General features: G+C 39.2%; 55 protein-coding genes (1 of these 55 only partly in view). 36 read left to right on the plus strand and 19 right to left on the minus strand.

Features of this window, described 5'->3' with window-relative positions; genetic code table 11:
* Positions 1-7 carry the 3' end of a DUF3325 domain-containing protein gene (locus PALI_RS16720; protein WP_193156779.1) on the plus strand. 329 nt of this gene lie to the left of the window's left edge, so the window shows 7 of its 336 coding nt (coding positions 330-336); its start codon lies off the left edge, out of view; the stop codon is at positions 5-7.
* A gap of 540 nt (positions 8-547) precedes the next feature.
* On the opposite strand, the gene PALI_RS16725 is transcribed toward PALI_RS16720, so the two are convergent.
* Positions 548-1,069: a lipocalin family protein gene (locus PALI_RS16725; RefSeq protein WP_193156780.1), complete on the minus strand. Its 522-nt coding sequence runs from the start codon at positions 1,067-1,069 to the stop codon at positions 548-550.
* Positions 1,070-1,199: 130 nt separating this feature from the next.
* Between PALI_RS16725 and PALI_RS16730 the strand changes: the two genes are divergently transcribed.
* The 4 genes from PALI_RS16730 (at position 1,200) to PALI_RS16745 (ending at position 3,267) form a co-directional block, all read left to right on the plus strand.
* Positions 1,200-1,655, plus strand: coding sequence for a YaiI/YqxD family protein (locus PALI_RS16730; protein WP_002959175.1), 456 nt, complete (start codon positions 1,200-1,202; stop codon positions 1,653-1,655).
* 1 nt (position 1,656) lies between these two features.
* Entirely contained in the window at positions 1,657-2,202 is a 546-nt protein-coding gene (locus tag PALI_RS16735; RefSeq protein WP_193156781.1) for a DUF6942 family protein, read from the plus strand.
* 19 nt (positions 2,203-2,221) lie between these two features.
* Positions 2,222-2,620 (plus strand): ACT domain-containing protein, encoded by a 399-nt coding sequence (locus PALI_RS16740; RefSeq protein WP_193156782.1) that lies wholly within the window; start codon positions 2,222-2,224, stop codon positions 2,618-2,620.
* 206 nt (positions 2,621-2,826) lie between these two features.
* Positions 2,827-3,267 carry a GNAT family N-acetyltransferase gene (locus PALI_RS16745; RefSeq protein ID WP_226894574.1) on the plus strand — a complete coding sequence of 147 codons (441 nt, stop codon included), beginning with the start codon at positions 2,827-2,829 and terminating at the stop codon, positions 3,265-3,267.
* A gap of 123 nt (positions 3,268-3,390) precedes the next feature.
* On the opposite strand, the gene PALI_RS16750 is transcribed toward PALI_RS16745, so the two are convergent.
* On the minus strand, positions 3,391-3,849 hold the full coding sequence (locus tag PALI_RS16750; RefSeq protein WP_193156784.1) for a putative periplasmic lipoprotein: 459 nt from the start codon (positions 3,847-3,849) through the stop codon (positions 3,391-3,393).
* 126 nt (positions 3,850-3,975) lie between these two features.
* Positions 3,976-4,857 (minus strand): LysR family transcriptional regulator, encoded by an 882-nt coding sequence (locus tag PALI_RS16755; RefSeq protein ID WP_193156785.1) that lies wholly within the window; start codon positions 4,855-4,857, stop codon positions 3,976-3,978.
* Positions 4,858-5,001: 144 nt separating this feature from the next.
* On the opposite strand from PALI_RS16755, the gene PALI_RS16760 reads away from it, so the two are divergent.
* Positions 5,002-5,607, plus strand: coding sequence for a short chain dehydrogenase (locus tag PALI_RS16760; protein WP_193156786.1), 606 nt, complete (start codon positions 5,002-5,004; stop codon positions 5,605-5,607).
* 462 nt (positions 5,608-6,069) lie between these two features.
* On the opposite strand, the gene PALI_RS16765 is transcribed toward PALI_RS16760, so the two are convergent.
* The 5 genes from PALI_RS16765 to PALI_RS16785 all read right to left on the minus strand — a co-directional run bounded on the left by PALI_RS16765 (position 6,070) and on the right by PALI_RS16785 (position 12,682).
* Positions 6,070-6,462, minus strand: a complete 393-nt coding sequence (locus PALI_RS16765) for a hypothetical protein (RefSeq protein ID WP_193156787.1) — start codon at positions 6,460-6,462, stop codon at positions 6,070-6,072.
* 333 nt (positions 6,463-6,795) lie between these two features.
* Positions 6,796-7,452 carry a class I SAM-dependent methyltransferase gene (locus PALI_RS16770; RefSeq protein ID WP_193156788.1) on the minus strand — a complete coding sequence of 219 codons (657 nt, stop codon included), beginning with the start codon at positions 7,450-7,452 and terminating at the stop codon, positions 6,796-6,798.
* A 20-nt stretch (positions 7,453-7,472) separates the two neighbouring features.
* Positions 7,473-11,123 carry an AAA family ATPase gene (locus tag PALI_RS16775; RefSeq protein ID WP_193156789.1) on the minus strand — a complete coding sequence of 1,217 codons (3,651 nt, stop codon included), beginning with the start codon at positions 11,121-11,123 and terminating at the stop codon, positions 7,473-7,475.
* Positions 11,120-12,367 carry an exonuclease SbcCD subunit D C-terminal domain-containing protein gene (locus PALI_RS16780; RefSeq protein WP_193156790.1) on the minus strand — a complete coding sequence of 416 codons (1,248 nt, stop codon included), beginning with the start codon at positions 12,365-12,367 and terminating at the stop codon, positions 11,120-11,122. The genes PALI_RS16775 and PALI_RS16780 overlap by 4 nt, the downstream gene beginning before the upstream one ends.
* Positions 12,368-12,445: 78 nt before the next feature.
* Entirely contained in the window at positions 12,446-12,682 is a 237-nt protein-coding gene (locus tag PALI_RS16785) for a hypothetical protein (RefSeq protein ID WP_077535400.1), read from the minus strand.
* A gap of 1,085 nt (positions 12,683-13,767) precedes the next feature.
* Here PALI_RS16785 and PALI_RS16790 point away from each other — a divergent pair.
* The 4 genes from PALI_RS16790 to PALI_RS16805 all read left to right on the plus strand — a co-directional run bounded on the left by PALI_RS16790 (position 13,768) and on the right by PALI_RS16805 (position 18,469).
* Positions 13,768-16,215, plus strand: coding sequence for a M1 family metallopeptidase (locus PALI_RS16790; RefSeq protein ID WP_193156791.1), 2,448 nt, complete (start codon positions 13,768-13,770; stop codon positions 16,213-16,215).
* Positions 16,215-16,709 carry a DUF6702 family protein gene (locus PALI_RS16795; RefSeq protein WP_193156792.1) on the plus strand — a complete coding sequence of 165 codons (495 nt, stop codon included), beginning with the start codon at positions 16,215-16,217 and terminating at the stop codon, positions 16,707-16,709. Before PALI_RS16790 ends, PALI_RS16795 begins: the two co-directional genes overlap by 1 nt.
* A gap of 272 nt (positions 16,710-16,981) precedes the next feature.
* Positions 16,982-17,599 (plus strand): HAD family hydrolase, encoded by a 618-nt coding sequence (locus PALI_RS16800; protein ID WP_193156793.1) that lies wholly within the window; start codon positions 16,982-16,984, stop codon positions 17,597-17,599.
* A gap of 144 nt (positions 17,600-17,743) precedes the next feature.
* Positions 17,744-18,469 (plus strand): YebC/PmpR family DNA-binding transcriptional regulator, encoded by a 726-nt coding sequence (locus tag PALI_RS16805; protein ID WP_077535404.1) that lies wholly within the window; start codon positions 17,744-17,746, stop codon positions 18,467-18,469.
* Positions 18,470-18,679: 210 nt separating this feature from the next.
* On the opposite strand, the gene PALI_RS16810 is transcribed toward PALI_RS16805, so the two are convergent.
* Positions 18,680-20,869 carry a malate synthase G gene (locus tag PALI_RS16810; RefSeq protein ID WP_193156794.1) on the minus strand — a complete coding sequence of 730 codons (2,190 nt, stop codon included), beginning with the start codon at positions 20,867-20,869 and terminating at the stop codon, positions 18,680-18,682.
* Between the two features lie 225 nt (positions 20,870-21,094).
* On the opposite strand from PALI_RS16810, the gene PALI_RS16815 reads away from it, so the two are divergent.
* Entirely contained in the window at positions 21,095-22,696 is a 1,602-nt protein-coding gene (locus PALI_RS16815; protein ID WP_193156795.1) for an isocitrate lyase, read from the plus strand.
* A 550-nt stretch (positions 22,697-23,246) separates the two neighbouring features.
* Here the strand turns inward: PALI_RS16815 and PALI_RS16820 are convergent.
* The 6 genes from PALI_RS16820 to PALI_RS16845 form a co-directional block, all read right to left on the minus strand.
* The gene (locus PALI_RS16820) at positions 23,247-25,265 is read right to left on the minus strand and encodes a S9 family peptidase (protein WP_193156796.1); all 2,019 of its coding nucleotides are present in this window, start codon (positions 25,263-25,265) and stop codon (positions 23,247-23,249) included.
* 153 nt (positions 25,266-25,418) lie between these two features.
* A complete protein-coding gene (locus PALI_RS16825) occupies positions 25,419-26,153 on the minus strand; it encodes a 5-oxoprolinase subunit PxpA (protein ID WP_193156797.1) in 735 nt (244 codons plus the stop codon).
* Between the two features lies 1 nt (position 26,154).
* Positions 26,155-27,966, minus strand: coding sequence for a glycoside hydrolase family 3 protein (locus PALI_RS16830; protein WP_193156798.1), 1,812 nt, complete (start codon positions 27,964-27,966; stop codon positions 26,155-26,157).
* 153 nt (positions 27,967-28,119) lie between these two features.
* On the minus strand, positions 28,120-28,905 hold the full coding sequence (locus tag PALI_RS16835) for a heme ABC transporter ATP-binding protein (protein ID WP_077535410.1): 786 nt from the start codon (positions 28,903-28,905) through the stop codon (positions 28,120-28,122).
* Positions 28,905-29,960 (minus strand): FecCD family ABC transporter permease, encoded by a 1,056-nt coding sequence (locus PALI_RS16840; protein WP_077535411.1) that lies wholly within the window; start codon positions 29,958-29,960, stop codon positions 28,905-28,907. Before PALI_RS16840 ends, PALI_RS16835 begins: the two co-directional genes overlap by 1 nt.
* Before the next feature lie 5 nt (positions 29,961-29,965).
* Positions 29,966-30,883, minus strand: a complete 918-nt coding sequence (locus PALI_RS16845; RefSeq protein ID WP_077535412.1) for a heme/hemin ABC transporter substrate-binding protein — start codon at positions 30,881-30,883, stop codon at positions 29,966-29,968.
* Positions 30,884-30,950: 67 nt separating this feature from the next.
* Here PALI_RS16845 and PALI_RS16850 point away from each other — a divergent pair, with 67 nt between their 5' ends.
* The 17 genes from PALI_RS16850 (at position 30,951) to PALI_RS16930 (ending at position 46,735) form a co-directional block, all read left to right on the plus strand.
* Positions 30,951-31,718 (plus strand): energy transducer TonB, encoded by a 768-nt coding sequence (locus PALI_RS16850; RefSeq protein WP_167368301.1) that lies wholly within the window; start codon positions 30,951-30,953, stop codon positions 31,716-31,718.
* Between the two features lie 14 nt (positions 31,719-31,732).
* Positions 31,733-32,284 (plus strand): MotA/TolQ/ExbB proton channel family protein, encoded by a 552-nt coding sequence (locus tag PALI_RS16855; protein WP_193156799.1) that lies wholly within the window; start codon positions 31,733-31,735, stop codon positions 32,282-32,284.
* On the plus strand, positions 32,277-32,690 hold the full coding sequence (locus PALI_RS16860; RefSeq protein WP_077535415.1) for a biopolymer transporter ExbD: 414 nt from the start codon (positions 32,277-32,279) through the stop codon (positions 32,688-32,690). The genes PALI_RS16855 and PALI_RS16860 overlap by 8 nt, the downstream gene beginning before the upstream one ends.
* Before the next feature lie 404 nt (positions 32,691-33,094).
* On the plus strand, positions 33,095-35,188 hold the full coding sequence (locus tag PALI_RS16865; RefSeq protein ID WP_193156800.1) for a TonB-dependent receptor domain-containing protein: 2,094 nt from the start codon (positions 33,095-33,097) through the stop codon (positions 35,186-35,188).
* A 44-nt stretch (positions 35,189-35,232) separates the two neighbouring features.
* On the plus strand, positions 35,233-36,288 hold the full coding sequence (locus PALI_RS16870; RefSeq protein ID WP_193156801.1) for a hemin-degrading factor: 1,056 nt from the start codon (positions 35,233-35,235) through the stop codon (positions 36,286-36,288).
* Between the two features lie 352 nt (positions 36,289-36,640).
* On the plus strand, positions 36,641-38,128 hold the full coding sequence (locus PALI_RS16875; protein WP_455430561.1) for a sensor domain-containing diguanylate cyclase: 1,488 nt from the start codon (positions 36,641-36,643) through the stop codon (positions 38,126-38,128).
* Between the two features lie 125 nt (positions 38,129-38,253).
* Entirely contained in the window at positions 38,254-38,907 is a 654-nt protein-coding gene (locus PALI_RS16880) for a thermostable hemolysin (RefSeq protein WP_193156802.1), read from the plus strand.
* Positions 38,904-40,373 (plus strand): AMP-binding protein, encoded by a 1,470-nt coding sequence (locus PALI_RS16885; RefSeq protein WP_193156803.1) that lies wholly within the window; start codon positions 38,904-38,906, stop codon positions 40,371-40,373. Before PALI_RS16880 ends, PALI_RS16885 begins: the two co-directional genes overlap by 4 nt.
* Positions 40,366-41,055 (plus strand): TenA family transcriptional regulator, encoded by a 690-nt coding sequence (locus tag PALI_RS16890; protein ID WP_193156804.1) that lies wholly within the window; start codon positions 40,366-40,368, stop codon positions 41,053-41,055. Before PALI_RS16885 ends, PALI_RS16890 begins: the two co-directional genes overlap by 8 nt.
* Complete coding sequence (locus PALI_RS16895; protein ID WP_193156805.1) at positions 41,052-41,822, plus strand: SDR family oxidoreductase; 771 nt, start codon at positions 41,052-41,054, stop codon at positions 41,820-41,822. The genes PALI_RS16890 and PALI_RS16895 overlap by 4 nt, the downstream gene beginning before the upstream one ends.
* Positions 41,823-41,849: 27 nt before the next feature.
* Positions 41,850-42,497: a tetratricopeptide repeat protein gene (locus PALI_RS16900; protein ID WP_193156806.1), complete on the plus strand. Its 648-nt coding sequence runs from the start codon at positions 41,850-41,852 to the stop codon at positions 42,495-42,497.
* Positions 42,498-42,505: 8 nt separating this feature from the next.
* Positions 42,506-43,165, plus strand: a complete 660-nt coding sequence (locus tag PALI_RS16905) for a response regulator (protein WP_193156807.1) — start codon at positions 42,506-42,508, stop codon at positions 43,163-43,165.
* Between the two features lie 26 nt (positions 43,166-43,191).
* A complete protein-coding gene (locus PALI_RS16910) occupies positions 43,192-44,505 on the plus strand; it encodes an ATP-binding protein (RefSeq protein ID WP_138585572.1) in 1,314 nt (437 codons plus the stop codon).
* Positions 44,498-44,851: a cupredoxin domain-containing protein gene (locus PALI_RS16915; RefSeq protein WP_138585573.1), complete on the plus strand. Its 354-nt coding sequence runs from the start codon at positions 44,498-44,500 to the stop codon at positions 44,849-44,851. The genes PALI_RS16910 and PALI_RS16915 overlap by 8 nt, the downstream gene beginning before the upstream one ends.
* Complete coding sequence (locus tag PALI_RS16920; RefSeq protein WP_193156808.1) at positions 44,838-45,578, plus strand: iron transporter; 741 nt, start codon at positions 44,838-44,840, stop codon at positions 45,576-45,578. The genes PALI_RS16915 and PALI_RS16920 overlap by 14 nt, the downstream gene beginning before the upstream one ends.
* Positions 45,575-46,291, plus strand: coding sequence for a hypothetical protein (locus PALI_RS16925; RefSeq protein WP_193156809.1), 717 nt, complete (start codon positions 45,575-45,577; stop codon positions 46,289-46,291). Before PALI_RS16920 ends, PALI_RS16925 begins: the two co-directional genes overlap by 4 nt.
* Positions 46,292-46,525: 234 nt before the next feature.
* Entirely contained in the window at positions 46,526-46,735 is a 210-nt protein-coding gene (locus PALI_RS16930; RefSeq protein WP_002959120.1) for a cold-shock protein, read from the plus strand.
* Between the two features lie 311 nt (positions 46,736-47,046).
* Here PALI_RS16930 and PALI_RS16935 read toward each other — a convergent pair whose 3' ends face one another.
* The 3 genes from PALI_RS16935 to udk all read right to left on the minus strand — a co-directional run bounded on the left by PALI_RS16935 (position 47,047) and on the right by udk (position 49,906).
* Complete coding sequence (locus PALI_RS16935) at positions 47,047-47,757, minus strand: substrate-binding periplasmic protein (protein ID WP_171037498.1); 711 nt, start codon at positions 47,755-47,757, stop codon at positions 47,047-47,049.
* A gap of 272 nt (positions 47,758-48,029) precedes the next feature.
* Positions 48,030-49,256 (minus strand): NupC/NupG family nucleoside CNT transporter, encoded by a 1,227-nt coding sequence (locus PALI_RS16940; protein WP_077535428.1) that lies wholly within the window; start codon positions 49,254-49,256, stop codon positions 48,030-48,032.
* Between the two features lie 17 nt (positions 49,257-49,273).
* The gene (gene udk / locus PALI_RS16945; RefSeq protein WP_077535429.1) at positions 49,274-49,906 is read right to left on the minus strand and encodes a uridine kinase; all 633 of its coding nucleotides are present in this window, start codon (positions 49,904-49,906) and stop codon (positions 49,274-49,276) included.
* 191 nt (positions 49,907-50,097) lie between these two features.
* Between udk and PALI_RS16950 the strand changes: the two genes are divergently transcribed.
* From PALI_RS16950 to PALI_RS16985, 8 genes are all read left to right on the plus strand, one after another.
* Positions 50,098-51,330: a phosphopentomutase gene (locus PALI_RS16950; protein ID WP_193156810.1), complete on the plus strand. Its 1,233-nt coding sequence runs from the start codon at positions 50,098-50,100 to the stop codon at positions 51,328-51,330.
* Positions 51,330-52,034, plus strand: coding sequence for a purine-nucleoside phosphorylase (gene deoD, locus PALI_RS16955; RefSeq protein WP_193156811.1), 705 nt, complete (start codon positions 51,330-51,332; stop codon positions 52,032-52,034). Before PALI_RS16950 ends, deoD begins: the two co-directional genes overlap by 1 nt.
* A gap of 331 nt (positions 52,035-52,365) precedes the next feature.
* Positions 52,366-53,127, plus strand: coding sequence for an EAL domain-containing protein (locus PALI_RS16960; RefSeq protein WP_077535432.1), 762 nt, complete (start codon positions 52,366-52,368; stop codon positions 53,125-53,127).
* A 289-nt stretch (positions 53,128-53,416) separates the two neighbouring features.
* Positions 53,417-54,160 carry a ferredoxin--NADP reductase gene (locus PALI_RS16965; RefSeq protein WP_138585579.1) on the plus strand — a complete coding sequence of 248 codons (744 nt, stop codon included), beginning with the start codon at positions 53,417-53,419 and terminating at the stop codon, positions 54,158-54,160.
* Positions 54,161-54,271: 111 nt separating this feature from the next.
* Positions 54,272-54,967: a nuclear transport factor 2 family protein gene (locus tag PALI_RS16970; RefSeq protein ID WP_193156812.1), complete on the plus strand. Its 696-nt coding sequence runs from the start codon at positions 54,272-54,274 to the stop codon at positions 54,965-54,967.
* Positions 54,968-54,976: 9 nt separating this feature from the next.
* Positions 54,977-55,297: a hypothetical protein gene (locus tag PALI_RS16975; protein WP_138585581.1), complete on the plus strand. Its 321-nt coding sequence runs from the start codon at positions 54,977-54,979 to the stop codon at positions 55,295-55,297.
* A gap of 44 nt (positions 55,298-55,341) precedes the next feature.
* Positions 55,342-55,521 (plus strand): hypothetical protein, encoded by a 180-nt coding sequence (locus PALI_RS16980; RefSeq protein ID WP_193156813.1) that lies wholly within the window; start codon positions 55,342-55,344, stop codon positions 55,519-55,521.
* Positions 55,522-55,613: 92 nt separating this feature from the next.
* Positions 55,614-55,793 (plus strand): hypothetical protein, encoded by a 180-nt coding sequence (locus tag PALI_RS16985; RefSeq protein ID WP_193156814.1) that lies wholly within the window; start codon positions 55,614-55,616, stop codon positions 55,791-55,793.
* A 302-nt stretch (positions 55,794-56,095) separates the two neighbouring features.
* On the opposite strand, the gene PALI_RS16990 is transcribed toward PALI_RS16985, so the two are convergent.
* The gene (locus PALI_RS16990) at positions 56,096-56,986 is read right to left on the minus strand and encodes a tetratricopeptide repeat protein (RefSeq protein WP_077535437.1); all 891 of its coding nucleotides are present in this window, start codon (positions 56,984-56,986) and stop codon (positions 56,096-56,098) included.
* Between the last annotated feature and the right edge of the window lie 685 nt (positions 56,987-57,671).

Consider the following 57,671-nt stretch of genomic DNA (forward strand, 5'->3'; position numbering starts at 1 on the left):
AAACTAGCCTTAGTTAGTAAAAACGTGATCCGTTATTTTTCCACATATTAGGCAAAAAAAATGGCAAGCTATATAGCTTGCCAACAATAGGGGATATTCAGTGTTTCCAATACTTGCTGTCTCACGGCAAGTACACAATATAACCATAATATATTTAAGTTACTTTACAGTGTGAGGGTTTTTTATTACCACTTTAAAAGCGTCTTTAACTCACTGTAAACCCCCTTTACATAGTGGGGTCTGTTGACCTTTCAGGATTGAAATTTGTTCTATCTAGGGGCGATTTAATTGCGGCGCGAGGTTTGTAACCTAGTGGGCTCGGTAACTGCTCCTGCGTTACTCTAATGGCTTACATCCTTGTAAGAATAAATAAAAACCGAGCAACAAAGAGTAAATTGCCCCTAGGCAGAACCCTTCGGGCAGCGCATGTTTGGCATTTATGCTGCGTTATCGCCTATTTATGGGGAATAACCACACTATATAGGCTCTGCCTTGCCTAAATACCAAGCAGTCTGCTGCAAATTCAACCTCGAAAGATAAACAGACCCTAATGGTTTACCCAAATTATTTTATCGGTAGCAAACCCTAGCTCTTTAGCTTTAGTTAAAAAGTGCTTTTTAAGTTTTTTACTAACCGTTGGTGTACGCGACAAAAACCACAAGTAATCTTTGTTGTAACTGGTTATAAATGCATATTGATAATCGGGTTGATCAAGCTCAAAAATCACGTAAGCGCCATAAAATGGACCAAAAAACGAGACTTTAAAATGTCCAGTGTCAGTGCCCTCAACAAACTTGGCTAAGCCTTCAGCGGCATCCCATTTTTTATCATCCGTTAAATACCCTTTGTTAAGGACCTTTACTGTGCCGTCGTCGTTAATTGAATAAGTCGCGGTAACTTGCTCCATACCTTCTTCGAATGAGTGATTAAGACGCGCTATTTCAAACCATTTGCCTTTATATTTTTGTATATCAAAGTTTTTAACGGGTGTTATTCCCTCAGGAGGGCTGGTGCAGGCACTAAGAAAAAACAACCCCGTAATAAGTAAACCGTATTTTATAGCCTTCATGTAAGCTCCTTTTTTAATTACATAAATCGTACGTATTATCTAAATATAGATGGATATAAAGTTTGCTAGCCGATTAAAAAAATTTGCTATAGGATCATATTAATTCTAAAGCAATAAAAATGACCATAGCATGAAAATTTGGGTAGATGCAGACGCGTGTCCTGTTGTTATAAAAGAAATACTTTTTAGAGCTGCAGAGCGTATGAAAATCGAGACTATTTTAGTGGCTAATCACGCAATGCGTATTCCGCCGTCAAAATACATAAGCCGCGTTCAAGTATCGTCGGGATTTGATGTAGCCGACGACGAAATAGTAAAACGTGTTGAAAAAGGTGATTTAGTTATTACAGGCGATATTCCGCTAGCAAGTGAAGTAATTGATAACGGCGGGCAAGCGCTTAATCCACGTGGCGAGCTTTATACCACCGAGAATATCCGCTCAATACTTAACGTGCGCGACTTTATGGATACCATGCGCTCAAGTGGCGTAGAAATGAGTGGTGGGCCGCCGCCACTTAGCCAAACCGACCGTCAAAACTTTGCAAATAACCTCGACCGTATTTTAGCGCAAAACAAGGCTAACTAACTTGAACACACAATTAGTTGGCTTAGGTGATACGCAATTTAGCGTGGCTGTATACATAACAAAAGCGCCGCCGATGCCGTTTTTTGAAACCCTTAAATGCCTTGAGCCGGTTCAAAATGAACAAATAGATACCATAAACCAGCACTGTGGTAATGGTTGGCGCAAGGTATTTAACGTCTACGCCAAAGTGTTGTTTGCTCTGCCAAGTGAGCATTACTCATTTGCCAAACAAGCATCTACTTGGCAACAATATCGCGATGAGTATTTACTACAAAAAAACAGTAAAACCGCCCTGCTATTTAGCGCGCCTGATATTAGCAAAGCCAGCAATAAAAATCAGCTACACATAATTGCCGGTCGTACGCACGCTAAAAACTTATTACAACAAGGTAAGTTACATGCACACTTTGATTGGCTTGACGATGAGTTTGCAATAGACACCAGTAACAACATTATTGTGTGCCCATATTTTGATTATAGACAGTTAAGTAATATAAAAATAGCGAGATTAAGCGAGCTAGTCGCGCAGCTAAAAATGACTAAATAACACATTGTAAGGAACGACCATGGCCGGAATTTTAGAGTTAAACGAATTATTAAAATCAATGCAGCCAGAGCTTAAGCAAGGCGAGTATATTTTTTGTTGCTTAGCAGGAAAATTGGCTGATTATGTTCACTTAGAGCCACTGGCCACTTACGTTGAAGAAGAAGGGCTAACCCTTATTTTGAAAGCTGAAACCGCCGATAAAGCAGGTATTACCTACGAGGGTAAATATAATTTAATTACCCTTAACGTACATTCAAGCTTAGAGGCCGTTGGGTTAACGGCTGCGGTATCTGCAAAGCTAACTGAGCATGGCATTAGCGCTAATGTGGTAGCTGCGTTTTATCACGACCATATTTTTGTGCAAACAGATAAAGCACAAGCTGCGTTGGATGCGCTAAAAGAGATTAGGCCGTGTTGACCTTTCATGATTTATTTTGCAGCAGACTGTTTGGCATTAATGCTACGTTATCGTCTATTTATGGGGAATAACCACATCCTAATGTAGAGACAACTAAGTAATTAAATCAATAAATAAACTCGGATATGGTTTAGCTATAAGAAAAATAGTTTTAAAATTAGTTAAGTTTAAAAGGCTCTTTAATGTTTATAAGAAAAGTTTGCTCAATGGATCTATATTCCATTAGAACTGTATGTACTGATGCATTTATGAGCTCTGTGGCACCTACACTTCAAGCTGAAGGTATTAAGACGTTTCAAAGCATTATATCTTTAGAAAATTTAGAAGCTCGTATGGCGGCAGACAATGAAATGTGTGTTTACGAAAGTAATAGCAAGGTAGTTGGGTTTATAGAGCTTAAAGCTGGTCGTCACATTGCGATGCTTTTTGTTGCACCTAGTTGTCAAAAAAAGGGGATCGGTAAATCGTTGATTTTAAGAGTGCTTGCACATGCTAGAAGTGACACAATAACAGTAAGTGCCTCTTTAACTTCGGTACAAGCTTATCTTAATTATGGGTTCGAGTGTGTAGGTAATATTTCTGAATCTGCGGGACTAATATATCAGCCTATGCAAATAAAGCTTAATAAATTAAACCGCATGAAATAGTAAAGTAATATGCAGTGCTCAGTACTGGAGGGCGTTCAAGATTCAATCTCTCACTAGGTTGTATTTTAAGTGCTTAATGGATTACTGAGCTCTTAGTAACCTTAAATAAAATGGCTAATACTATTATATACCAGCCGTTTTATTGATGATTAGGTTTGGTGTACAATATTTATTGTCTACAGGTTCAAGCGTTATTTTTTTGCCTGCGTTTATGACTACACATTGCGTACTGTTATCGAGTTTTTGTTTTTGAATAACAGTAAACTCCCCTTCTTTAGCTGCATATAATTTATATTCGTATGCTGTGTTACCGCCTTCAAATAGAGCAGTAAACAAACCTCCAACTAGGCCACCGATGATTGCACCACCCACCATGTCTTCAGTGTTACCATCTAAGCCATCAACAAAACCAAACCCTGCCCCAGCAGCAATACCAGTTCCTACCTCTGATGAAAGAGTTACTTTTTGGACTGATTGCAGTGATGCATAGTAGCGCTTAACGATATGATTTTGATTGTTGCGGTCAACACCTTGTGAAGCACAACCGGTTAGCAGTAATACAGCGATTAAATATTTTTTCATGTTGAGTTCCTTTTGATCATTTTAATAGGGAAATAATAAGCATTAGAGCATAAAAAATATGTGGGAACTTTGTTTGTAGCTGTCAGAAACTGTAAAAGTATGTAGTGAAATTAAACACACTCTTTTTTACTCAACAACTAGCTTTGATACCACCCATTTATGAAGCGGATTTTTACTGTAACGCGGGTGCCATGCGGCTATTACGTCAAACGGGGCTGGTAACTGTTGCAAATCAATTTTTACCAGCTCTGAGCTTACTGCGCGTGTGGGTAAGAATGCGATGGAGTCTGTAGTTTCTAGATACATCGGCACGATAGAAAAACATGGTGCCGATATAACAACATTGCGTGTTAAATCAAAGCTTTTAAACCAATCGTCAATAGAGCCTTTAAAATTTGGACGCGAAGGTGAGGCAATAATGCTTGGATAGCTGGCTATTTGTGCAAGGGTTGGCCTAGTCCCTGCTATTGATGAATTCGGCGAGGTAACGCAAATATGTTGTTCTTCAAATAGCTTAACAATGGGGTAAGTACTTGGAATGTAGTCAGGGAAAGCTATTGCTAAATCGACTTTACCGTTTTCCATTAAATCGTGCAGACTGTCGAGTTCAAAGTCTCTTATTATTAGCTTTAAATTGGGCGCTTGTTCTCTTAGCTCTTTTACAAGTGCAGGCAAAACAACTTGTTGTGCGTAATCAGTAGCGGCTATTACAAACGCACCGTTAACCGTTTTTGAGTCAAATATTTTAGGTGCCAATAATGCCTGAAAGTCGTTTAGCAGCTTGTCTATATCTACTGATAGCTCCTCAGCATAGGGCGTAGGCACAAAACCAGTTGTTTTTCTTAAAAACAACTGGTCGTTAAACACATCACGTAGCTTTTTAAGTTGCTCACTCACTGCTTGCTGGGTTAAGCCCAACTTACTCGCCGCTTTTGATGCGTTTTTTTCGCGAATGAGCGCTTGGAAAATACGCAGCTGTTTTATATCTAGCCTGTCTAACTTACTCATGGTAATGCCCTTGTTGTTTAAGCATGATTAACGTATCACATTACCAATTATTTTTGTATCACTTACATGAAATGGTTGTTTTTAGTTGTTGAGATACCCCCTTACTATGCCCCTACACAATGAATCGAATGATTGGATCAAACAATGAAAACAGTAATTTTAATAGGCGCACAAGGCAAAATGGGTCAAGCGGCATTAGCTGGTTTATCTAAGCACAAAGTAATTACCGCAGGTCGCTCTGGCGATGTAGATCATATTGTTGATATTACCAGTGAGCAGTCAATTGCTGAACTGTATAAAAAGGTAGGCTATTTTGATGCCGTAGTTAATACAGTGGGTTTATGTGAGTACGAAACGTTTGCAGATATGAGCGAAGCCCAGTGGATGAGCACTATTATGAGTAAAATGATGGGGCAAATTAACCTTGTACGCATAGGCCAAAAGTACATTGCTGATGGCGGTTCATTTACGTTAATTAGCGGTATTTTAAACGTTAAGCCTATTCCGTTTGCGATTGCTGATGCAACAACTAGCGGTGCAATAGATACCTTTGTTAGATGTGTATCACTAGAAATGTCTCGTGGCACACGTATTAACGTGGTTAACCCTACCGTACTAGAAGAAGCATGGGGCGTTTACGGTGAAATGATGCCAGGTTTTCAGCCAGTACCAGGTAAACTTGTAGGTAAAGCGTTTGAGCGTTCGGTTGATGGCTTTATCTCTGGTGAAGTTATTTTTGTAGACGCATAACGGCCCATACCTAAAGTCTAATTAGTAGTCTGTTATTGAGAGAAATCTAATGAAAAGTCATGTACTGATATTAATACTAACTACTATCGCTCTTTCTGGCTGCAGTAGCGTGCCAGTAAGTAGTGTAAATAGTACTGTTGAAAGCCCTGCTGGTACAAAAAAAACGTGTAAAAGGGTACCTAGGCATAAAACACATATTAAGCTTTGTAGGCCAGAAACCAAGCTTAATTGATATATGTTACAGGCCGAATAGTTTGTTATTCGGCCATATTATTTTAAGCTATGTAATGTAATTAGATTTAATTAAACAACCATAATAAGTTAAAGTTTGAACTGGCTGCAAATTTTAATCAGTAAAACTTATTTTTGTAAGAAATTTGAGTGTTAATGATTAAATCACTCATAACTGAGGTTGTGAACTTAGCTCAGCCACTGAGTGATTTTTTTGATAATTAAAATTGATTAAACAATCGATTCAACAATTTTTAATGCTTTAAGCTCGTTTTCATCGGTAATGCCATCAGCTTCAATCACTTGTTTGAGAAGTTCTAATACAAATACCCTCATTGGTTGATCAATAATATGTGTCATCCGATGTTGAATAAATGAATCTATTTCACCGCTCTGCACGGCTAAAACACATTTCCTGGTCATATCTACCATATAATTATCAAGCTCAATAGCTGAGTTCCACTCTATCTTATGTGCCCATGCTTCAACTACATTTAGCTCTTCATCAGCAATAGATCCATCCACGGTAACAAAAAGCAAAGCAAGATCTAGAAGTGATTCTTTTTGTAGTTGTTCGACACAGATACCCATATCAAAATTATTTAATAATTGCTCAAATTTCATAACGGTCCTTTGATAAAATAAAGATAGAGTATTTGAGCTTATACCAAACCACTTTAAAAAGTAACCAAATAGGCTTCACTAATTAGGTGTGTTCGACTTGAGACGGTTGAACTTTTAATTGAGCTTGTCGCTGTGAGTGTGGTTTTTTAGGCAAGGCATAACTTACTTTACAGACTATTATTAACTGCAAATAGCGCTTTCATTATATATTTCACCTACAAACGCGGTGCTGGCTTGTAGTGAAATTTATACAAAAACACCGAGCTAATTTGCTCGGTGTTTAATTATTTTTAACAGCGGGTGCTGATTTAGCTTGTTTGGCCTTGTATAAACTTAAACAACATACCCACTAAAGCCTAGCGCTTTAAAATACAGTTTAGGAATACCAAATTTACACTCGTTAAGCAGTTCACTAAAGCGCATTCTATCAAGCGGGTAAAACTCGCTTTCTAGGTTGTGTCCCATTTGTGTTTGCCCTGCTGCTGTTAAACCAAGCTGCGCGCATGTTGTAAGTTGTGCTTCGCGCTCAAATGAAGTTTCGGCACGCATTAAATCGGCAATATACAGGTGTGCGTCTTTTTTAAGAGTGGCTTTAATCGCTTTTAATAACTGTTTTTTATCGCCGTTGTCTTGTACAAAATGCATAACGAGTAAACATAAAACGGCATCAGCTTGTGTGTTTAACGTCTCAACTGAACCGCTATGAATAGTCACTCGGTTTTTTATGCCTTGCTCGTCAAAGCGCTGTTTTGCGATCGCCAGCATATCAGCAGATAAGTCTTGCGCGGTAAATTGCCATGTAGGGTTCTGGGAGGCCAGTGTCAGAATTTCTTTGCCAGTGCCTGCCCCTACTACTAAAACATGTGCATTGTCGCTTAGCGTTGCTTGTAATTGTGCATTAGTAAGTTGATGTAATAGCTCGTAACCAGGTACTAAACGGGTAATGCGGCTATCGTACTGAGTTGCTTCTTCGCCTGTAAATGTTGGCACTTTAAACTCCTACTAATTTGTTATAAAACTTCAACGGTGGAGTATCCACCTGGCTTTTTACTTACATGTACTTGCGTGGCTACGCGTTCACTCATTTCGCTAACGTGCGAAATAACGCCTACTTTTCTACCCTGTGCTTGCAAAGAATCCAAAGCGTCCATTGCAATACTTAGGGTTTCGCTGTCTAACGTACCAAACCCTTCGTCAATAAACAAAGAATTGATTTGTACTTTATTTGATGAAAGCGATGCTAAACCAAGCGCAAGCGCTAGCGATACTAAAAACGATTCACCGCCTGAAAGTGTATTAACGGAGCGTTGCTCGTCGGCCATGTCGCGGTCGATAATAGCAATGTCTAGCGATTGCGCAATAGCAGTAAGCTCGTAGCGTTTGTTGAGTGTTTTTAAATGGCTGTTGGCATAGTGCAGTAATATTTTTAACGTTTGTGTTTGCGCTAAGTTACGCATGGTTTTACCCGTTGCATCGCCCAATACTTTATTAAGCAAATGCCACTGCTCAACCTGGGTTTTAAGCGTAGCTAACACAGCTTGTTTGCCTTCAAGCGCTTTCGCATTTTGGTTATGTTGTTCAATAGCGGTATTAGTTGCTAGTAGTGAATTTTGCAGCTGCGTTTGTTGCTCGTTTAAGCTATTTAATTGCGTATTTAAAGCCTCTGCGTCTTGCGTTGGCTTATCACTATTGTTGTGTTTATCAAGAGTAAGTTGCTGCTGTTTTAATGCGGCATTCACATCTGTTAGCGCCTGAGTTAACTGCTCGTGTTGAGTTAAATGCGCTTTAATAGTATCACTACTAAGCGTTAGTAAAATTTTGACCTGTTCGTGCGTTGCATTGCTGTATTGCGCTTTAAAGTCAGTAAACCACTCGTTATAACGTTCTTCAAGCGTTGCTAGCTCTTGGCTGTTTTCAAGTAAGCGTTGCTCTACATTTTTAAGCGTTATAGCGTGCTCATCTCGTTGTTTTATAGCGTCGTCATAGGCTTTTTGACTCGCTTGAACTTGCGTTTGGCTTTGCTCTTGCTCACTTATAATTTTTGCTTGGTAGTCGTCTGCGCTTATTGGCTGGTTATTAAATAAAGCTAAGCGCTCACTTTGCGTAGCGTTTAATAGCGCTTTAGCTTTTGCGAGTTCTTCATTAAGCGTTTTTAACGACAGTTCGCTTTTACTTATAAGTGGGGTGAGCTGCTTTATTTGCTCATTAGCTGTGTGTTGACGTTTTTGGCTTTGCTCAAGTTGCATTTGAGTTTGCTGGTATTGCGTAACCAGCTCGTGCAACTGGATAAGCTCAAGCGTATTGGCCTGTAGTTGTTGCCAAAAATCACAGTTTTCAAATTGAATATTGAGCGTTGTACCCAGCTCGTTAATTTGTGCACTTAGCTCGCTATGCTTACTCGTTATTTGGTTTTGCTGGTGTGTAAGTTCAAGGTGTTTATTACTCAGTTGCTGCTGAGCCTGCTGCTCTGCTTTAAATGCTGCTTGTAACTCATTTACTTTAGTTTGCAGAGTACGTTGGCGTTTTTGTTGCTCAAAGTACTGCGCTTTCTGATCGTTTAATTGCTTATAAGTCACTTCAAGCTGATCAGGCGTTAAGTCGTTAAGCTCACTACGTGCGCCTTGCATGGTATTTTTAATGTCGAGCTGTTTAGCTTTTGCCGTTTGTATTACTTGATCAAGTTGTCCGTGCTCTGCGGTTAATACGGCATGTTGAGTTTGATGCTTATGCAGCTCACTTTGTGCATGCTCAAATTGCTTTTTAGCAGTATTAAAAGCATTTTCAAAATCAGTAATTAAGTTACTTAATTGCTGATTTTGATTTACCACGTACGGGTGCTCCGTTGCACCGCACACTAAACAAGGCTCATTAGGGCGAAGCTCAGTGCGTAAATGCTCTACGTTTTCGCTGGCTCTTAAACGGGCTTGGTTAAGTGCGTACTCGCTGCCTTTTAGCGCTTGCTCGCTGCTTATTAAATGCTGATTAAGTAAAGCATGGGCTTGCTGGCTCTCATTTAGCTGTTGATTGAGCACTTGCTGGCGTTGAGTGCTTTGTTTTAGGTCTGCGTTAAATTGCTTATAGCGCTCTCGCTGCTCTTTTAGGTAATCAATATTTTTTAGCTGCGCGTCGCAGTGCTCTGCATTAAATTCATTAAGCTGATTATTTAATATCTGTAAAGCAGACTGCTCACTGGTGAGCACCGCCTCGCACTGCTGCACTTTATTATTTTGCGTATTTAAAAGATCACTCTGATTTGCAAGCTCACTATTAAGAGTTTGGTTTTGCGCAGCGTTTGCGGTTAATTGCTGCTGTGCATTTAAGTAGGTATTAAAGCTTTGCTGATAGTAGCTCCAGTCTTTTGCTAAAACGTGCAGCTGTGCATGCTCATTAAGCCATTGCTGGCTTTTAGTTGAGTCGATATTGGCAATTTCTAGCTCGTTATTGCTTTGCTTAAGCTGTTGTTTGAGATCATCAAACTGAGATTGCTCTTTGGTTATTTGTGACTCAGCGCCTTTTACCGTTTGGGTTTGCAAAGCAATGTTGCTGTCGAGCTCTCTCGCTTTAACTATAACGGGCGCTGCATTTTGTTTTTGCTCATTGGCGTTATTAAGCAGCTCGGTATGCTTAACAAGTGCTGTATTACGCTCGTTAATGACCGCTAAATGGTCAACACTTTTAAGCGATGAAATTTGCTGATTTAACGTTGTGTTTTGATCAGTTAATTGAGTAAAGCGGCTGCGGTTATCTTTTATTTCAAGCGCTTGTTTAGCTTGTTTTACCTGCTCGCTTTGTGAGGTAATACTTTCAAGCGCTGAGCTTGCTTGTTGCTGGGTTTGCTGTGCTTGTAGTAGATTTTGTTCAAGCACTGTAGCTTGTTGATACCAGTTAAGTGCTTTTTCGGTTTTGGTTAGCTCTTTTTTAGTGTGTTCGGTTTGCGCTTTTAAATCGGTTAACTTGGTTTGTTGTAGCTCAAGTTCTTCAGGTGTTAATAAGGTATAGCTTTGAAGGCCTGCTTTAAGCGCTTCAAGCTTTGCTACTTGCTCTTTATGGCGTTCAAAAATACGCACGCCAATACGGCTAAATTTATCGGTGCCTGTTAAGCACTCTAAAAGTTGCGCTCGCTCATCGCCAGTGGCTTTTAAAAATGCAGCAAACTCATGTTGTGCTAAAAGTACGGCACGGGAGAACTGCTCAAAGTTAAGCCCTATTTTACTCTCTACTTCTTTTATTGTGTGACTTTTGTCAGCTATAAGGGTTTCGTCTGGCAAAGTTACTAAGGTGTGCTCTGCTACTTTAAGTTTGCCTGTTACTTTCTTATGAGTGCGTGAAATTGTATAGCGCGCGCGATAAAGCTGTTTATCTTGGCCTAAAAAGTCAACCTCGGCGTAGCCTTCCCAGGTACCTCTGCGCAGTAAATTACGCGCGTCATTGAGCTTTATGCTGTCGCCGTTAAACTCAATTAAATTACCTTTATCGCCACGTAAACGTGCTGTTTTAGTATAAAGCGCTAAACAAATGGCATCTAAAAAGGTACTTTTACCTGCACCGGTATCGCCTGTTATCGCAAACAAGCCTGCATCTTTTAATGGGGCTATAGTAAAGTCTATTTCAGCGTCAACAATGGAGGCTAAATTATGAATACGAACTGCGGTTATTTTCATAGTTGCTCTTGCTCCGTAAGCTCGTTGATCACGTCACTTAAAAGTGTTTTTAGTTCATCGGGAACACTTTGCCCAGCCATGTCTTTATCGTTTGCAAATGCTTGTTCTAATAAGTTAAGCGGGTTGAGCATTTCAACTTCGCTTAAATCTTCAAATACGGTGTCATTTTCATTATTAGCGGATTGCTCACGTACGCGTTCAATACCACAAAATTTAATATGCTTGCCTTCAAGTGCTTGTTCTATTTGTTCTCTGAAGGTGGTGTCGGTATCGCTTGATTTAAGCTTTACCCGCAAATAAGGCGCTATTGTATTTTGTGTCGTGTCGAGCACTTTAATTTGCTCGCATAGTTCGCTTAATGGTACACACTCCCCTTTTGGTAAAATAATTACATCGGCAGAGCGCGGAATGTAAAGGGGGTTTACAGTCGTACTAATATGTTGTTTTTCATCAGTTATAAACTCAATAATACTTACTTGGTGCGTGTAATTACGCTCTGAAAACGACATAGGTATTGGTGTGCCGCTGTAACGAATAACATCACTTTTAGCTACTTGTTGCGCTTTGTGTAAATGGCCAAGGGCGACGTAGTTGGCCTGTTTACCAAATACATTGGCTGAAATGGACTCTTCACCACCGATTACCAAGTTACGCTCAGAATCACTAGAAATATCCCCGCCTTTTGCATGTAAGTGCCCCATAACTATTAATGGTGAGTGTTGCTCATTTATATGAGCGGCATGCTCTAGGGCAAGTTCGTAAGCTTTTGCAACGCCTTGTGCATAGCTAGGGCCGTTTTGAGTTTGGCTAATTGAACTTACATCGCTTGCGCGCAAAAAGGGCATCGCGACGATTACAGCATGTTTACCATTGGTATTTATGGTAATAACTGCTTCATTGGGTGTTGCGACATCAAAGCGCCCTACTACATGTGTATCAAATTGTGCTAGTAATGGCTGAGCTGCCAAAATACGATTTGCAGAGTCGTGGTTACCGGCAATAATAATTACGTGTAATGCTGGGCACTGTTTTTTTGCGTCTTTAATAAATTGGTATAATTGGTTCTCGGCATTAGCACTGGGTGTTGCTGTATGATAAATGTCGCCAGCAACTAAAAGTAAGTCTATTTGTTGTTTAACAAGAGTGGCTAATAACCATGTAAAAAAGGCTTGGTGTTCAACACGGCGGTCGTGTTCATAAAATTGTTGGCCAAGGTGCCAATCTGAGGTGTGGAGGACTTTCATGCTGCGCTCTTAAAAAACCAATAAGAGCGCCAATATACCCAAGGCATTTAAAGATGCAAGCCTAGGGTAACCTTTAACTTAGGTTAAACTGTACCAAGCGGCAAAAATAACCGGTAATGTTAAAAATGCTACCAGTAATGGAATTTTCAATGTTCTGGTTTGTTTTGTTTGCAATGCTTTTAACGCATTAGTTTCGTTACAAGCCGCTACTTTATCAATGTAGAAATAACCAGAATCAAGATACTCTTTGCAATTGTTCTCATTTGCTGGAATTGCAATTAGTTCTTGTTGTTTTTTTAGGATATAAAAATCCATGAGTCCACCGCATTTATTGCTACTAATCTATATTTATTTGAGGATAAATGTGACGAATTTATTTGCCTCAAATAAAAGGGTGGGCGATTTTAAATACAAACAGCATTAAAGATCAATAAAAATATTAACTATTTTTAATTTATCGTATAAATAGCCAATATTATTGAGATTACAGCAATATTTACGCCAACAATAACACGTTTCTTATTACTTTTTTGTATGGATGGGAACCTTTTTAGTGCATCTTGTTTATTGCATGCAGATACCACATTTACAAATTTGTAGTTATACCAATTGCATTAAATTAGTGATCTATTATAGCGATAAGAAAATAGCGCAATAACAAGGCTAAAATTATGATACATAGTTGTTCTATATAAATAATTTTTAACGTCGTTAGTGAGTTATTTAATACGTTAGGGCCTGTTGACCTTTCAGGATTAAAATTTGTTCAATCTAGGGGGAATTTAATCGCGGCGCGAGGTTTGTAACCTAGTGGGCTAAGTAAAAACCGAGCAACAAAGAGTAAATTGCCCCTAGAAAGAACCCAAAGGGCAGCGCATGTTTGGCATTTATGCTGCGTTATCGTCTATTTATGTGGAATAACCACACTACACAGGCTCTGCCTTGCCTAAACACCAAACAGTCTGCTGCAAATTCAACCTCGAAAGATAAACAGACCCTAGAGTGATCATGTTTTAATAAAATTGGTATTATAAGCTTGGTAACTTTCAAGGAGTAACTTTTGTGCAGGAATTGCTTCGAGTTGCTGCTCTTTTTTTATAATATAAAACTTCATAGCAATCTCCACTATCTAAAAAGACACACTCACTGTAACGAATAGGTATGAATTAGGCCTGAACTTTTAAGTTGAGGTATTTCTCTTTTTTTGGTTCCACGCTATGTGTTTTGTAAACCCCCTTTACAGTTTTTTCTATGTGTTTTAGGTGTATTTATAAAGATAAAAAAATGATGTGAAAAAATAGTGAATATCAACGTATAAAAGCAGCACTTTATCGCTAATTTATTGAAGCCAAGCTGTTATTTTGTCAAAGTACCATTACTAAAATCTATTAGGACTAACAATGAAAAAAACAGTTCTTACGCTAAGCGCTTTTGTGTTGCCATTGGCAATGTCGAGTGCTGTTATGGCGTCTTCAGTTGAACAAACAAAAGGTTCTTACGTTGATAAATTTCGTCAATTAGATGAAGCCCTTCCAACACCCAATGTTTATCGTAGTGCCGCAGGCGAACCTGGGGAAAAATACTGGCAACAGCGCGTTAATTACGATATTGATGTAAAGCTAGATGAAAAAAAGCGCCGTATTACTGGTAGCCAAAGCATTGAATATAAAAATAACTCTCCGCATACACTCAAATATTTATGGTTACAGCTAGATCAAAATATTTTCAAAAGCGATTCTATTGCCGAGACAACTAAAACGTTTAAAAGTACGTTAAAAAGCTTGCCAGCCCAAAAGCCAGCGAAGTTAAGTTTAGGTGACTTACGCCGTCAGCAATTTATGAGCGACAACGAGCTTGGTTATACAATTAATGGTGTTAAAGATGAAGACGGTAAAGAACTACGTGTAACTGTAGTTGATACTTTAATGCGCATTGATTTAAATGAGCCATTAAAACCGGGTAAAGAAGTCGAATTTAGCATGAACTTTGCCTTCAATATTGTAGAAGAAGATGCTGTAGGTGCGCGCTCTGGTTATGAGCACTTTGAAGAAGATGGCAACGACATATTCTTAATTGCGCAGTGGTTTCCTCGTTTAGCGGCCTACACTGATTACGAAGCATGGACAAACAAACCATTTTTAGGATCTGGTGAGTTTACACTTGAGTTTGGTGATTACGACGTTGAGATCACTGTTCCTGCGGATCATATTGTATCGGCAACAGGTAAGCTTGATAACGCGAGCAAAGTACTAACAAGTACTCAGCGTAAACGTTTAAAAGAAGCTGAAACATCAAAACGCCCTGTGTTTATTGTTAACGCAGAAGAAGCGTTAGAAAACGAAAAAGAAGGCACTGACAAAACTAAAACGTGGCACTTTAAAGCGCAAAACGTACGTGACTTTGCTTGGGCGTCGTCTCGTAAATTTATGTGGGATGCAAAAGGCTATCAACAAGGTGGTGATGTTCAACCATTAGTAATGGCTATGTCGTTTTTTCCTAAAGAAGGTGGCGATTTATGGGAAAAATACTCAACTGAATCTGTAGTGCACACTATGGAAGTGTACTCTAAGTACTCTTTTGATTACCCGTATCCAACAGCACAGTCGGTAAACGGTCCTGTTGGCGGTATGGAATACCCAATGATCACGTTTAATGGTCCGCGAACTAAGTTACAAGATGATGGCACGCGTACTTACTCTCAATCAGAAAAACGCTTTTTAATTGGCGTAGTTATTCACGAAGTTGGCCATATTTACTTTCCAATGATTGTGAACTCAGATGAGCGCCAATGGACGTGGATGGATGAAGGTTTAAACAGCTTTTTAGATGGCGTTGCTGGTCGTGAATGGGATCCTACTATTCCTTGGGGCGTAGAGCCTCGCGATATAGTGAGCTACATGAAGTCTGAAAACCAAGTCCCTGTTATGACTCAGTCAGACAGTGTATTACGTTTAGGTCCTAATGCTTATACAAAACCATCAGCAGCGCTAAATATTCTACGTGAAGTTATTTTAGGCCGTGATTTATTTGACTTTGCATTTAAAGAATATGCTCAGCGTTGGAAATACAAGCGCCCTACTCCTGCTGACTTTTTCCGTACAATGGAAGAAGCCTCAGGTGTTGATTTAGATTGGTTTTGGCGTGGCTGGTTTTACACCACAGACCATGTCGATATTTCTTTAGATAAAGTGTATCAGCTGCGTTTAGACACTAAAAATCCTGATATTGATTACAGTCGTCTACGCGATATTGAAGCTGATAAGCCAACGTCATTATTTGTTGAGCGTAACCGTGCAGAAGGTAAAAAAACGTGGGTTGAGCAAAACTCTGACGTGACCGATTTTTACGACGAGAACGACCGCTTTACAGTAACTAACAAAGAACGTAATGCGTACAATAAGTTTTTAAAAGGCTTAGAGCCGTGGGAGCGTAAAACGCTTGAACGTGCATTAGAAGAAGATAAAAACTACTACGTTATGGAATTTTCAAACCTAGGTGGTTTGGTAATGCCTATTCTACTTGAGCTAACATATGAAGATGGCACTAAAGAAGAGCGTTATATTCCGGCTGAAATTTGGCGTCGTAATTACAAAAACGTTCAAAAGCTGATTGTTACCGATAAAAACAAACCACTTGTTTCAGTGACCGTTGACCCAGGTTGGGAAACAGCTGACGTAGACGTTGAAAATAATAACTACCCTCGTCGTATTATTCCTTCACGTATTGAAGTGTTTAAAAAGAAAAAAAGCAAAGCTAAAGTAAGTCGCGATATCATGCAAGATATTAAAACTGAGCTTAAAAGTGATGATAAAAAAGACCAAAAGGATGACGGTGAGGAGCAACAATAATGCGCTTTTTGCTTATTATTGTTTGCCTTTTAGTTGCTGCGCCAAGCATGGCGCATCAATTGAAATCGTCAATTACAACCGTGCTTTTTAATAAACGAACGCATAATGTTGAGCTAATGCATCGCTTTTACTTACACGATACCGAACATGCTGTAGGCACATTGTTTAATGGCAAAATCGATATTATTAGTAATAAAGTAGATCAGCAACGTTTTGCTAAGTATGTTGAATCGCACATTGCGCTACAAACGTTAAGTGGTGAACCTTTGCCACTTAGCTTTGTAGGGGCACAAGTTGACGGTAAGTTTTTTTGGGTTTATCAAGAAGCACCTATTCCAAAAGGGATTGAAGGAATTAAAATGAGTAATGGTGCACTGCGTGATCTGTGGCCTGCTCAAGTAAATATGGTTAATATTGAGGGCAAAGGGAAAATTAAAACCTTAAACTTTGCGCAAGATGATACTTGGCTTGAAGCACGCTTCGAGCAAAATTAGCTAATATTTCTTTTTACGCGCACTGTAATTAATGTGCGCGTACTTCCCTCTATTATTTTAGATACCCTCATAATTGATCTGTACTATGTAAAGTTACGTAAAATTTCTGAAGTTATATTGTATATTTACTTTATTTTACGCAATCTATTAGCAGATTTATTATCCAGAGTTCAGGTTACTTAGCATCATTTATCCAAAATATTGAGTATAAGCAGTAGATCATTTATGTTTAAAGTACGTTTAACTAATTATTACCACATTCAAGGAATGATATGATGACTCAGGTAGAGGCTATTAACGGTGTTATTTTTGATTTAGACGGTACGTTAGTATCATCCGAGTTAGATTTTTCACTTATAAAAGCACAAATAGGCTGCCCTTGTGAGCAAGACCTGCTCGACTTTATAGCGCAACTCCCTTCGGCTTATATGCGCGAGGAAGCCATGAACATTGTGCATCAGCACGAGTTACTCGATGCCCAGCACGCGACTATATTGCCCGGCGTCAGTGAAGCTATTGCACAATTAGACGCAAAAAAAATTCCGATGGCCATAGTAACGCGTAATTTTGACAAGGCTGCTGCAATTAAATTACAAAATAATCCACTGCCAATCAGCACGGTTTTAACCAGAAGTGATGCACCAGCAAAGCCCGATCCAAGTGCATTGAATGCCATTGCAACACTTTGGGATATTAGCCCTGCAAATATACTTTATGTAGGCGATTACTTGTATGACATACAAGCCGCGCACAACGCTAATATGCGTGCATGTTTATATGCTCCAGATATAGCACCTGCTTATGCCGATCAAGCCGATTACATATTGCATAATTTTTATGAGTTGGTAGGGCTAGTAGAAAGTTATTCCAAAAAAGTAGCGTTATGTTAAATAGCGCATTGTTTTTTTATTCTTAAGTTTAGTCTTTAGTTATACAAATTTTATTAATTGATTTTTGCCCATGGTGGAGCTAGCCCAATACGTTTCGAATTGGTAAAATACCGCAAAACGTAACGTATTCATTAGGGGCACAAAATGGGCAGAGCATTTGTAGTTCGTCAAAGTTCTATGATCAAAACAGCTAATGCGAAAACGAAAATAAACTCAAAGTATGGTAAAGAGATTTATGTAGCAGCAAAAAATGGCGAACCCGATCCGGAAGTAAATCAAACCTTGCGCCGCCTAATCGAAAAAGCTAAAAAAGATCAAGTTCCAGCGCACGTTATTGAAAAAGCAATTGAGAAAGCAGCCGGTGGGGCAGGGGAAGACTATTCTGTTGCGAGATATGAAGGCTATGGACCTGGCAATTGCATGGTTATTGTTGATTGTTTGACTGACAACCCAAATCGTACCATTAAAGATGTACGCTTACCATTTACAAAAACTGACTCAAAAATTGGTACACCCGGTTGTGTCGCGCATATGTTTGATCATTATGCGGTACTTGGCTTTGCAGGGGATGACGACGAAGTAGTACTCGACGCGCTAATGATGGCTGATGTTGATGTAAGTGATGTTGAAGCCGAGGACGGTAAAATATCGGTATTTGCGCCGCCAACAGAATACTTTAAAGCTAAAACAGCCCTTGAAGGCGCCTTTGAAGGTATTAACTTTGAAGTAGACGAAATTACGTTTATTCCTCAAGTTAATATTGAGATTGAAGACGAAGACGTTATAGCTAATTTTGATAAATTTATAAATATGCTTGAAGATTGTGACGATGTGCAAAATATTTATCACAATGCCATTGTAAAAAATTAGATTTAATTAGCTAAAAGCTTTAAAAAGCGTGTTTTGTGTATACAAAACACGCTTTTTTACGTTTGAATAAATGTTAGATATTCATGCTCGTTATGTTTATTTGAATATATCTTTTTAAAATGTCATAAAAGTGCTGTTATTTTAATTTCAGGCGATAAAAAACCAGCTTAAAAGCTGGTTTAGTACTTAATTTGAACTTTGGTTACGCAGTTAAAGTGTATTCGTTTTTTGTGCTTTATATTTTATACGGTAGCTATGCAGTAGTGGCTCTGTGTATCCGCTTGGTTGTGTTACACCTTCTAAAACGAGGGCAACTGCCGCCTGATACGCGATGCTGTTGGTAAGGGCTTCTTCGTTTGTTGCCATTGGTGTGTATGCGCTGTCGTGCTCATTTTGACTATCAACCACTTTAGCCATTTTAGCCATGGTTGACTTTATTTGCGACTCTGAACATACACCATGAAGTAACCAATTAGCCATATGTTGGCTTGAAATACGCAGGGTTGCTCTGTCTTCCATTAATCCAATATGGTTAATGTCGGGCACCTTTGAACAGCCTACACCTTGGTTAATCCAGCGCACAACGTAACCTAAGATACCTTGTGCATTGTTTTCAAGCTCACTTTGAATATCTTCTTTTGAAAGCGTACTCGCATCGACCATCAATGGCGGTGTAAGTAGGTCGCTAAGGCTTGCAATAGCGCGTTTAGCAATACTTTGCTGCTCAGTAAAAACGTTTACATCATGATAATGCATTGCATGCAGGGTAGCTGCAGTAGGGGAAGGCACCCATGCTGTATTAGCGCCTGATTTAGGGTGCGCTGATTTTTGCTCCATCATTAATGCCATTTTATCTGGCATTGGCCACATCCCTTTACCTATTTGTGCTTTATGACTTAAGCCACAAGCAAGGCCAATATCGACGTTACGATCTTCGTAGGCTTGTATCCACGGTTGCTGCTTAATCTGTGCTTTTGGAAGTACAACGCCTGCTTGCATTGAGGTATGAATTTCGTCACCTGTTCTGTCTAAAAATCCAGTATTTATAAATACAACACGCTCTTTAGCTGCATGAATACAGGCTTTTAAGTTGACAGATGTGCGGCGCTCTTCATCCATAATTCCCACTTTAAGCGTGTTTTTAGGTAAGCTTAAGGCTTCTTCTACATGGCTAAATAAAGTGTTTGTGAACGCGACTTCTTCGGGGCCATGCATTTTTGGTTTTACTATATTAATACTTTGTGCACTGGTGTTTTTAATGCCGGTTTTTTTATTTATGTCATGCAGAGCAGCAGTCGCTGTAAACATGGCATCCATAATACCTTCAAATACGGGTTGGCCGTGTAGATCAGTAATCGCAGGGTTTGTCATTAGGTGGCCAACATTTCGTACAAACATCATGCTGCGACCTTTTAAGGTAACAATGCCACCATCGAGTGCAGTATATGTTCTATCATTTTGCAGTGTTCTTTCGATGGTTTTATCACCTTTGTTGAAAGATTCAACTAAATTACCTTGCATCAAACCGAGCCAGTTTTTATAAACTTGTATTTTATCTTGTGCATCTACGGCGGCGACCGAATCTTCACAATCCATAATGGTGGTAAGGGCGGCTTCTAACACAACATCTTTTAAGCCCGCTTTATCTGCTTGGCCAATAATATGATGATGATCTATGTGTAGTTCTATATGTAAATCATTGTTTTTTAATAAAACCACGGTTGGGTTTTGCGCTTCACCTTGATAGCCAATAAGCTGAGATGGGTTGGCTAGCGTAGTTTGAGAGCTGTCGCGTAAAGTGATTGAAAGCGCACCATTGATGACTGAATAGTTAGTGCTTTCTATATGCGAGCCATTGGTAAGTGGCAATGCTTTATCTAAAAATTGGCGGGCATAGGCCATTACTTTAAAGCCACGCACAGGATTGTAAGTATTGCCTCTCTCTGCACCATCGTCTTCACTTAGCACATCTGTGCCGTATAAAGCGTCGTATAGCGAGCCCCAACGTGCGTTAGCGGCATTAAGTGCAAAACGTGCGTTGCTAACAGGCACAACCAACTGCGGGCCTGCTGTAAGCGCTATCTCGGGTTCTACATTTTGAGTTTCTATTTCAAAGTTTGCAGGCTCTTTTACTAAGTAGCCAATATCTTGCAAAAAGGTATGATATTTAGCACTATCCCACGTTTTATTCGTTAAATGATAGTCGTTTATTTTCTGTTGAAGTAGCTCTCGCTTTTCAAGCAGCGTCTTATTTATAGGGGTAAGTGTTTGAACTATATCTGCAAAGTTCTGCCAAAATTGCTGTTCATTTAGATGAGTACCAGGTAATAGGTGGTTTTTTACAAAATCAGCGAGTTGAGTATCTACGCTGAGGCCTGAGTGTGTGAGAGTGTGGGTCATAATAGCCTTCCTTAAACGGTCGCAGTGTGCGTTAAGACAACAATAACTCAAAAAAGCTACGTTGAGTGCTTTTTGCTCATTCATTAAATTTATAGCCGTAATAACAACTATAAATTTACTAAATCTAAAAAATGAGCCTAATGTTGATTTAAGCGCTACGGAGCATGAGCTTGGTAGCCACTCTCATAACACTAAATATTACATACCCGTTCGAAGGACTTTATTATGACAACATATCAACGCGAAACAGATACACTTTCTACTCTTTGCCAATCTCAAGGCAGTGCATGGCATGCAATTAACCCTGAATATGCAAGTCGTATGCGTTTGCAAAACCGTTTTCGTACAGGAATTGAAATTGCACAATACACAGCAGACGTAATGCGTGAAGATATGGCAGCATACGATGCAGATACAAGCCAGTACACACAATCTTTAGGGTGTTGGCACGGTTTTACTGCACAGCAAATGATGATGGCAATTAAGCGCCACCAAAAAACGACAAAACGCAGTTATGTCTACTTAAGCGGCTGGATGGTTGCCGCACTTCGCTCTGCATTTGGCCCGCTACCAGATCAAAGCATGCACGAAAAAACATCGGTACCTGCACTAATTGAAGAAATTTACACATTTTTAAAACAAGCCGATGCACGTGAACTAGACCACTTATTTAACGATTTAGACGACGCCAAAGCAAACGGCGGTGATGTGCAAGCTGTTATTGATAAAATAGACAACTTTGAAACTCATGTTGTGCCTATTATTGCTGACATTGATGCAGGTTTTGGTAACGAAGAAGCCACTTATTTACTGGCTAAAAAAATGATTGAAGCTGGCGCATGTGCCATTCAAATAGAAAACCAAGTATCTGACGCCAAACAATGTGGTCACCAAGCGGGTAAAGTAACTGTACCGCATGAGGATTTCTTAGCAAAAATTAATGCGGTACGATACGCCTTTTTAGAGCTCGGTATTGATAACGGTATTATTGTGGCACGTACCGATTCATTGGGTGCCAGCCTTACGCAAAAGGTACCTGTATCGAAAAGACCTGGTGATTTAGCAAGCCAATACAATGCATTTTTAGAAACCACGCCAATTAACGGTATTGATGACTTAAATGAAGGCGATACGGCAATGAAAATTAATGGCCAGTTATGTAAACCAACTCGTCTAGATAACGGTTTATTCCAATTCCGCGAAGGCACTGAAAAAGACCGTGTTGTACTAGATTGTATTACTAGCTTGCAGTCTGGCGCTGATTTACTGTGGATTGAAACAGAAAAACCGCATGTTAAACAAATTGCAGAGTTGGTAAATCGCGTTAAAGAGCAGGTGCCAAATGCAAAACTGGTATACAACAATTCACCTTCGTTTAACTGGACGCTTAAGTTTCGTGAGCAAGTTTATCAACAGTGGGCTGATGAAGGTCGCGATCTTAGTGCTTATCCAAGCATTGGCGATAATAAAGCCCTTATGGCACCAGAAATGGATGCAACAGAACTTGCACAAGCAGCTGATTTATTAGTGCAAAACTTCCAGCGTGATGGCGCACGTGAAGCCGGTATTTTCCATCACTTAATTACTCTGCCTACCTACCATACAGCGGCGCTAAGCACTGATATTTTATCAGAAGGTTACTTTGGCGATATGGGGATGTTGGCTTATGTACGTGATGTTCAGCGTCAAGAAATCCGTCGTGAGCAAGCATCTGTTAAGCACCAAGATTTAGCGGGCTCTAATATGGGCGATACGCACAAAGAATACTTCTCTGGTGATAACGCGCTAAAAGCCGGTGGTGAAGACAACACCATGAACCAGTTTTAATTCCTAACTAGATAGTGTTACTCAAGGGCCTTAAGGCCCTTTTTTATTGCTTTAAATAAAGTTAGAACATTGAAGCATAATTACAGATCAGACTTTAACTAGCCAAATCATGTTGGATCACTATTTAACTACCTGAGTGAATGTACGGATCAGAGTTTAACTAACCTCTCATAAAACGGCATTTTTTAAGTGATTTTGCTGTAAATATCTTTTACAGCGACCTAAAAATGTGGATAAGTGACTGATTTTTGCTTTAATCGGCAAACTTAGCGAATTCACAAACCGATTTTTTACTAACTTCTCGTTGCTATAAAACAAAATTTTACTAACTAAGAGGTTATAAACAGTGACCCAAACCGGTTTTTTACCAACTCAAGTAATAAAAAATGCTATAAACCGAAATTTTACTAACTGAATTATTAACTAAGTCCGATATTTAATTGTCATAGAAGTGTAAAGGGGGTTTACAGTTTGAATACTACCGCAGTAAATACAAAAGCCACTTGTTTGAAGTGACTTTTATTTAAGCTATAAATTTATTATCCAGAGTTTATTTAGTGTGTTTATCAAACCACCATTGAATATAAGCAACCTTAGTCATTAAATTAGATGGGCGAGCTGTAATACCATGTGATGCATTAGGAATTCGCACCATTGCGGTATCAACGCCTTGTAGTTTTAGTGCTTGATAAAACTGTTCAGTTTCTGAAATTGGTGTCCGGTAGTCAGATTCACCAGTGAGCAACATAGTAGGAGTTTTCACACTACCAACATAGCTAATCGGTGAGCGCTTCATATAATGCTCAATGTGATCCCATGGTTTTCCTGGAAACCAGTAATCAGCAAAAAACGGGTAAAAATCGGCAGTTAGTACAAAGCTGATCCAATTAATAACAGGCTTAGCAACTACAGCTGCAGCAAAGCGATCGGTATGACCTACAATCCATGCAGTTAATACACCGCCGCCAGAGCCACCGGTTACAAACAATTTAGACTCGTCAATAAAGCCTTTCGCTATTACTGCATCAACGCCAGTCATTAAGTCATCAAAATCGTTACTTGGGTAATTATGATGAATGGTTTGTGCAAATTCTTTTCCGTATGAATTACTACCACGTGGGTTCATATATAAAACGACATTTCCTTTTGCTGCAAAAAGTTGAATCTCGGTGCTAAAGTGTGGACCGTAATTAGCAACTGGGCCGCCGTGAATTTCTAGTATTAGTGGGTATTTTTTGCTGCTATCAAACTCTGGCGGGTAGGCAATCCATCCCTGAATCGGGAGTTCATCGTGGCTCGATTTAATCCATATTTCTTCAACCTTGGCAAGTTGCTTATTGCCTAGTGCATCTTTATTAAGGGTTGTTAAGCGCTGCGCATTACCACGTTTAATTGTTGCTATATCTGAAGGGCGCTGGGTGTCAGCAAGGGTAAAGGCGACTTCACCGTCTTCGCTCACATCAAAGTCGCCGCCAGAATAAGGGCGGCCAAAGGCAACGCTGCCAATTTGCTCTGTAATTATTTTACGTTTACCGTTGCGTGGTTGATAGGCAAGCGCCGTTTGACCCTTATCGTCGTAACTAAAGTAAAGACCTTTTGAATTTGCACTCCATTTTATTTGACCTACGCTGCGATCAAAATCAGGCGTTATACTTGTCGTGTTAGCTGTTTTTAAATCGCGAATATAAAGCTGAGTATTTTCGTAGTTAGTGCGTTTATCATCGTAACCTGTGTACGCTAAGTAACGACCATCAGGAGATACTTTAGGCTGTTCGTCAGGGCCATTGCGGTCGGTAATTGCGGTTATATTTTGTGAGGCTAAATCAAGTTGATAAATTTCACTGTTCGTGGGTTTTAGCTGGTAGTTTTCATGTCTATTTGCAGAAAAATAAAGCGACTTGCCGTCTTTACTAAAACTTACATCACCGGCGTTATTAAATTCATCATGGGTGAGTTGTTTAGCGTTACCGCCGTTAGCGTCTATGGTAAATAGCTGATTAAAACCCTTTTGTGTATAACCGCCACCGTCTGAACGATAATAAACATCATCAATAAACTTGGCGGGCTCTGCCCACGTTGCTCCTTTTGGTTTGCCTGGTAAGCTTACTGGCGCAGAAGTAGCGCTTGGAACAAACATGCTAAATATTAATTGGTTAGAATTAGGGCTCCAAGTGATTGCACGTGGGCTGCTGGTTAAGTTGCTAATTTTTGCCATAGCACCTGTTTTAAGCCATTTAATATATATTTGGCTGCTACCATCGCGGGTTGATATAAACGCAAGCCTTTCACCATCAGGTGACAGTACTGGCGAATAATCCATATGAATGCCAGAGGTTAATGGCTGCATTTGTTTTGTTTTATAATCAACGGACCAAATATTACCTACTTTACGATCTGTTTTTATGTCCATGCGATTACGTACAAAGTAAATAGTTTTACCATCTTCGGTTATGTCTATTTGATTGGCGTACTCTAAATTGAATACATCTTGTAATTGTAGTGTGTTTGTTTCAGCGTAGGCTAAGTTGCTACAGCCTAAAACGAGGCTAAGTGTTAAAAGTTTTTTCATTTTTATCCCTGTTGTGATTTTACTTTTGTTAATACAGTTATATGTTAGGTAAACAAGGATTAATAGACGGATGCGATGAAACTCTAAATTTTATCTGTGAGTTAAAGCTGTAAAGGGGGTTTACAGCTTATAATTTAAGGTTGTGTGAAAAGCCTAATTGGCTGAGTTACAAAGCGCTTTAATCTCTTTTATAAGTGCGATGCCATCGGCATTATCGCCATGTACACATAAGCTATGTGCATTAAGCATTAATTTTTTTCCTGTTCGTGTTGTCACGCTACCATCGGATAAAAGTTGAGTAACTTGTTCTAATAAAGCTATTTTGTTGTGAACGCTTCCTTGCAGTTTTCGTGAAACTAGCTGCCCGTCATCGTTATATTGCCTGTCGGCAAATGCTTCGAGTATTAGCTCAACGCCTAAGTCTTTAGCTATTTGAGTATGCTTATGGGTATTTTCAGTGGCTAAAATCATTAATTTTAAATTGCTAGGGTAATTAGCAATAGCACTTATAACGGTTTGTAATATTTCCTCGTTATTCATCATATCGTTATAAAGCGCGCCATGTGGTTTTACGTAGCTAAGAGTTAAACCTTGTATTTTTGCCATGCCTTCAAGGGCAGCAATTTGGTAGTGTAGGCAATTTGTAAGCTCTTTTTCGCTAAGCACCATTGAACGTCTACCAAAACCCTGCAAATCTGGGTAGCTTGGGTGAGCGCCAATTTGTACATTATGCTGTTTGGAAAGCGCCAGCGTGTTTGCCATTACATCGGCATCGCCGGCATGAAAACCACAGGCAATGTTAGCCATATCAATATGTGGCATTACGTCATCATCAAGGCCCATTTTCCATGCACCAAAACTTTCTCCTAAATCACAGTTAAGTTTCATATTAGTGCGCTTCTTGCGGTTTTATCGTGACAGGTAATACGCCGTTAGCAGGCGATTTCCCTAATAGTACTTTCGCAAGCGCTGTAAAAGCAGGGCCCGCTACCATATCGTCTTTATCTACATCAATATTGTATGCATATGATGCGAGCACAGCATTGGCATAATCGCCAAATTCGGCAATATCGTAAGGCGCTCTGAGGCTTATAAATACAGTGTTTTTATGTTTAGTTTTAGCAAAGTTGAGTAATGATTTAAGGGCTTTTGGTTGCTCTGCATTATTAAGTGCAAAATTAGGATCGTCTTTTAAATCGTCCATACCGCCAATTTCTACCGCACTTTGATTGGGCGTGGCATTACCAGCAATGATCACGTCGGCAGTAGTAATATCTGCATGTGCTTGTTGTGGATTAAATCCTTGGAGACTACTACAGGTATAGTTGAGCTTTTTATCACTTATAGCTTCAATCGCTTGCTGCATTGCCATGCATTTACGTGTGTCAGGCATAATAATATGCACATGCTGACCCGATTTAAGATTAAGCGGTAAAGTGTTTTGTTTATTTTTAACTTGCGTTATTGCCTCTACAGCAAGCTGCGCTTCTATGTCACGATGTGCTGCACTGCCAATTGTTTGCTTTGCATTTATGAGTGCGTTGATAGGGTCAAAATGAGTACTTAACTCAAATTTGTTTTTAAGTAAAACGATACGCTGAGCCGATTGTGATATTTCCTGCTCATTTAGTTGTTTTGCTTTGACTGCGTCAACAAGCCTTTTAATCAATTCATCTAATTTTATAAAATCGTCTGGTGTTCTAATTTCAATAGGCATCAGAGCTATATCAACACCTGCTAAAAATGTATTGATCACCGCTTGAGTGGGTGTGAAAAAGTGGCTAATACCTGCCATATCAAGTGCATCCGTTATTACAACACCCTGATAATTAAGCTCGCCTCGTAAAATATCAGTAATGATTTTACGTGACATAGTCGCGGGCTTTATCATCGTTTTACCATCAACACTTACAAACGTGGTGCTATCAAGGGCTGGGTATTGAATATGCGCCGTCATTATCATACCAGGGTTTTGTTTGGCGATAATGTGTTTAAACGGTGCTAAATCTTGCTCATAAATAATCTCTTTAGAATGGTTTACTTTGGGTAAACCTGTATGGCTATCTACGTTTGTATCGCCGTGCCCAGGGAAGTGTTTTAACGAGGTGATAACACCGTTGTTTTCAAAGCCTGCAACCTGCGCAGCGCCAAGTTCAGCTACTATTGCAGGGTTCTCTCCGAATGAACGTACGTTTATAACGGGGTTGTCAGGGTTCATGTTTACATCAACAGTCGGGCCGTAATTTACGTTTATACCTAAAGTACTCAGCTCTTTAGCAATGACAGTGGCTGTTTTAGTCGCAAAGCTTACTCCGTGTTTTTTATATGTAGCACCAATCGACATATTACCTGTAAATGAGGTGGCGACATCACGTGGTAGTCTAGCGACACGTCCGCCTTCTTGATCTATTGATATGAATAACGGCAGTTTACTACTGGATTGGCTTGCTGCAGCTTGTAATTGGTTATTAAGGGTAATTATTTGTTCAACTGATTGGGTATTTTCAGAAAATAAAATAACACCACCAATATTATGCTTTGTAATTGCCTGTGCAAGCTCGTTTGGTAATTGAGTTAAAGGTGTTCTGCATTGTTTACTGCTGCCTTGCTCACAAAAATAGCGAAGATCAACCATAAGTTTTTGGCCAAGTTGTTGCTCAAGAGAAAGTACAGGTTTAGCAAAGGAAGATTGTAATGGCATTAAGCACCCAGATAAAAAAACGATAGACGATACAACATACTTATTTAGCAAAACTGACTCCAAGGCTAAATAAAATAGATAAGTATATGCAGCTTATCTACTTTTTGAAGCAACTGCAAAGCCATACAGAAGGCGTTTTTATAAACCTTGTTTTTAACAACTAATTTGTATATGTGGAAGCATATTTGGCACGCTGTTATTGAGCTGAGCGTTAATATTATAAACGTGCTTCAGTCGCTCTGCGGTCAACACTTCCTCAGGAGGGCCCGTTGCTTCAATTACACCGTTATTAATCATGTAAATTCTATCGGCAAAACTTGCCGCTAATGATAGGTCATGGATCACTGCCACAACACCGGCACCTTGTTGTGCAATATTTTTGGCTTGAGCCATTACATCGTACTGATGAAAAATATCTAAGCTTGATGTTGGCTCGTCGATGAGTAAGTAGGCCGGTTTATTTATTTTTAAAGTAGGTTGAATTTGGCACAGCACGCGGGCTAGCTGAACTCGTTGCTTTTCTCCGCCTGAGAGTTGCGTAAAAGTATGATCTTTTAAATGCGTAATGCCAAGCGCCTCAATGGCTTGGTTTGAAAATTCCTTCAAAGTTTGTCGGCTATATTGCATTTGATGAGCAAAGTGAGACATATCAACAACTTCGCTTACTGTGAATGGAAAATCGAGTTCATAATTTTGAGTTAATACGGCGCGGCGCGTAGCTAAATCTTCAACTGTGTATGTATGCAATGGTTGCTCGTCAAGCAAAATACTGCCTTGTGTCAGTTTAATGTCGCCACAAAGCGCTTTTAATAACGATGACTTACCAGCGCCATTAGGACCAATAATGACAATGACTTCTTTTGGTTTTACGTAAAAATCAACATTATTCAGTAAGTATTTTAAGCCGATTTGTGCAGAGATATTGTTAGCACACAGCATTAGTGACTCCGTTTTTTGTATGTTTTTAATAGCATTAGTAAAAAGAATGGACCACCGATTGCACTCGTTATTAAACCAATTGGAAGTTCAGCGGGTAGCATCACAGTACGTGCAAATAAATCGGCAAAGCTTAGTAATAATGCCCCACCTAATATACTTGCGGGCATTAAGTAACGGTGATCGGGTCCTAATATTAATCTCACAATATGAGGCACTATGAAGCCTACAAAGCCAATTATGCCAGTAATTGATACCGCAGCACCTGTGCAAAGGGCAGTGCAAATAAAGACCTGTTTTTTGAGACGTGTAACATTTATGCCTAAATGTTTAGCTTGTGCTTCGCCAAGTAAATATAAGTTGAGTGGTTTAGCTAAGCGCATTAACAGCGAAATACTAATGACAATAATACAAAGGGATGGCAGCATCATTGCAAAATGGTTGCCAGCAAGCGAGCCCATACTCCAAAACGTAAGGTCCCGAAGTTGCTGCTCGTTACTAATTAAAGTGAGCCCACCAATAAATGAACCAACTATTGCATTTACGGCTATTCCTGCAAGCAATAAGCTAATAATAGTAAACTGGCCACTGTGCGCACTTAATCTATAAATAAACGCACATACAGCAATACAGCCCAAAAAAGCGCCTATAGGCACAGCGTAAACGCCAAAAGTGTTACTAAAATTAGTAAATAGACTGGTGCCCAATACTATGGTTGCTACCGCGCCAAGTGCAGCACCACTGGATACGCCAATTAAACCAGGATCGGCTAATGGATTTCTAAAAATAGCTTGCATAGCAGCGCCACACGCAGCCAAGCCTGCACCTACCACCATTGCTAATACAATACGTGGTAAACGAATTTGCCAAATAATTGCATTTTTTAAACTATCACTTTCAAGATTGTTAATAATGGCGATTATTTCACTAAAACTTAAGTTAACCCCACCTTGACTAAGCGCCGTAAAAAACATTAAAACACAGGCTATGAGTAAACACGGGATCGCCATTTTGCGCTGTTTATGCCCTGTGAGCATGGTACTGCCTAATGCAAGCATGTTGATTACTCGCTTAATTCAGTTGTTGTCTGAGAGGTTTTAGCAAAGCGAAACTTATAACCAGTAGGCAGTTGAGTACTGGGGTGTAATACGCTGGCAAGTTCAACTACGGCCTGCGGAGTACGTGGACCCATACCCAATAAGTAACTGCCATCAAAACTATATACTTGTTTATTTTTTGCTGCGTTAGAGAACTTAAAATGAGCTAATTTGGCTATGTCGGTAAGAGGGTCATCACCATGACGGCCCATCGTTATAATTGCATCGGGGTTAAATGCTAATGCAGCTTCGGTTGAAAGTGGTTTCCAGTTATCTAAGTGCTTTGCAGCTATATTAATGCCGCCAGCAGCATTAATTAACTCATTTGCAGAGGTATGCGCCCCAGCAACAATAGGTTGTCCACTGCGAACGCTTAAAACAAAGAGCACGCGAGGTTTATAATCAGATTGTGATAAAACATAGCGTAGTGCATCTCTATCGGCTTTTAGGCTGTTTGCTAAAGTGTGGCCTTTAGCAGGTACATTAAGCAATTTTGCAATATGATTAATTTTATTCTCTATGGTTAAAAAGTTATCTTCCTCTGAGAGAATAACCATATTTACGCCCGTACTTTGTAGTTGCGAGACGACTTTTTTTGGCCCAGTGTCGGCTTCCCCTAAAACAAGATCGGGCATTAAAGAGAGTATGCCTTCAGTGCTTATCTTTCGTACGTAACCTATTTGCGGCTTTAGTGTTGCAGCAATAGGAAACACGCTAGTGCTGTCGACTCCTACAATGCGATCTTGTTCTTCAAGTGCATAAATTATTTCGGTTATTGAACCACCAGATACTACGACTCTTTGCGGGGTAGGTTCTAATGCTTGAGATATGTTCGTAGTGATTAAAAAGCTAGCGATGACTAAATATGTAAATAGGGGTTTCATAACAAATCCGATATTGATACCATTGGTTAATGCAAATAATAACAGTTATCATTTATATTTAAAAGATATGAAATTTACTATTTTTATCATTCTATCTGGGTTTTTCCACTTTATTGGTTTGTTTATTCAACCCGAGACGCACACCCCTATTACGTTTTTACAGGGGCAAAGAGCCGATAAAGTCTCAATTAATCTGATTAATTCACAAGTCGCGATAAGCAAAAGCCTCTTGGTAAAAGCAAGCGAGCAGCCCCAAGCTGTAATTGAGCCTACAGCGAGTACAATGTTTTCAGGTCAAAGGCGGCACGTTAGTAAAACAACAAAGCCAGATAGCAAAATTATAAGCAAATCGGTTATAAATAAGCCGCCTCGTAAAATAAAACCACAAACAAAGAAAACAGTTAATCAGCAAACAGTCGCCAAAAAGAAACCTGTGCAGCGGAAACCTTCAAAAACAGCAGCAAGCGTTAAGGCTGACTCTTTAAAAACGCCGACACAGATGGCTTCTGCAGCTGAGTTAAGTAAACAAAATTCAGCGACCAGTGAACTAGTGAACATTGCAAAGCTACCTTTATTTAAAGCCCCAAAACCTACTTTATCTTATCCATTACGTGCAAAGAAAAGAGGTTATGAAGGTGTCGCCATGTTGCAAATAGAACTAAATAAAAATGGAGAAATAGCCAAGCTTACGCTGATCAAAAGCAGTGGTTTTGTAGAGCTTGATCAGGCTGCACTTAATAATGTGGCGCAATGGCAGTTTTACCCTGTATTAAAAAATAGCCATCCAGTAAAAGCATTGTTTAGTGTGCCAATTAAATTTTCGTTAAACGTATAATTAAGAGTGATCGTATGAAATTTGTATTTAATGCCATTGGCATAATGGCTTGGCCGTTATTATGTTTATCGATAATTGCACTGGCTATTGTACTTGAGCGCAGTTTCGTAATGCTCGTTGCTAAGCTGCAGTTACAGCAACATAAAGCTGGGCACAGTCAATTTGCAAAGGCGCTTAAGAGTAAACAACAACAACCAAGCGAACAGCGTCTGCAGTGGTGCCAGTTGTACTTACAAGATTGTCTAGTTAACTGGCGTAAGCGTTTAAATATACTTAGTTTACTTGCTTCTTTAAGCCCATTAATGGGCTTATTAGGAACTGTGTGGGGATTAGTCCTTATGTTTAAAAATATAGCACAAACAAATCAAGCTGTTACCCCTGCATTACTCGCCGATGGACTATGGGAGGCGATGTATTCGACTATGGCTGGATTAGTTATTGCTATTCCATGCTTATTAGCAAGTGGCTTATTAAATGGCATGTTGGATGCTCTACAAAATGAATTTACACGTGTTATTAATCATCTAAATTATACCTTTACATTTAATGAATGCCCGCATGCTTGAGCTGCCCAAAAATAATTCAACCCCCCCTTTATTACCTGATTTAACAGCCTTATTAGATGTGCTGTTTATTTTGTTGGTGTTTTTGCTACTCACTGCGGCAGTAAAATTAAATATGCTTGATGTAACTCTCCCTGATACAGGAAAAAATACCAGTACGCCGGTACAGCAATCTGATGTGCAAGTGTTGAGTGTACGTATTCATAATAAAAAAACACAATATGGATTTGACCACCAACTCTATGACTCGTTAAGTAGTGCTATAACAGCATTAAAAGCAGAAAAACAAGATATCCCACTTTATTTAGCCGTTGATGAGCAAGTACCAAGTGGTGAGCTTGTTGTGCTATTGGCCGCTTTGTCGAGAGAGAAATACCAAGTTGCAAATATTTTAGTTAAAAGCGAGTGATAATGATTATCATTTGAGTTTTATTTTGTTATAGTGCAGCGGCTTGAGACTACTAGGGCCTGTTGACCTTTCAGGATTAAAATTTGTTCAATCTAGGGGCGATTTAATCGCGGCGTGAGGTTTGTAACCTATGGGCTAAGTAAAAACCGAGCAACAAAGAGTAAATTGCCCCTAGGCAGAACCCTTCGGGCAGCGCATGTTTGGCATTTATGCTGCGTTATCGCCTATTTATGGGGAGTAACCACACACCATAGGCTCTGCCTTGCCTAAATACCAAACAGACTGCTGCAAATTTAACCTCGAAAGATAAACAGGCCCTAGGGGCTATGTCTTAAGCATAAAGTAATAAAATATGGCCGACCAGCCGTGTTTAAACAAAATAAAACTATTATACGGAGTAAATTATGCGCCTTTCAAAACTGGCTTTATGTATTGCCAGCGTTTCAATGCCTCTTATGGCTGCTGAGATAAAAGTAATAGACAGCTTAGACAATCAAATTCCAATCACCACCCTTGATGCAGTAACCGTTACGGCAACGCGTACCGCCAAATCAGCCTTAAACTCAGCTCAAGCCGTTAACGTAATTACACAGCAGCAAATAGCACGGGTACTTGCAAGTACTGTGTTTGATAGTCTTATTAATGTGCCAAATGTTACGTCAACGGGTGGCCCAAGAAGCGGAGGCCAAAAGTTTAGTGTGCGCGGTTTTAGTGATGCAGAAGATGTATTAATAAGTGTTGATGGTGCAATTCAAACATTTGAAAAATATCGAATGGGGAGCTTTTTTTCTGACCCCGAACTTTACCGCTCAGTAAGCATAAAGCGCGGACCAAGCACCGTGTTACATGGTGGTGGCGCTTTAGGTGGTGTAGTAGAAATGGAGCTTAAAGATGCAAGTGACTTTTTAGCACCTAACGAAAAAGCGGGCGCTAAAATTAAGCTTGGTCACCATGGAAATAATAACGAAAAGAATGGTGCAGTATACGCCTACGCAAGACCTACAGAATCGCTTGATGTCGTTGCAGCCTATGTAAAACGAAGCAGTGATGATTTTGAATTATCTAATGGGAAAACATTGGATAACTCAGCAATTGAAGCTGAATCGCTACTATTAAAAGGCGAATACTATTTAAATGAAGACTCGTTAATTGGGCTTTCATACACAAAAAGTGAAGACAGCCAACGGACTGAATTTAATACCACGGATCCTGGTGCGTGGGGCACAGTTTATAGAACGATAGATCAATCGGTTACTAATTTAAGTTATGAGCTCAACCCTGCACATAACCCGTATGTTAATTTAAATGCCCGTTTTGGGTATAGTCAAAGTCAAGTGACAGAGAGCGATGGTTTAGGTACATTAAAAGATTTTATTGGCATTGCCTCTAATTATGAATACAACATAGCAACATTAGATATTGCAAATACCTCTGTTTTTAATAAGCATACATTAACGTATGGGATTCAGTATTCAGATAAAGAGCGAATCGGTACAAAGCTCAGTTATCCTTGCCTTAATCTAAATAGGCAAACGTATCAGTGTGTTGAATACGCAAATAACGCGGTACAAGCTGAAATTACTTCTCAGCCAGGAGGTACTCAAAAGCGCTTAGGTGTGTATATTCAAGATGAATTTACGTGGCAAGATCTGACGCTTACAGGGGGTCTTCGTTTTGAGAAATATAAGACAACAGCAACCAGCTGTTTTAACCAAATATTTAATAATCTAGATACTCAAGCCGAACACTCTCAAGTTGTCCCCGCTGTTACGGCTAACTATCAAATAAACAAAATGTTCGCTATTTTTGCAAGTTACCAAGAAGGCTTTAGAGCGCCGCTAATTGACGAGCTATACGACCAATACAGCGGTCGTAATCCTGCTTTAGGTTTAGAAATAGAAAATAGCACGAATAAAGAAGTTGGCATGAGCTACCAAACAGCGAATGTATTGACTAGTAGAGACGCACTAACTGCTCGCTTCATTTATTTTGATATAGATGTAAATGATGAAATTCAATCAAACACGAATAGCGCTACAAACCCTGCACCAGCGCCACGCTATAGCAATATTGGTGACAATCAACGTGATGGCATTGAGTTTGAGGTTAATTATGCGCATACCCTTGGTTATGCCAACTTTTCTTATAGCCGTATTTCTGGTGAAAACGAAAACAATAAACCTTTATGGTATTTACCTGCCGACAAGCTTGCACTAAGTGTTGGTTTACACTTTTTTGACGATACCATTAAAACCGGTTTGAGAATTCAAAATGTAGACAAACGAACAGTGCTCATTAATGGCGTAGAGCAGCAACACAAAGACTATACGCTAATAGGTATGAACGCGAGTTGGGATATAAACAAAAGCTGGAGCGCACGAGTTGCAATTGATAATTTATTCGATAAAGAATATCAGGTAATTGCAGGTACAGGTGGTGGAGTTGGTGAGTACGGTATTGGTCGTAACATTAAAACACAGATTAGCTTTAAATTTTAAGCTGCAGCAGCATGTAAATGTTGCTGCATTTTTAGGAGCACATAATGAACACATTATTTAATCAATACCAAGCTTTAAAAGCAGAGCAGCCTACTATTAGAGCTGTTGACGCTGCTTTAAAGCTAAATACCACCGAGGCGCAATTAGTTGCAGCTCAAGTTGGTACTAATGCAATTAAACTCGACATAAATCATATTGAAAGCATTCTCAAAGGCTTAAAAAAGCTTGAGCATGTTATGGCAATGACCCGAAACGAACTGGTGATTAATGAAATTAAAGGGTGTTACGAGAAATTATATACATCAGAACGTAATGAGCAAAAAATGGCAATAGCCATAAACCCTGGCGGAATTGACTTAAGATTATTTTTGTATAAATGGGCGAGTGTATTCGCCGTTAAGCTAAATAATATGGTGAGTATTCAGTGCTTTGATAAATATGGGCAAGCCGTTCATAAAATTTTTAGCACTGAGCAAACAAACCTAGCAGCATACGAAGCATTAATTAATAAATACAGTGATTGCGAACAAAGTAATGTGTTAGCAATAGAGCCAAAAATTGTAAAAGCTTTAACATTTAAGCCTCAAGAAAATATTGATCTGGCAGGGTTTTTAGACGCATGGGAAAACCTGCAAGATGTACATCACTTCCCCGCATTATTAACCAAATTTGATGTATGTAGAACACAGGCCCTTGAAATAGCTCAACCTCATTGGGCACAAGAAATACTCCCAATAAGCCTGCCTTATATATTTGAAACGTTAAAAAAACAGCAAAATGAGGTAATGATTTTTGTTAATAATGATGCCGCAGTGCAAATATATTCAGGCACACTAAATAATTTAAAGCAAGTTGGCCCATGGTATAACGTGCTTGATGAGGGCTTTAATTTACATGTGAGGAGTGATGATTTTGCTCGTGCATTTGTTGTAAAAAAACCAACCGATAATGGTGACGTTGTTGTTCATTCTATCGAGTTTTTTGACAGCTTAGGTAACACAGTACTGACATTGTTTGGCCGCAGAACCGAAGGTAATAAGCAATCAAATAAATGGATTACTTTGTGTGAGCAGCTTTGGCAACAGCGCTTAGTCGCCTGAACTAGACAAAGCTAAATAATAAATCTAGGGCTGTTTATATTAAGGTTCAATTAATAGCAGTGTACTTAGTTGCTGAGCAAAGCCACGCTTATATCGTGTGGCTACTTTCTATAAATAGACGACCAACAGTGCACAAAAGTTAAACTTTGGGTTCGTTCTAGAGGTTTTTTGAGTTTAGTAATTAGATTATAGGGCATTAAGCAGTTATAATTGTTGGTATAATATACAAAAAGGTACACACATAATTGTTTGTACTGTGGGCGATACGCATTTGTTATACAAATTACTACCTGCTTTAAACCTTAGATTTCTTATTTTATTGTTAGCACTTACTGCTTCTGTAAGCACACTTGTGAGTAGTTTTCATTCTACTTATCAGGTGCAAAAAGAGCAGCTAATGAGCTACACATTAAAAAGTAACTACGCTTATGCTAATAAACTAGCATCCGCAACCGATAACTTTTTAGAGGCAGCAATGCAGCAATTAGCTTATTCAGCTAAAAAAATAGAGCTGAGTATAAATAATGATGCGCTTTTGCAAGAAGAAGTAACAAGACTAAATTTACAAACAAATAGCTTTAACTCAGTGGTTATTAATAAACGCGGTATTATTGCTGCCACCTCACCTGATTTACCTCAAATTATCGACAAGCCAATTTATTCAACAGGGGCCTTACAAGCCTTAGAGCAGAGACAGCCACTAATTAGTGAGCCCTATATGTCGGCTGCGGGAAATTTGATTATTTCTATTTCATACCCGCTATTTAATTTACAAGGTGATTACTTAGGTTACGTAGGTGGAACTCTTTATTTAAAAGAGCGCAACATTTTAAATAGCCTGCTTGAGCAGCACTATTATAAAGAAGGAACCTATATTTATGTGGTCGATGCAAATAAGCGCTTACTTTATCACCCAGATCATGAACGTATTGGCACTTATATCGCTAATAATGCCATTATAGATAAAGTGGTTGCAGGAGAAAGAGGCACTGCTACGGCTTTAAATAGTCAGGGTAATGAAATGCTTGCTGGTTTCGCGCCTGTTGCACAAACGCAATGGGGAATTGTTGCTCAACGACCAGTTAAGACCACACTTGCATCGCTTGATTTATTAATAGTTGAGGTAATCAAACGTACGTTGCCTATGGCTATTATTACGTTTATTTTAATTGGATTGTTTGCTCACTTTATTTCAAGGCCTTTAAAACAACTTGCTGAAGGCGCCACTACGCTGGATGATCCAAATAGTCTTACAAAGTTGAAAAGTATTAAATCATGGTATTTTGAAAGCCAAAGGTTAAAACTTGCCATGCTCAAAGGAGTGAATATTTTGCAAATGCAAATAGGACAACTTCGTTACGATGCGCAAACAGATCCCTTAACCGAAACTCATAATCGTAGAAGCTTAAATGGTTTGCTCAACCAGCTTATGCTTAAACAAACACCCTTTGCAATCTTAGAAATAGACATCGATTTTTTTAAACGTGTAAATGATACCTTTGGCCATGCTAAAGGTGATGAAGCGCTTAAAGCACTTACCAGCATTATAAAAAAGTTATCTCGAAAAGACGATATTGTAGCGCGTATTGGTGGTGAAGAGTTTGTGCTCGTATTACCGAATGAAAACAGTGAAAGCGCGTTTAATATAGCAGAGCGATTACGAATTACTGTTGAATCCACAAGTATGGAAACCATTGGATTTATAACTATATCTATAGGTATTGCAACTTGGCCTGAGCATAGCAACGACATAGATCAAGTGTATAAATGTGCCGACAAAGCGCTATACCATGCAAAAGAACATGGTCGAAACCAGTGCGTTGTTGCACAAATAAGTTAAGTCACCTGATCACAAAGCCTCTGAATTAATACAGAGGCTTTTTATTTTATTAAATTACCTTCCTTAAGTTTTCTTTAAGTTTCGCTCGCTAAATTCTAAACATACACTTTATATGAGCGATGTTTATGCAATTAGCACAATTACCTCCATCACCCGATTTCATAGAAAATAATTCACGCGTTGTTAGTGCAGGGCTCAACGATAAGCACCGTAAAGCGCTAGAAGATACCGTTAAAGAAGGTTTTTTAGTTGCTTATAACGCAACGCTCACATCTTTTATGCCACTACTTAGCCAGTACACTACACGCGAAGGGAAATGCACTTTAGGATTAAGACAAGCCATGGCTCCTTTATTTATAGAGCAGTATTTAGCTGAGCCTATTGAACACTTTTTACCAGAGCATACACAGCGCGATAAGGTATTTGAGCTTGGCAACTTATGCTCAACACACCGAAAAGCCACTCTTGGGCATTTTATTGTGGTTAATGAAGCGCTGCAAAGTGTGGGGGCCAAGTATTTAGTATTTTGTGCTACTAAAAAAGTGCGCGCATTACTGCGTTTGCTCGGTGTTAATTGCACTGAAATTGCAGTCGCGAATAGTTTTGTTGTTGAGCATCCATTAAATTGGGGGAGTTATTACGCTAACCAACCAACAGTATGTGTTGTGAGTTTAGAACAAGCGCATCAGCAAGTGCTAAATACACCTATGCTTTATAGTTTAATGCAGCAAAATCACACTGAAATTAACTCGCTTATGAATGCATTGGTGAATGTATGAGCATTTACGATACGCAAGCAAACACGCCTATTATTGTTGCTCATCGCAGTGATAAAACACAAAGTATTAGCGGCGTTGAGTTCGACCAACAAGTAAAAGAGTTAGCAAATTCGTTACATGATTTTAGCGGTCAGGTTGTTGCATATAAATTAGATAACACACCAGCCTGGTTAGCTTTAGATACTGCGACAACGTTTGCTAACAAAGTGGCCGTGCCTATTGCTCACTTTTTTAGCGAGCAACAAACGCATTATATATTGTCGCAATGCGGCGCTAATTTATTTATTAGTGACACTGCGAACCACTCTTTGGGCTCGCCCACCATATCTATTACTGTGTTTGAATTTTATACGTTATATATTTATGAAATAGCTGCTGTAAAATCAGTTAGTTACTTTGCCGGAACACAAAAAATAACCTTTACATCAGGCTCTACTGGGCAGCCTAAGGGAGTCTGTTTATCGGCAAATAGTCAAATTCAGGTAGCTCAATCGCTTTGCGATAAGATTAATCTTAAAAACCCTGTTCATTTATGCCTATTACCGCTTGCTGTATTACTTGAAAATATAGCGGGTGTGTATGCCCCTTTAAAAAGTGGTGGCACTGTTCATGTAATGCCACTTAGTAAGCTTGGCTTTGTTGGGTCGGCATTAAAAAAACCAGCCCAGCTTATTGCTGCTATTGATAACGTTCAGCCAAATACGCTGATCTTAGTGCCTGAGCTATTAACATGTTTGGTTGCTTTTGCTGAGCAAGGTTGGCAGCCACCAAGTTCATTACAATTTATAGCCGTTGGTGGTGCGCTTGTGAGTGAAATGCTAATCGCAAAAGCGCGTCGTTTAAATTTACCGGTATACCAAGGGTATGGTCTATCTGAAGCCGCATCGGTTGTCAGCTTAAACACGCCAACAAACGATAATCTTCACAGTGCAGGAACAGTGCTTCCACACCTTCAAACCAAAATTGAAGACGGCCAGCTGTTCATAAAAGGTGAGATATTTTTAGGTTATTTGAATCACCCACCGCATGATAAAAACCACTGGTATGCCACCGGTGATCTAGTCGAACAACGTGACAATACTTTATTTATTAAAGGCCGCCTAAAAAACCTAATTATTACTAGCATGGGGCGTAATATCAGTGCCGAATGGCCTGAGTCACTATTACTAAGCCAAAGTGGCATATTACAAGCCGTTGTGTTTGGAGAAGGGAGGCCTTTTTTAACAGCCATTATTTACGCCGATACAAAGCTAAGTAACCCAGTGTTAGCGCAATATATTAACGCAATTAATAAACAACTACCCGATTATGCACGTATTCAAAAATGGCATCGTTTAGCGGCTCCGTTGAGTGTGCAACAAGGGTTATTAACTACAAATAATCGCCCAAAACGAGATGCCATAAGTAAGCAGTACCATGATGTGTTTGAGCAATTTTATCAATTTGGAGAAGTAATTAATGAGTGATTTTTTTAACATCCTTAAAGAGCAAACGACGCAAGAGCAAGATTACTTACTCGCAGCGCCTATTATTCAGCGAGTTTTTAAAGGCGAAGCATCACTTGAAGAATACGCCTCGTTTTTAGCACAAGCGTATCACCACGTTAAACACACCGTGCCGTTAATGATGTCTTTAGGAGCACGATTAACCGACGATCAAGAATGGCTGCGCGAAGCCGTCGCAGAATATATTGAAGAAGAAATTGGCCACCAAGAATGGGTGCTTAACGATATTGCAGCCTGCGGATTTGATAAAGAAAGCGTACGGTGTAGTCAGCCACAATTTGCCACTGAAATGATGGTGTCTTATGCGTACGACTCTATTGCTCGTAAAAACCCATTGAGCTTTTTTGGTATGGTACATGTGCTTGAAGGGACGTCCATTGCACTTGCTGATGGCGCGGCTTCAAATATTGCAAACGCAGTGGGCTTACCTAAAAAAGCATTTAGCTATTTAACGTCCCATGGGGCGCTTGATGTAGAGCATGTAAAGTTTTTTGAAAACCTTATGAACCAAATAACAGACGAGGCAGATCAACAAGCCATACTTCATGGGGCAAAGCGCTTTTATCGTTTATATGGCGATATATTTCGTGGTTTGGATGATGAGCCTTTTTTTAAAGCCAATATACAAGGCAAGCAGGCATGAGTAGCTCTTTGTGTTTATTAACTGGCGCTACCGGTGGAATAGGACAAGCAATTGCTAAAGCCCTATATGCAAAAGGGTGGAAGTTACTCCTTGTTGGGCGAAATGCTCAAGCTCTTGAAAAACTCAGTGCTACATGCCCAGACAGTGAAATATTTATTGGCGATTTAACCGACGATACAACACGCATTCATTTAGCTGTAAAAGCAAAGCAATTAGGCGGCGTTAAATTGCTAATTAACAATGCCGGTGTTAATGCAATGCAAAGTCTTGAGCACACAAGCTCTGAGCAAATAGACAATATGCTAAGTACCAATTTGTCGGTGCCTATTAAATTATGTCAGCTATTTTTGGGGCAGTTGCAGTATACCAAAGGCACCATTGTTAACGTGGGATCATCGTTTGGCAGTATCGGATATCCGTATCAAACGCTTTATTGCGCGAGTAAATTTGGTTTACGTGGTTTTACAGAGGCGCTTTCGCGCGAACTAAACGGTTCGGGTGTTAAAGTCGCTTACCTAGCGCCAAGAGCCACTGACACCACCATTAATAGCAGCAAAATCCGTGCGCTGAATAAAGAGCTCGGTAATAAAATGGACTCGCCAGAATTAGTTGCCAGAGAATTGCTTGCACTTCTTGATTCTAATCAGACACGGCGTTTTATCGGCTTTCCTGAAAAATTATTTGTACGCATTAATGGCGCTTTCCCACGTATTGTAGATAACGTCATTGCAAAACAACTACCTAAAATAAAACGTTTTTTAAGTTAAAAATAGATGAACAACGAGGATAAAATTATGTATAAAATGACCTTAGCATTATATTTAGTATTCACGAGTGTATTTACTGTATCGGCCTATGCTGGCGAATCGCAAGATTTAGTCGCTATTCAACAGAAGTGGGCTATCGCTAATTATGAACTTAAAGATGACGCGCAAATAGATGCGTTCACGCAATTAAGTGAGCAAAGTGCGTTATTTGTTAAAAACTACCCAAATTTGGCACAAACGCATATTTGGAATGGCATTGTGTTAGCTAGTTTTGCAGGTGCAAAAGGCGGGTTGGGAGCACTTGGTTTAGCAAAAGAAGCAAAAACGTCACTCGAACAGGCGCTCTCAATTGACGGTACAGCACTCGATGGCTCAGCATACGCAAGCCTTGCAACGCTTTACAGTAAAGTACCTGGTTGGCCAATTGGTTTTGGTGATGATGACAAAGCTGAAAAATTATTTAAACAAGCACTCGCTTTTAATCTCGAAGGCATTGATACTAACTACTTATATGGTGAATACTTGTACGATGAAGGCGATTACAAAGAAGCGAAAGCACGTTTGCTAGCAGCCCAAGCTGCGGGTATCCGTGATACTCGCGCTAAAGCAGACAAATATCGTCAACAAGCAATAAGCCAGCTATTGGCAAAAGTAGACAAAAAACTTAAAAGATAAACGACACAATGCATTTATTACTCGTTGAAGACGATCATTTAGTGGCGCAAGGGCTTATTCGCTCTTTGCGCCAAGAGGGCTATAGCGTAGAGCATAGTGGCACAGTAAAACACGCCCTAGAATGCCTTTCTAGTGGTGAAATTGAACTCGTTATTCTCGATTTAGGGTTGCCAGATGGTGACGGTTCACTGGTTTTAAAGCATATTAAAGCACAAAAAAAAGTAATTCCAGTGGTCATTTTAACCGCTCGCGGCAGTATAGACGACAAAGTGCAAGGTCTTGATATGGGCGCTGATGATTACCTTGCAAAGCCGTTCGACCCTGCAGAGTTATTTGCTCGACTACGTGTGGCAAGTCGACGCGTTAATCAAACTCAATCGAGTTTACTGCAATGCGGGGAGGTGGTCATAGACAGCTCTGCTCATACGATGACACTCAATGGAGAGTCACTGACATTACCGCGTAAAGAATACATGCTTTTAAAAGCGTTAATGGAAAACCAAGGTCGTGTGCAGTCAAAACAACAACTCGAAAACAAACTTTACCAATGGGGTGAAGAAGTCGGCTCTAACGCGATAGAAGTACACATTCACCACCTTAGAAAAAAATTCCCTAGCGACTTTATTAAAACCTTACGTGGCATTGGCTACGTGGTTGGCAAGCGCTAGAGCGTGTTTATCTTTCGAGGTTGAAAATGTCTATTCGTAAACGTCTGACCTTAATTTTACTGTCTATGATGGTGCTTACGTGCTTTTTAGCATTAGTAAAAGGCTATCAAAAAAGTATGCATCATGGTGAAAACTTGCTTGATGATGAGCTTAAAATAGTTGCAGGGGTTTTAATTGAACAGCCATTAGCAATAACCACAAGTGCAGTGCAAGTAAGTAATAACAGCGCTCAATTGTTGTATCAAATTTGGCAAGGTACGACATTGCTTAGCGGCTCGATGAGTTTAACGAATAACCAAACCAGTTTTAACGAAGGTTTTCAAACTGCCAACATAGCAGGGCAACGTATGAGGGTCTTTGTATTAAATAAACATGCACGCAAAGTGATTGTGGCCGAGCCAATGGCAAAACGATTTGAGCTTGCTGAAGCTGTTATTTTATCGGCAATGTTACCTATGTTGTGGGCAGTCCCTTTACTTGCTATTTTTATCAGCTTTTTTGTTAAATATGCTCTTGCACCACTTACTCGACTCTCGAAGCAATTGGCCCTTCGTCAAGCGAATGATTTTACGCCAATTAACTGGCAAGTGACTGATGAAGAAATTAAACCCGTTATTAATCGCTTAAACGACTTATTTAAACGGGTAGAAACCGCCTATTTAAGAGAGCGTTTTTTTGCCTCAGATGCAGCGCACGAATTGCGTACACCGCTTAGTAGCTTAAAAATAAATGTGCATAATTTAGCAAACAAACAAAACGTGCTGCAAAATAATGAAGAGCTACAAGCGATGTCGCAAGGTATTAATCGCTTGAGTAATATTGTCGAGCAAATGCTGATTTTAGGACGTACTCAACCAGAGCAGTGGCAAAAACAGTTTAGCGAGCAATCCTTACTAGCGATTACACAACAGGCTGTGTCGGAGCAATACGACAAAATAGATGCTAAAAATCAGACTATTTGCCTCGAAGGTGACGACTTTATAATTAACGGAGATGAATTTACTCTCACTACGCTTATCTCTAATTTACTCAGCAATGCTATAAAGTACACGCCTGATAATGGTCAAATTATTATTAAATTAGCATCAAGTAGCACAGGCTTTAGTTGGCAAATAGATGATTCGGGATCAGGCATGACTGAGGAGCAAAAAGAGCGAGTATTCAATCGTTTTTACCGAGTGGGTGGCGATCAGCACCCCTCAGGCGAGCAAGGTGCAGGTTTAGGCATGGCAATCGTGCAGCACATCATTGCTATTTATGATGCAAAAATAAAATTAAAAGATAGCCCTCTGGGTGGATTGAGAGTGAACGTTACTTTTACAGGAGCTCAATGTGACTAAACGCTTACTTAATCAATGCATGTTCCTTTTATTGTTGTTGTCGCTTAATGCTAAAAGTAAAGAGTATCTTATAGTTTTAAAAGATCACTTGTTTTATCCCTCGCAAATTATTATTCCGGTGAATAAAAAAGTAAAATTATTAATAGAAAATCAAGATAGTACGCCAGAAGAGTTTGATAGTTTTGATCTAAATAGAGAAAAAGTACTCTATCCAAACCGTAAAAGCGTGATTTATATAGGGCCGTTGAGTAAAGGGCATTACGAATTTTTTGGTGAGTTTTCACCAAATACAGCAAGAGGCGTTGTTATCGTTAGCAATGAGGGGACGCAGCATGCTGATAACTAGTTTAGTAATGAGCCTCAATCAATTACTACCTGTGGCTATTTTATTAGTATTACTGCAAGTAGTTGCAAAGCAAAGTAGGGCGCAGGTGTGGTTTGCTTTAGTAATTGCTGCAGTAATGTCATTTTTGTACATGCAAAGTGCGTCGTGGGTGAGTCAGTGGTTTGAACATCAAGGCTTAGAATATTCACAAATAGGGCTTTGTGTTAGTGCATTTGTTGCTGCTCTCGTATTTGCTATAAAGCAAAAAACAGCCGCATTTTATGTCGCAGTGATAAGTACAACAACATTATATTTAAGCCATTATATTATTTATCTCACCAGTTTTTGGCAAAACAGCGATGTGGGCCAAAGCTTGTTTATTGGCACTTTATTAGGCGTTGGGATTTGTTTGAGCTTTAGCGTTTTACTGTATTTTTTTATGAACGCAATTAAACAGCGCTTTGGTATTTACCCGCTGTTAGTGTTACTTGCTTTAAATAGTGCCGCTAAGTTATTAGTAGCGTTGGATTTAGCAAGCCAAATAGATTTAATAACAAACACTGCAACAGTATGGGATTTACGTGACATATTAAGCGAAAACTCTGAGCTGGGCCGTGTTCTGCGTGCTCTTGTGGGTTACGAGGCAACGCCTGATTTTATAAGCGTACTTATTTATAGTATGAGCAGCACATTATTTTTATCATTTTGTTACTTTATTCCGGCATCAATAACTGAGGAACGTGTATGAAAGCAATCAACCTATATTTAGCACTTATTTTTACTGCTTTTTGTTTGTTGTTATTGCCATATAAAGCAAATGCAGATGGTATTGTTGTTGATAAGGTATACCACCCGTATGTGTTACCTTTTGAGCGTGAATTTGAGTGGCGATTAGTGTCGCATCAAACAGATAGTGGCAACTTGTTAGCGCAACGCCTAGGTATGGGGCGGGCTATAAACGATACAATGGCGCTTGAGGGATATTTAGTTGGTGAGCGAGATGATAATGGTGACTTTGGTCTTGAGGCCTACGAGCTTGAACTACGCTGGCAATTAATTGAACAAGGTAAGCTATGGGCCGATTGGGGCGCACTATTTGAACTTGAGAAAAAGCACAACGAAGATATATACGAAGCGACATCAGGTTTTGTAATCGAAAAAGAATTTGGTAAAACGAGTGTTACCATGAATGCCTTTTTAGTCTATGAGTGGGGGCAAGATATAAAAAATGAATGGGAAACAGAGTTCAGAGCGCAGTATCGCTATCGTTATCGCTCTGCCTTTCAGCCAGCGCTCGAATTATATGTGGGGGAAGATTTTGTTGGTATTGGTCCTGGGTTTATAGGGTTGCATAGGTTTGCAGGCCAAAAACAATTAAAGTGGGAAGCTGGTTTTATTTCTGAAATAAGCCAATCAGAAAAGAACCATAGCTTTAGGCTCGCGCTAGAGTTTGAATTTTAAGAATAAAAAAGTGATAAATGTTTATTATTCAGTAGTGGATAAGTACTTGACATATTTTTCGAAATCTATATAGTGGGCTGCAGCTAGAAAGAAAGCATGTAAGCTATAAATCTCCATTTCGATGTTGTATAAGTAATACTTGTAGTACCGTCCTGAAGTTTTTAAAGTACCATCTCATTTTTTGCTACACCCGCTCATATGAGCATATTTTTTATTTTATATCAGGATATTACAATGTCTAACATCGTATCAGGTACAGTTAAGTGGTTTAACGAGTCTAAAGGTTTTGGTTTCATCGAGCAAGAAAATGGCCCAGACGTTTTCGCACATTTCTCAGCAATCAAAAGCGAAGGTTTTAAAACTCTTGCTGAAGGCCAACGTGTAGAGTTTACTCTTTCACAAGGTCAAAAAGGTCCTCAAGCTGATAACATCACAGCTGTATAATTTTACTTTTTAAGTAAAATGAAAAAAAAGCGCTTAAGGCGCTTTTTTTGTGCCTGAAACAAACCTAACTTATTCAACAACCACGACCTAATACCAAGGATCACAATTAAAGTGCTTCGATTTGACCCCAAGGTCTAATATAAACAACTATTAAGTGACAGGGTCACGTGGTTAATAAAAAGCCTCTATAGCTTTAATTAGTAAAAGCCTAGAAGAAAGCGAGTTCAAGCACCGCTGAACTAATACCACTTATTGTTAGTCATTTACCTCACCTGCACATCATTTAATTCAAAAGCCGAGTGTAATTTAACTCATTTATCGTAAGGGCTTCTTTTAGTTTTGCTCACTTCTTTGTGCGCTTCTTCCATTTTTTCTATAAGAACTTTATCTGTATCTTTATTTGCAGCTAAATAAGCAACCGTTGTTAATGCATCTATTTTAAAAATAAATTTTAAGTGGCCAGGTTTAAGTTTAAAGTGATCACTATATTGGAGCATATAAAGCGGGTCATCCAATATTAGGTCTACTTTTTTGGCTAGTAGTAACTTATAAGAATGCTGTATATCTGAAGTTATAACGCCCTCAAACCCCATTTTAGTGAGAGTTTGGGTTGAGAAGTCGTTATGTTGCATAGCTATTTTGTAATTTTTCGCTTGGTTAATATTATTGATTACTATATCGGTTCTGTCTGATAGCCCAACAAACCCCATTTCAAAGCGACCAATTTCCCCTACCCACTGAAATTGATCTTCACGTTCTGGCGTTCGAGCAATGCTGTAAATAAACGCGTTTTTCTTCTCGCTTACCATTTTATAGGCGCGGGCCCAAGGGTACATTTGTATGTTTGGCGTTAAATCAGCCTGTTTAAATATATCTCTTATGTACTGTGTCCCTTTACCTTGAACTTCACCGTCTATTAAAACTTGATTAGGTGGCGCTAATTCTGTAACAACGAGTAAAGGCTCTTCAGCTAAAGTACTAAATGATAAAAAAAGGATAAAAAAGGTCAGATTATATTTCACTACAACTAGTCATTTTTGGCTTGAAAACACTTAATTAAGTGTGGTTTAAAATTGTTAAATTTACAAAGTATTAGCGGTTAATTGAGTTGTAAAAATCTCATAATGAAAATAAATAGAAGGATATAAGAAGAAAGGTTACTTTATTAAAGCCCTAAAACGATAAAAGGGCCTTGCGGCCCTTGGTGAAGTATCGTTCAAATCAGATAGTGCTTTAACCCCTTAAAGCGCTATCCTATTGTTTTGCAACACCGGTTATTTGTCTCTATCAGTTTCTAAGCTAGCGAGAGGAAAAAACCAGCAATTGCTGCGCTCATAAGGTTAGCCATAGATCCTGCTAACACTGCTCTGAGCCCTAAGCGTGCGATATCCTTCCGCCTGCTAGGCGCCATACCGCCTAACCCACCTAGTAAAATGGCTATCGATGATAAATTAGCAAACCCACAGAGTGCGAATGTAACAATCGCTTGTGTGTGTGCGCTTAACGTATCGCGATAATTTATAAAGTCTAAGTAAGCAACAAATTCATTTACTACTATCTTTTGACCAATAAAACTGCCGGCTATAATTGCTTCATCCCATGGCACACCAAGTAACCATGCAACTGGGGCAAATACATAACCTAAAATTTCTTGTAGTGTTAATGTTGGATAATCAAACCATCCACCAATACCACCTAATAAACCGTTTAGTAACGCAATTAATGCGACAAAGGCAAGTAACATTGCACCAACATTAAGTGCTAAGTGCATACCGTTTGCTGCACCAGATGCCGCAGCATCAATTACATTTACAGGTTTATCTTCATCATCTAAATCTAAATCGGCCAAGTTATCCTTAGGTGTTTCAGTTTCTGGTACGATCATCTTGGCCATTAAAAAGCCGCCAGGCGCTGCCATAAAACTTGCTGCTATTAAATACTTAAGCTCAATACCAATAATAACGTAACCGGCCATTACAGAGCCTGCTACTGTGGCTAGGCCACCAACCATAACTGCAAACAATTCTGATTTTGTCATCGTTGCAATAAATGGTTTAACAATAAGTGGTGCTTCAGTTTGGCCAACAAAAATATTGGCGGTTGCTGAAAGTGATTCTGTACGTGAGGTTTTCAATAATTTTTGTAAACCACCGCCCAAAATCTTAATGATCCAGTCCATAATGCCAAGGTGATATAACACAGCAACCAATGCTGAGAAAAACACGATAACGGGCAAAACCTGAATCGCAAAAATAAAACCGAGTGTGTCTTGTGAAGCAAGCGGGCCAAATAAAAACCCAATACCGTCGTTAGCATAACCAATAACTGATGAAACGGCTGCTGACATGCTCGTTAATACATTTTTTCCTGCTTCAAAAAATAATACAAAACCGCCAATAACAACTTGCATAGCAAATGCTATACCAACGGTTCTTAAATTAATTGCCTTGCGATTAGTCGAAGCTGCAAAAGCAATGCTCAGTAGCACACACATGCCTACTAAGCTCATAAATGTTGTCATACAAATGTTTCCCGTTGTTATTCTTGTAGTAAATATTTTATCTTGCTTTTAATAATATCAATCGCAACACGATTCATACCGCCTCGAGTCACAACTAAATCGGCGTTATGCTTCGAAGGCTCAATAAATTGATAAAACATCGGTCTAACAGTTGCTTGATATTGCTCAACAACGGATTGTAATGTTCTGCCTCGTTGCTCCATATCACGTTGCATACGGCGCATTAAACAAATATCTAAAGGTGTGTCTATAAACACCTTAATATCAAATTCTTTATTAAGTGCTTTATCACTCAATAATAAAATACCTTCAACAATGAGTATTTTTGCAGCGGGGACACGTCGTGTTTTTTCACTGCGTGTATGCTGCGCATAATCATAACTAGGTACTTCAACTGAGTTGCCACTGCGAAGTTGCGTTAAATGCTCTAACATTAACGCGTGCTCAAATGCATCAGGATGATCGTAATTCGTTTGCGTACGATGAGCCATCGGCAAATGCGACTGATCCTTGTAATAAGCATCTTCTTCAATAATGGCGATAGCGCCTGGTTCAAGCTCATTAACCAATTCATTATAAATTGTTTGGCTAAAAAGGGATTTGCCCGACGCCGATGCGCCTGCAATAGCTATAATAGTAGTTCGTGTCACTAAAGTTCTCACCCACACAGAAGGATATATTGTTGGTAGATCACAATAGCAAAAAAGACACGATTAATCTCTTTTGCTTCGCTCAGAACGTAAATTTATAATGTTTAGGTTTTATGAAACAGGACTTTTGTCCTGTACGGAAAATTCCAAGAGCAGATAAAGTAACCACCTAGAAACAAAGTGAGGTCAAAATGACAAGAGCAATTATCTTAATGGCAGATAGCCTAGGAATCGGTGCAGCACCAGATGCAGATAAATTTGGTGATCTTGGCGCAAATACATTCGCTCACTTACTAAAAGCATATTACGACGAAACAGGTACTGCGTTGTCACTTCCTAATTTATCTAAACTAGGATTAGTTGATGCGTGTGAAGCTGCCGGTGGCGAACCGTGTTTAATTTCAAATCGCCAAGCACCACAAGGTGCATGGGGTTACGCTAAAGAGATATCAAGCGGTAAAGACACACCATCGGGTCATTGGGAAATGGCGGGGGTTCCTGTGTTATTTGATTGGGGATATTTCCCAAAAACACAGCCAAGTTTCCCACAAGAATTTATAGACGAGTTTATTGCTCGTACAGGTATTCCAGGCATTTTAGGCAATTGCCATGCATCAGGGACGACCATTTTAGAACAGCTAGGTGAAGAGCATGTAAAAACAGGTAAACCAATCTGTTACACCTCAGCTGATAGCGTGTTTCAAATAGCCGCGCATGAAGAGTCATTCGGCCTAGAGAAGCTTTATCAAGTTTGCGAAATCGCACGGGCGCTACTTGATGAAATGAACATAGGACGAGTGATTGCGCGGCCATTTTTGGGTTCAAATAGTCAAGACTTTGCTCGAACGGGTAATCGTCGTGACTATTCAGTACTCCCGCCAGCGCCTACGTTGCTAGATGTATTAGCAAAGGACGGCGGCGAAGTAATTAGTATTGGTAAAATTTCAGACATTTACGCGCATCAAGGCATAACCCAAAAGCATAAAGCACCAGGGCTTATGAACTTGCTAGAAAAAACCAGCGAAGTAATGAAAAGTGCGCCAGATCGTAGCCTGATTTTTACTAACCTAGTTGATTTTGATGAAAAATTTGGTCATCGCCGTAACCCAGTAGGTTACGCAAAAGCATTAAAAGAATTTGATGACTATTTACCCACTATACTTAATCAGTTAAACGCAGATGACGTGTTAATGATCACTGCAGATCACGGCTGTGACCCTACCTTTCCAGGTTCTGAGCACACTCGTGAATACGTACCCGTTATTGCATATCAACCGGGTATGAGTAATACAGCATTAGGTGAACGCAACAGCTTTGCAGATATAGGTCAAACACTGGCACAGTGGTTTAGCTTATCTGCGCTTGATTACGGCGACAGCTTTTTAAATGAGTTAACAACGCCAAATAAAAAGGAAAACAATTAATGAGTACTCCGCATATCAGTGCAAACGTTGGTGATTTCGCCGAAACAGTATTAATGCCAGGCGATCCGCTACGTGCGCAATATATTGCTGAAAACTTTTTAGATGATGCAGTACAAGTGACAGGCGTACGTAACATGTACGGTTTTACTGGTACTTATAGAGGTAAGCCAGTAAGCATTATGGGTTCAGGCATGGGTATTCCATCTATGTCTATTTATGCGCGTGAGCTAATTGTAAGCTTTGGCGTTAAAAATATTATTCGTATTGGTACGTGTGGTGGTATTGGTACAGATATAAAAATCCGCGACGTAATTTTTGCACAAGGTGCAAGTACTGATTCAAACGTAAACCGTGCTCGTGTTCGTGGCTACGACTTTTCTGCAATCGCTAACTTTGACCTGCTTTTAAACGGCGTAAACGCTGCAAAAGAGCTAGGTATTAAAGCTAAAGTAGGTAACGTATTTACGACTGATACTTTCTACCAAGCAGACGACTCTTTTTATAAAGACTTAGACAAGTTAGGCATGCTAGCAGTAGATATGGAAACAGCCGGTTTATATGGCGTTGCAGCTGAATACGGTGCAAACGCAATGGCATTATTTACAGTAAGTGACCACGTGATCACTGGCGAAGCAACACCTGCTGATGAGCGTCAAAGCACGTTTAACGAAATGGTTAAAATTGCACTAGAGTCAATAGCTTAAATAATACATAACAGTTCCTTGGTAACGTATTCACTAAGTTTTGGAGACACGCCCAAAGTGAAGTGAGACTAAACCTCCAAAGCCGCATTTTATGCGGCTTTTTTTATATCTTTATTTTTGATATTTATGCAACTTTGATTCTGAGAAACCTAAACTCAGTAACATTAATTAAATTTTTGTAATTATTTGTATTTATTAAATCATTTTTATATTTTAATCCTAATAACTTATTACTATTTTGTATATATTTAGTACTTAAGTGGCGACTTTTAAGTGGTTTTGAGGTAATTTGTTATACTATATGTGAAATTAGTATTAGGTTGTTCGGTAAATGTTAATAGTAGACAGTGGATGTTCAAAAAACTTAATTTTTCCTGAAGAATATTTTGAATACGATATAGCTAGTTATCATTTCCATTTTCAGCCTATTTATTGCTTAAAAACGGGAAAAATTAAGCTATACGAAGCGTTATTACGTAACAGCGAATCGACTACAAATATTGAAAAAACAGTAATGGCATTAATTTCACAAGGAAAAGAGGATTTATTAACATTGCACACGCTTAGTGCAGTAAAGCCGTTTTTTTCAGATAAGATAAAAAGCCCGCTTAGTTTTTCTCTAAACTTTGAGCCCGCACAAATTGCTTCCTCTCGATTTCCTGCACTCGTAAAATACTTTTTTAATCGTTTTAATATACCCAAGCAAAATGTAATGCTGGAGATTACTGAACGCGCCTGCTCTACAAAAATGTACCAATCAATGATTAAAAATATAGAAAAGTTAATTACCGAAGGATTTGCTTTTGCAATGGATGATTTTGGTACCGGTATGTCTAATTTTGAGTTGTTATCGCAGCTAAATATAAAACTAATTAAAATTGATGGCTGTTTTATTAATAGCGCATTTGATAATAGCTACTCTAAAAGTATTATCGAAATGGCAGCCACCTTTAAAGAAAAGTTTAATTGCTCAGTGTGTATAGAAGGTCTTGAAACTCAAGAGCATATTGATTTTGTTAAAAAACTGAACTTTTGTTTTGGTCAAGGCTATGCACTTGCAAGACCAGCACCGCTTAGCCCTATTTTTGCGTAAATAAAAGATCACCTCGCTCTAATTTCCCCTGTATGTTCACTTAGCTTAGTGCTAATGTTTACCTTATAAAGCTTACTTTTGCAGTGAGTAATGTTTAAATTACATATTAACTCGCTTAATTAAGTGAGCTATTTTGAGGTAAGAAAATCGTGTCGATAACAAGGCAAAAATTTCGTTATTTATTCTATATCAGAAGTTTTTAACGCAGTTAACGTCAGGTTTAATCCCTCAAATTGATTAAGTATTTTTGCGGATTGGTATTATTGATAGTTAAACTCTGGAGTCAAATATGTCGAACTGGGTTGATGCAAGCGTAAAAAAAGTAACGTGGTGGAACGAAACGCTTTTTAGTTTAACGTTAAACGCCGATGTTGAGCCATTTAAAGCAGGGCAATTTACAAAACTTTCAGTAATGGATAACGACAAACGCATCGTGCGTGCATATTCATATGTAAACTCTCCCGAAAATAACGATTTAGAATTTTACCTCATTAACGTAGCCAATGGTTTACTATCGCCACGCTTAGCCAAGTTGCAGCCAGGTGATACCGTTTTAATTGAGCGTCGTGCAACAGGCTTTTTTACCTTAGATGAAATACCACAAAGCGAGCAACTTTGGATGCTTAGCACTGGCACTGCTATCGGCCCATTTTTATCAATGCTACAACAATCTGAAATATGGCAAAAATATCAATACATCAATTTAGTACATGGCGTACGTTATAATAACGATTTGAGCTATCAAGAGCTTATTAATGAGTTGCTAAAACAGTACCCTGATCAGCTTAACTATATCCCCGTTGTTAGCCGTGAGAAGCCATTACAGGGGCTAAGTGGTCGAATTACCAATGCTATCGCTAATAAAACCTTATTTGAACACGTAAAACTAAGCCCAACTGCAAATAATGCTCAGTTTATGATTTGTGGAAACCCGCAAATGGTTAAAGACACAACCGAGTTACTTATAGGGCAAAACTTTAAGCGAAACCGCCGCAGAGAGCCTGGCCAAATAACGGTTGAACAGTACTGGTAAAGAGGAGTTTAGCAGCATGCGCGCACTGCAAGTACATAATAACTACCCGAAAACTCTAAAATTTGCTATGTTGCGTGACTAACAACGTTTAGTGTTCATATTAGGAAAACTATGAAATCGTTATCTATTATTTTTGCTTCATTAATTACCTGTTTGGCGTTGAGTAGTTATGTTGCTGCTCAGCAATCTGAATCAGATGAAACTAAAAAAGCAAATACAGAACAAACGACAAACGATAAAATCAACACGCTAGAATATTCAGCGCCTGTGCTAAAAAAACCAATTATAAACAATACTAAAGTTGATGACTCTAAAGTATTGGGTAGTGAAGCTGCGCAACCAGTTACAAAACCTAAAAGTAAAATAGAAAAAGCAGCGGCTGTAGCGCAAGCTGAAAAAGTAGTGGCGCAAGCAAAAGAAGCACTAACAGCCAAACAACAAAGTAAAGCAAAGCAGTCGCGCGAATCACTTGCTGTGGTTGAGCAATTAATTAAAGCCTATAATGCACGAAACATAGAAGAATTTATTCGTGTATATGCTGAAGATGTAGAGTTTTATATTTTTCCTAATGAGCTATTATTTAAAGGAAAAGAAAAACTAATAGCACGTTATGGGCTAATGTTTAAAAAGCTAAAGTGTATCCACTCATCGCCTATTAAACGTATAGTGCATGGGGATATAGTGATTGACCATGAGTTATCAGAAACTTGCTCAACCGACGAAAACGTCGTAGATAAACGTTCAGAGCTTGTATCTAGTTATCAAATTAAAGACGGAAAAATAATCCGCGTATTATTTTTTCGTTAAAGGATTATTATGCAAATAAGTGAAGAAAAAAAAGTCCGTTTAATGTATCGAGTTGAGCCTGGTTGTTTAGGACCTGATGGTGCAAACCATATAGAAGATTTTTGTCGCTTTGCGAATAAGCATATTAAGTCGCCGTATTATGGTCAATTTGTATTTTTACCACGTTACGATAAGCAAGTCGGTGAGCGTCAATATAGCGTAAACAGCCGAAATTTATCTCAAGCGCAGGCTAAAGCATATTTAAATCACTTTGAAATAGAAATTGAGCATTTTGAAGAGCAGCTTGATGAATTGCTTACTAAAGCGATTGATTTATACTTTAAACGCTAACATTTTTACAAAGCGTAGCGCCGTATTCTATGTAGGCGTAGAGCTTGCTCACGCGAGAAGCGCAGCTTCTAATTACTGAGTCATTTAAAAACTGTGTTTTTATACGCCAGCAAGCTGCGCGTCTACAAGTTAGAGCAAATAATGAGGCCGAGTTTAAACATTTTAATGTAGGCGTAGAGCTTGCTTACGGCAGAAATGCAGCCTCTAATTATTTACCCATTTAAAAACTGCGTTTTTACACGCCAGCAAGCTGCGCGTCTACAAGTTAGAGTAAGTAATGAGGCCGAGTTTAAACATTTTAATGTAGGCGTAGAGCTTGCTTACGGCAGAAGCGCAGCTTCTAATTATTTACCTATTTAAAAACTGTGTTTTTACACGCCAGCAAGCTGCGCGTCTACAAGTTAGAGCAAACAATGAGGCCGAGTTTAAACATTTTCATGTAGGCGTAGAGCCTGCTCATGGCAGAAACGCAGCCTCTAATTATTTACCTATTTAAAAACTGCGTTTTTACACACTAGCAAGCTGCGCGTCTACAAGTTAGAGCGAATAATGAGGCCGAGTTTAAACATTTTCTTGTAGGCGTAGAGCTTGCTCACGGCAGAAGCGCAGCTTCTAATTATTTACCTATTTAAAAACTGCTTTTTACACGCCAGCAAGCTGCGCGTCTACAAGTTAGAGTAAGTAATGAGGCGAGTTTAAATATTTTCATGTAGGCGTAGAGCTTGCTCACGCGAGAAGCGTAGCTTCTAATTACTTAAATGCTACAAAAAGGGCATACGCCCTTTTTTATCAGCTTAATTAAACTGGCTCACCGGCCACAATGGTATTAAAGCTTTCGTTATCATGCAGGCTTGCAAATGCGCTTTCATGTAATAACTCGTTTCGTAAATTAGGTGAATAATCTAATGCCATTTTTATATCAGCCAAGGCATCTGCGTGTTTATGTGTAAGCGCATAAGCACAGGCGCGTTGCCAGTAAGCGTAGCCATAATCGCTGTCTATATCAATGGCTTGATTGCATAGCTCAATGGCTTGTGCAGTTTCGTTTATCTCTAATAATGCATCGGCTTTATAAGCAATTGCTTCTACATCTTCTGGTTTACGTTGTAAAATTTCGTCAAATATTTCAATTTTATTGGCAAAATCACTTTCTAAATTTGCGCGCATCCACAGAGAATGAACCTCATTGGTGACCGATATGCGTTCTTGGTTACTCAGTATTTCTTCAGAGCGCACACGTAATTTTTCCTCTAGAATTTTTAATCTATCCTCGTATTCATCAGTAATAACACTTACGCGTGTATTTACAATATCTTCTACTTTGTTTTTAACATCGCGTAGCGAATTCCAGCCAACCAATACTAAAATTGATGCTGTTGCGGTAATAATAAAAAATACATTATTAATCGTATCGGTGGTGTAAGTTATTGCACGATCGGCGGTATCAAGTTGTGCGTGAGTAACTTGTTTAGTGACATCTTCACGTAGCTTTTGTTGATCTTGACGGACGGCTTTTAATTCATCTAAAACGTAGCGCTCCAAAAGCGGTTTATACATTGGCTCTTTTAATCGATTTAATTCTTGTTGTTGTTCTTGTGCTGTGAGCACATTAGCTTTTTGTTCTGCTGCGTTCACTGTGGCCGACAAAAGTGTAAAGCAAACAAATAGTAATGATATGTAATAACGCATTGGTACGCCTAGTTAAATTAATTACGAGTGTAACTTTAACACGCACAGCTAAAAGGCACAAAGCTAGCTAAGCCAAAAATTTTGCAAAAAAAAAGCCAGTTCAAGGAGAACCAGCCAAAACTGCTTAAACAACAAAAAGTTGTAGGGAATCACAGGAGAATAAATTACATACTAACCACATCTAACTGAACTATAACTTAATTTAATTCAATTAGTTAAAAACTTAAAAAAGGTAGAAAGTAAAGGTGTATTGGGCTTATGTAATACACCTTTATCATAACTACAATTTCATGGCGAAGGGGGGTGTTCCAATGTGCGCTTGAGTAAACTAAAGCCACTTTCAAACCCTTCACATACCATTACGGCAAAATATTTCGATTCGATCACCACTATTTTAAAAAGATTGAATAGTTGAGTTCTAGGGCGTGTTGACCTTTGTGGATTGAAATTTGTTCAATCTAGGGGCGATTTAATCGCGGCGCGAGGTTTGTAACCTAGTGGGCTAAGTAAAAATCGAGCAACAAAGAGTTAATTGCCCCTAGAAAGAACCCAAAGGGCAGCGCATGTTTGGCATTTATGCTGCGTTATCGCCTATTTATGGGGAATAACCACACTGCATAGGCTCTGCCTTGCCTAAATACCAAACAGTCTGCTGCAAAATCAACCACCAAAGGTCAACACGCCC

The sequence above is a fragment of the Pseudoalteromonas aliena SW19 genome (assembly GCF_014905615.1).
Taxonomy (GTDB): Bacteria; Pseudomonadota; Gammaproteobacteria; order Enterobacterales; family Alteromonadaceae; genus Pseudoalteromonas; species Pseudoalteromonas aliena.

Excerpts from the sequence above, each read along its gene's own strand:
- PALI_RS16725 (WP_193156780.1), bottom strand. The coding sequence starts at position 1,069 with ATGAAGGCTATAAAATACGGTTTACTTATTACGGGGTTGTTTTTTCTT.
- PALI_RS16730 (WP_002959175.1), top strand. The coding sequence starts at position 1,200 with ATGAAAATTTGGGTAGATGCAGACGCGTGTCCTGTTGTTATAAAAGAA.
- PALI_RS16740 (WP_193156782.1), top strand. The coding sequence starts at position 2,222 with ATGGCCGGAATTTTAGAGTTAAACGAATTATTAAAATCAATGCAGCCA.
- PALI_RS16745 (WP_226894574.1), top strand. The coding sequence starts at position 2,827 with ATGGATCTATATTCCATTAGAACTGTATGTACTGATGCATTTATGAGC.
- PALI_RS16750 (WP_193156784.1), bottom strand. The coding sequence starts at position 3,849 with ATGAAAAAATATTTAATCGCTGTATTACTGCTAACCGGTTGTGCTTCA.
- PALI_RS16755 (WP_193156785.1), bottom strand. The coding sequence starts at position 4,857 with ATGAGTAAGTTAGACAGGCTAGATATAAAACAGCTGCGTATTTTCCAA.
- PALI_RS16760 (WP_193156786.1), top strand. The coding sequence starts at position 5,002 with ATGAAAACAGTAATTTTAATAGGCGCACAAGGCAAAATGGGTCAAGCG.
- PALI_RS16765 (WP_193156787.1), bottom strand. The coding sequence starts at position 6,462 with ATGAAATTTGAGCAATTATTAAATAATTTTGATATGGGTATCTGTGTC.
- PALI_RS16775 (WP_193156789.1), bottom strand. The coding sequence starts at position 11,123 with ATGAAAATAACCGCAGTTCGTATTCATAATTTAGCCTCCATTGTTGAC.
- PALI_RS16780 (WP_193156790.1), bottom strand. The coding sequence starts at position 12,367 with ATGAAAGTCCTCCACACCTCAGATTGGCACCTTGGCCAACAATTTTAT.
- PALI_RS16785 (WP_077535400.1), bottom strand. The coding sequence starts at position 12,682 with ATGGATTTTTATATCCTAAAAAAACAACAAGAACTAATTGCAATTCCA.
- PALI_RS16790 (WP_193156791.1), top strand. The coding sequence starts at position 13,768 with ATGAAAAAAACAGTTCTTACGCTAAGCGCTTTTGTGTTGCCATTGGCA.
- PALI_RS16795 (WP_193156792.1), top strand. The coding sequence starts at position 16,215 with ATGCGCTTTTTGCTTATTATTGTTTGCCTTTTAGTTGCTGCGCCAAGC.
- PALI_RS16800 (WP_193156793.1), top strand. The coding sequence starts at position 16,982 with ATGATGACTCAGGTAGAGGCTATTAACGGTGTTATTTTTGATTTAGAC.
- PALI_RS16805 (WP_077535404.1), top strand. The coding sequence starts at position 17,744 with ATGGGCAGAGCATTTGTAGTTCGTCAAAGTTCTATGATCAAAACAGCT.
- PALI_RS16810 (WP_193156794.1), bottom strand. The coding sequence starts at position 20,869 with ATGACCCACACTCTCACACACTCAGGCCTCAGCGTAGATACTCAACTC.
- PALI_RS16815 (WP_193156795.1), top strand. The coding sequence starts at position 21,095 with ATGACAACATATCAACGCGAAACAGATACACTTTCTACTCTTTGCCAA.
- PALI_RS16820 (WP_193156796.1), bottom strand. The coding sequence starts at position 25,265 with ATGAAAAAACTTTTAACACTTAGCCTCGTTTTAGGCTGTAGCAACTTA.
- PALI_RS16825 (WP_193156797.1), bottom strand. The coding sequence starts at position 26,153 with ATGAAACTTAACTGTGATTTAGGAGAAAGTTTTGGTGCATGGAAAATG.
- PALI_RS16830 (WP_193156798.1), bottom strand. The coding sequence starts at position 27,966 with ATGCCATTACAATCTTCCTTTGCTAAACCTGTACTTTCTCTTGAGCAA.
- PALI_RS16835 (WP_077535410.1), bottom strand. The coding sequence starts at position 28,905 with ATGCTGTGTGCTAACAATATCTCTGCACAAATCGGCTTAAAATACTTA.
- PALI_RS16840 (WP_077535411.1), bottom strand. The coding sequence starts at position 29,960 with ATGCTTGCATTAGGCAGTACCATGCTCACAGGGCATAAACAGCGCAAA.
- PALI_RS16845 (WP_077535412.1), bottom strand. The coding sequence starts at position 30,883 with ATGAAACCCCTATTTACATATTTAGTCATCGCTAGCTTTTTAATCACT.
- PALI_RS16850 (WP_167368301.1), top strand. The coding sequence starts at position 30,951 with ATGAAATTTACTATTTTTATCATTCTATCTGGGTTTTTCCACTTTATT.
- PALI_RS16855 (WP_193156799.1), top strand. The coding sequence starts at position 31,733 with ATGAAATTTGTATTTAATGCCATTGGCATAATGGCTTGGCCGTTATTA.
- PALI_RS16860 (WP_077535415.1), top strand. The coding sequence starts at position 32,277 with ATGCTTGAGCTGCCCAAAAATAATTCAACCCCCCCTTTATTACCTGAT.
- PALI_RS16865 (WP_193156800.1), top strand. The coding sequence starts at position 33,095 with ATGCGCCTTTCAAAACTGGCTTTATGTATTGCCAGCGTTTCAATGCCT.
- PALI_RS16870 (WP_193156801.1), top strand. The coding sequence starts at position 35,233 with ATGAACACATTATTTAATCAATACCAAGCTTTAAAAGCAGAGCAGCCT.
- PALI_RS16880 (WP_193156802.1), top strand. The coding sequence starts at position 38,254 with ATGCAATTAGCACAATTACCTCCATCACCCGATTTCATAGAAAATAAT.
- PALI_RS16885 (WP_193156803.1), top strand. The coding sequence starts at position 38,904 with ATGAGCATTTACGATACGCAAGCAAACACGCCTATTATTGTTGCTCAT.
- PALI_RS16890 (WP_193156804.1), top strand. The coding sequence starts at position 40,366 with ATGAGTGATTTTTTTAACATCCTTAAAGAGCAAACGACGCAAGAGCAA.
- PALI_RS16895 (WP_193156805.1), top strand. The coding sequence starts at position 41,052 with ATGAGTAGCTCTTTGTGTTTATTAACTGGCGCTACCGGTGGAATAGGA.
- PALI_RS16900 (WP_193156806.1), top strand. The coding sequence starts at position 41,850 with ATGTATAAAATGACCTTAGCATTATATTTAGTATTCACGAGTGTATTT.
- PALI_RS16905 (WP_193156807.1), top strand. The coding sequence starts at position 42,506 with ATGCATTTATTACTCGTTGAAGACGATCATTTAGTGGCGCAAGGGCTT.
- PALI_RS16910 (WP_138585572.1), top strand. The coding sequence starts at position 43,192 with ATGTCTATTCGTAAACGTCTGACCTTAATTTTACTGTCTATGATGGTG.
- PALI_RS16920 (WP_193156808.1), top strand. The coding sequence starts at position 44,838 with ATGCTGATAACTAGTTTAGTAATGAGCCTCAATCAATTACTACCTGTG.
- PALI_RS16925 (WP_193156809.1), top strand. The coding sequence starts at position 45,575 with ATGAAAGCAATCAACCTATATTTAGCACTTATTTTTACTGCTTTTTGT.
- PALI_RS16930 (WP_002959120.1), top strand. The coding sequence starts at position 46,526 with ATGTCTAACATCGTATCAGGTACAGTTAAGTGGTTTAACGAGTCTAAA.
- PALI_RS16940 (WP_077535428.1), bottom strand. The coding sequence starts at position 49,256 with ATGACAACATTTATGAGCTTAGTAGGCATGTGTGTGCTACTGAGCATT.
- PALI_RS16950 (WP_193156810.1), top strand. The coding sequence starts at position 50,098 with ATGACAAGAGCAATTATCTTAATGGCAGATAGCCTAGGAATCGGTGCA.
- deoD (WP_193156811.1), top strand. The coding sequence starts at position 51,330 with ATGAGTACTCCGCATATCAGTGCAAACGTTGGTGATTTCGCCGAAACA.
- PALI_RS16960 (WP_077535432.1), top strand. The coding sequence starts at position 52,366 with ATGTTAATAGTAGACAGTGGATGTTCAAAAAACTTAATTTTTCCTGAA.
- PALI_RS16965 (WP_138585579.1), top strand. The coding sequence starts at position 53,417 with ATGTCGAACTGGGTTGATGCAAGCGTAAAAAAAGTAACGTGGTGGAAC.
- PALI_RS16970 (WP_193156812.1), top strand. The coding sequence starts at position 54,272 with ATGAAATCGTTATCTATTATTTTTGCTTCATTAATTACCTGTTTGGCG.
- PALI_RS16975 (WP_138585581.1), top strand. The coding sequence starts at position 54,977 with ATGCAAATAAGTGAAGAAAAAAAAGTCCGTTTAATGTATCGAGTTGAG.
- PALI_RS16990 (WP_077535437.1), bottom strand. The coding sequence starts at position 56,986 with ATGCGTTATTACATATCATTACTATTTGTTTGCTTTACACTTTTGTCG.